This window comes from Sphingopyxis indica, from assembly GCF_900188185.1.
GTDB classification, from domain to species: Bacteria; Pseudomonadota; Alphaproteobacteria; order Sphingomonadales; family Sphingomonadaceae; genus Sphingopyxis; species Sphingopyxis indica.
This window is the reverse complement of the sequence record NZ_FZPA01000017.1, coordinates 1-56,438: the sequence shown is the minus strand read 5'-3', so window position 1 is coordinate 56,438 and position 56,438 is coordinate 1. Positions and strand designations below refer to the sequence as shown.

General features: G+C 59.9%; 53 protein-coding genes and 2 pseudogenes (1 of these 55 running past the window's edge). 22 read left to right on the top strand and 33 right to left on the bottom strand.

Annotated elements, in window-relative coordinates:
- Together mobF and CHB69_RS17480 are read left to right on the top strand one after the other, a co-directional pair.
- On the top strand, positions 1 to 2,618 hold the 3' portion of the coding sequence (gene mobF, locus CHB69_RS17485; RefSeq protein WP_089217207.1) for a MobF family relaxase. The gene continues 298 nt to the left of window position 1, outside the view; 2,618 of the gene's 2,916 nt are visible here — the last part of the coding sequence; the start codon falls outside the window, past its left edge; the stop codon is at positions 2,616 to 2,618.
- Between the two features lie 72 nt (positions 2,619 to 2,690).
- Positions 2,691 to 3,599, top strand: coding sequence for an HNH endonuclease (locus CHB69_RS17480; RefSeq protein WP_089217206.1), 909 nt, complete (start codon positions 2,691 to 2,693; stop codon positions 3,597 to 3,599).
- A 10-nt stretch (positions 3,600 to 3,609) separates the two neighbouring features.
- On the opposite strand, the gene CHB69_RS17475 is transcribed toward CHB69_RS17480, so the two are convergent.
- Together CHB69_RS17475 and CHB69_RS20300 are read right to left on the bottom strand one after the other, a co-directional pair.
- Entirely contained in the window at positions 3,610 to 4,245 is a 636-nt protein-coding gene (locus CHB69_RS17475; protein WP_089217205.1) for a S24 family peptidase, read from the bottom strand.
- Between the two features lie 322 nt (positions 4,246 to 4,567).
- Positions 4,568 to 4,918 carry a hypothetical protein gene (locus CHB69_RS20300; protein ID WP_170935626.1) on the bottom strand — a complete coding sequence of 117 codons (351 nt, stop codon included), beginning with the start codon at positions 4,916 to 4,918 and terminating at the stop codon, positions 4,568 to 4,570.
- A gap of 35 nt (positions 4,919 to 4,953) precedes the next feature.
- Here CHB69_RS20300 and CHB69_RS17465 point away from each other — a divergent pair, with 35 nt between their 5' ends.
- Genes CHB69_RS17465 through CHB69_RS17450 form a run of 4 tightly spaced genes read left to right on the top strand, consistent with a single transcriptional unit; the run spans position 4,954 to position 9,798 of the window.
- The gene (locus CHB69_RS17465) at positions 4,954 to 5,136 is read left to right on the top strand and encodes a hypothetical protein (RefSeq protein WP_039388589.1); all 183 of its coding nucleotides are present in this window, start codon (positions 4,954 to 4,956) and stop codon (positions 5,134 to 5,136) included.
- 2 nt (positions 5,137 to 5,138) lie between these two features.
- Positions 5,139 to 7,160, top strand: a complete 2,022-nt coding sequence (locus tag CHB69_RS17460; protein WP_089217204.1) for an AAA family ATPase — start codon at positions 5,139 to 5,141, stop codon at positions 7,158 to 7,160.
- On the top strand, positions 7,157 to 7,630 hold the full coding sequence (locus tag CHB69_RS17455; RefSeq protein ID WP_052321967.1) for a DNA phosphorothioation-associated protein 4: 474 nt from the start codon (positions 7,157 to 7,159) through the stop codon (positions 7,628 to 7,630). Before CHB69_RS17460 ends, CHB69_RS17455 begins: the two co-directional genes overlap by 4 nt.
- A gap of 8 nt (positions 7,631 to 7,638) precedes the next feature.
- Positions 7,639 to 9,798, top strand: coding sequence for a DEAD/DEAH box helicase family protein (locus tag CHB69_RS17450; RefSeq protein WP_089217203.1), 2,160 nt, complete (start codon positions 7,639 to 7,641; stop codon positions 9,796 to 9,798).
- Between the two features lie 49 nt (positions 9,799 to 9,847).
- On the opposite strand, the gene CHB69_RS17445 is transcribed toward CHB69_RS17450, so the two are convergent.
- From CHB69_RS17445 to CHB69_RS17435, 3 genes are read right to left on the bottom strand one after another with little or no spacing between them, the layout of a single operon-like run.
- Positions 9,848 to 10,681 carry a phosphoadenosine phosphosulfate reductase domain-containing protein gene (locus CHB69_RS17445; RefSeq protein WP_039388585.1) on the bottom strand — a complete coding sequence of 278 codons (834 nt, stop codon included), beginning with the start codon at positions 10,679 to 10,681 and terminating at the stop codon, positions 9,848 to 9,850.
- Positions 10,678 to 14,019, bottom strand: coding sequence for an ATP-binding protein (locus CHB69_RS17440; protein WP_141134046.1), 3,342 nt, complete (start codon positions 14,017 to 14,019; stop codon positions 10,678 to 10,680). The genes CHB69_RS17445 and CHB69_RS17440 overlap by 4 nt, the downstream gene beginning before the upstream one ends.
- Positions 14,016 to 14,996, bottom strand: a complete 981-nt coding sequence (locus tag CHB69_RS17435) for a DUF4007 family protein (protein WP_052321965.1) — start codon at positions 14,994 to 14,996, stop codon at positions 14,016 to 14,018. Before CHB69_RS17435 ends, CHB69_RS17440 begins: the two co-directional genes overlap by 4 nt.
- Before the next feature lie 131 nt (positions 14,997 to 15,127).
- Between CHB69_RS17435 and CHB69_RS17430 the strand changes: the two genes are divergently transcribed.
- Positions 15,128 to 16,264: a cysteine desulfurase family protein gene (locus CHB69_RS17430; RefSeq protein WP_170935629.1), complete on the top strand. Its 1,137-nt coding sequence runs from the start codon at positions 15,128 to 15,130 to the stop codon at positions 16,262 to 16,264.
- A 168-nt stretch (positions 16,265 to 16,432) separates the two neighbouring features.
- Here CHB69_RS17430 and CHB69_RS17425 read toward each other — a convergent pair whose 3' ends face one another.
- Together CHB69_RS17425 and CHB69_RS17420 are read right to left on the bottom strand one after the other, a co-directional pair.
- Complete coding sequence (locus CHB69_RS17425) at positions 16,433 to 17,728, bottom strand: type II toxin-antitoxin system HipA family toxin (RefSeq protein ID WP_089217200.1); 1,296 nt, start codon at positions 17,726 to 17,728, stop codon at positions 16,433 to 16,435.
- The gene (locus CHB69_RS17420) at positions 17,725 to 18,084 is read right to left on the bottom strand and encodes a helix-turn-helix domain-containing protein (RefSeq protein WP_034921371.1); all 360 of its coding nucleotides are present in this window, start codon (positions 18,082 to 18,084) and stop codon (positions 17,725 to 17,727) included. Before CHB69_RS17420 ends, CHB69_RS17425 begins: the two co-directional genes overlap by 4 nt.
- A gap of 143 nt (positions 18,085 to 18,227) precedes the next feature.
- Here CHB69_RS17420 and CHB69_RS17415 point away from each other — a divergent pair, with 143 nt between their 5' ends.
- Positions 18,228 to 18,437 (top strand): hypothetical protein, encoded by a 210-nt coding sequence (locus CHB69_RS17415; protein WP_089217199.1) that lies wholly within the window; start codon positions 18,228 to 18,230, stop codon positions 18,435 to 18,437.
- Between the two features lie 4 nt (positions 18,438 to 18,441).
- Here CHB69_RS17415 and CHB69_RS17410 read toward each other — a convergent pair whose 3' ends face one another.
- Genes CHB69_RS17410 through CHB69_RS17325 form a run of 18 tightly spaced genes read right to left on the bottom strand, consistent with a single transcriptional unit; the run spans position 18,442 to position 36,156 of the window.
- Positions 18,442 to 21,144: a conjugal transfer protein TraG N-terminal domain-containing protein gene (locus CHB69_RS17410; protein WP_089217198.1), complete on the bottom strand. Its 2,703-nt coding sequence runs from the start codon at positions 21,142 to 21,144 to the stop codon at positions 18,442 to 18,444.
- A 12-nt stretch (positions 21,145 to 21,156) separates the two neighbouring features.
- Positions 21,157 to 22,593: a conjugal transfer protein TraH gene (locus tag CHB69_RS17405; RefSeq protein WP_089217197.1), complete on the bottom strand. Its 1,437-nt coding sequence runs from the start codon at positions 22,591 to 22,593 to the stop codon at positions 21,157 to 21,159.
- Positions 22,583 to 23,407 (bottom strand): conjugal transfer protein TraF, encoded by an 825-nt coding sequence (locus CHB69_RS17400; protein ID WP_170935628.1) that lies wholly within the window; start codon positions 23,405 to 23,407, stop codon positions 22,583 to 22,585. Before CHB69_RS17400 ends, CHB69_RS17405 begins: the two co-directional genes overlap by 11 nt.
- Positions 23,404 to 25,134, bottom strand: coding sequence for a conjugal transfer protein TraN (locus CHB69_RS17395; RefSeq protein WP_089217196.1), 1,731 nt, complete (start codon positions 25,132 to 25,134; stop codon positions 23,404 to 23,406). The genes CHB69_RS17400 and CHB69_RS17395 overlap by 4 nt, the downstream gene beginning before the upstream one ends.
- The gene (trbC, locus tag CHB69_RS17390) at positions 25,131 to 25,883 is read right to left on the bottom strand and encodes a type-F conjugative transfer system pilin assembly protein TrbC (protein ID WP_089217195.1); all 753 of its coding nucleotides are present in this window, start codon (positions 25,881 to 25,883) and stop codon (positions 25,131 to 25,133) included. The genes CHB69_RS17395 and trbC overlap by 4 nt, the downstream gene beginning before the upstream one ends.
- Complete coding sequence (gene traU / locus CHB69_RS17385; RefSeq protein ID WP_089217194.1) at positions 25,880 to 26,893, bottom strand: conjugal transfer pilus assembly protein TraU; 1,014 nt, start codon at positions 26,891 to 26,893, stop codon at positions 25,880 to 25,882. Before traU ends, trbC begins: the two co-directional genes overlap by 4 nt.
- On the bottom strand, positions 26,890 to 27,528 hold the full coding sequence (gene traW, locus CHB69_RS17380; RefSeq protein ID WP_170935627.1) for a type-F conjugative transfer system protein TraW: 639 nt from the start codon (positions 27,526 to 27,528) through the stop codon (positions 26,890 to 26,892). Before traW ends, traU begins: the two co-directional genes overlap by 4 nt.
- A complete protein-coding gene (locus tag CHB69_RS17375) occupies positions 27,525 to 28,046 on the bottom strand; it encodes a S26 family signal peptidase (protein WP_089217193.1) in 522 nt (173 codons plus the stop codon). Before CHB69_RS17375 ends, traW begins: the two co-directional genes overlap by 4 nt.
- Positions 28,043 to 28,429, bottom strand: coding sequence for a type-F conjugative transfer system protein TrbI (locus CHB69_RS17370; protein ID WP_245836923.1), 387 nt, complete (start codon positions 28,427 to 28,429; stop codon positions 28,043 to 28,045). Before CHB69_RS17370 ends, CHB69_RS17375 begins: the two co-directional genes overlap by 4 nt.
- Positions 28,422 to 28,802 carry a hypothetical protein gene (locus tag CHB69_RS17365; protein ID WP_089217191.1) on the bottom strand — a complete coding sequence of 127 codons (381 nt, stop codon included), beginning with the start codon at positions 28,800 to 28,802 and terminating at the stop codon, positions 28,422 to 28,424. The genes CHB69_RS17370 and CHB69_RS17365 overlap by 8 nt, the downstream gene beginning before the upstream one ends.
- Positions 28,799 to 31,342, bottom strand: a complete 2,544-nt coding sequence (gene traC / locus CHB69_RS17360; protein ID WP_089217190.1) for a type IV secretion system protein TraC — start codon at positions 31,340 to 31,342, stop codon at positions 28,799 to 28,801. Before traC ends, CHB69_RS17365 begins: the two co-directional genes overlap by 4 nt.
- A complete protein-coding gene (locus CHB69_RS17355) occupies positions 31,339 to 31,926 on the bottom strand; it encodes a hypothetical protein (protein WP_089217189.1) in 588 nt (195 codons plus the stop codon). Before CHB69_RS17355 ends, traC begins: the two co-directional genes overlap by 4 nt.
- Positions 31,923 to 32,795 (bottom strand): DsbC family protein, encoded by an 873-nt coding sequence (locus tag CHB69_RS17350; protein WP_089217188.1) that lies wholly within the window; start codon positions 32,793 to 32,795, stop codon positions 31,923 to 31,925. The genes CHB69_RS17355 and CHB69_RS17350 overlap by 4 nt, the downstream gene beginning before the upstream one ends.
- Positions 32,792 to 34,108, bottom strand: coding sequence for a TraB/VirB10 family protein (locus CHB69_RS17345; protein WP_089217187.1), 1,317 nt, complete (start codon positions 34,106 to 34,108; stop codon positions 32,792 to 32,794). The genes CHB69_RS17350 and CHB69_RS17345 overlap by 4 nt, the downstream gene beginning before the upstream one ends.
- The gene (locus CHB69_RS17340; protein WP_089217186.1) at positions 34,108 to 34,923 is read right to left on the bottom strand and encodes a type-F conjugative transfer system secretin TraK; all 816 of its coding nucleotides are present in this window, start codon (positions 34,921 to 34,923) and stop codon (positions 34,108 to 34,110) included. The genes CHB69_RS17345 and CHB69_RS17340 overlap by 1 nt, the downstream gene beginning before the upstream one ends.
- Positions 34,920 to 35,489 (bottom strand): type IV conjugative transfer system protein TraE, encoded by a 570-nt coding sequence (locus CHB69_RS17335; protein WP_067695812.1) that lies wholly within the window; start codon positions 35,487 to 35,489, stop codon positions 34,920 to 34,922. The genes CHB69_RS17340 and CHB69_RS17335 overlap by 4 nt, the downstream gene beginning before the upstream one ends.
- 12 nt (positions 35,490 to 35,501) lie before the next feature.
- Complete coding sequence (gene traL, locus CHB69_RS17330) at positions 35,502 to 35,789, bottom strand: type IV conjugative transfer system protein TraL (protein ID WP_006834208.1); 288 nt, start codon at positions 35,787 to 35,789, stop codon at positions 35,502 to 35,504.
- A 34-nt stretch (positions 35,790 to 35,823) separates the two neighbouring features.
- Entirely contained in the window at positions 35,824 to 36,156 is a 333-nt protein-coding gene (locus tag CHB69_RS17325) for a hypothetical protein (RefSeq protein ID WP_089217185.1), read from the bottom strand.
- 367 nt (positions 36,157 to 36,523) lie between these two features.
- On the opposite strand from CHB69_RS17325, the gene CHB69_RS17320 reads away from it, so the two are divergent.
- A complete protein-coding gene (locus tag CHB69_RS17320) occupies positions 36,524 to 37,015 on the top strand; it encodes a hypothetical protein (protein ID WP_063511185.1) in 492 nt (163 codons plus the stop codon).
- A complete protein-coding gene (locus tag CHB69_RS17315; protein ID WP_063511184.1) occupies positions 37,008 to 37,223 on the top strand; it encodes a helix-turn-helix transcriptional regulator in 216 nt (71 codons plus the stop codon). Before CHB69_RS17320 ends, CHB69_RS17315 begins: the two co-directional genes overlap by 8 nt.
- A gap of 834 nt (positions 37,224 to 38,057) precedes the next feature.
- Here CHB69_RS17315 and CHB69_RS17305 read toward each other — a convergent pair.
- Positions 38,058 to 39,133: pseudogene (locus CHB69_RS17305) on the bottom strand (IS3 family transposase); the annotation flags it as partial.
- A gap of 413 nt (positions 39,134 to 39,546) precedes the next feature.
- A complete protein-coding gene (locus CHB69_RS17295; RefSeq protein WP_082737143.1) occupies positions 39,547 to 40,083 on the bottom strand; it encodes a Mov34/MPN/PAD-1 family protein in 537 nt (178 codons plus the stop codon).
- Between the two features lie 62 nt (positions 40,084 to 40,145).
- Between CHB69_RS17295 and CHB69_RS20695 the strand changes: the two are divergent.
- The 3 genes and pseudogenes from CHB69_RS20695 to CHB69_RS17285 form a co-directional block, all read left to right on the top strand.
- Positions 40,146 to 40,445, top strand: a pseudogene (locus CHB69_RS20695) (AMP-binding protein); the annotation flags it as partial.
- 72 nt (positions 40,446 to 40,517) lie between these two features.
- Positions 40,518 to 40,904 (top strand): AMP-binding enzyme, encoded by a 387-nt coding sequence (locus tag CHB69_RS20690; RefSeq protein WP_342746787.1) that lies wholly within the window; start codon positions 40,518 to 40,520, stop codon positions 40,902 to 40,904.
- Positions 40,905 to 41,106: 202 nt separating this feature from the next.
- Positions 41,107 to 42,179 (top strand): IS3 family transposase gene (locus tag CHB69_RS17285; protein ID WP_089217183.1). Its coding sequence is split into 2 segments (ribosomal slippage): positions 41,107 to 41,266 and positions 41,266 to 42,179, totalling 1,074 coding nucleotides; the frame shifts between segments, so codons are not numbered across the junction.
- A gap of 155 nt (positions 42,180 to 42,334) precedes the next feature.
- Here CHB69_RS17285 and CHB69_RS17280 read toward each other — a convergent pair.
- Both CHB69_RS17280 and CHB69_RS17275 read right to left on the bottom strand, forming a co-directional pair.
- Entirely contained in the window at positions 42,335 to 42,748 is a 414-nt protein-coding gene (locus CHB69_RS17280; RefSeq protein WP_082737144.1) for a hotdog fold thioesterase, read from the bottom strand.
- Positions 42,745 to 43,632: an alpha/beta fold hydrolase gene (locus tag CHB69_RS17275; protein WP_067182333.1), complete on the bottom strand. Its 888-nt coding sequence runs from the start codon at positions 43,630 to 43,632 to the stop codon at positions 42,745 to 42,747. The genes CHB69_RS17280 and CHB69_RS17275 overlap by 4 nt, the downstream gene beginning before the upstream one ends.
- Positions 43,633 to 43,708: 76 nt before the next feature.
- On the opposite strand from CHB69_RS17275, the gene CHB69_RS17270 reads away from it, so the two are divergent.
- The 4 genes from CHB69_RS17270 (at position 43,709) to CHB69_RS17255 (ending at position 47,411) form a co-directional block, all read left to right on the top strand.
- Positions 43,709 to 44,185 (top strand): MarR family winged helix-turn-helix transcriptional regulator, encoded by a 477-nt coding sequence (locus tag CHB69_RS17270; protein ID WP_067182336.1) that lies wholly within the window; start codon positions 43,709 to 43,711, stop codon positions 44,183 to 44,185.
- 228 nt (positions 44,186 to 44,413) lie between these two features.
- A complete protein-coding gene (locus CHB69_RS17265) occupies positions 44,414 to 44,980 on the top strand; it encodes a MarR family winged helix-turn-helix transcriptional regulator (protein ID WP_067182339.1) in 567 nt (188 codons plus the stop codon).
- Positions 44,977 to 46,563: an ABC1 kinase family protein gene (locus CHB69_RS17260; RefSeq protein WP_067182342.1), complete on the top strand. Its 1,587-nt coding sequence runs from the start codon at positions 44,977 to 44,979 to the stop codon at positions 46,561 to 46,563. Before CHB69_RS17265 ends, CHB69_RS17260 begins: the two co-directional genes overlap by 4 nt.
- A 77-nt stretch (positions 46,564 to 46,640) precedes the next feature.
- Entirely contained in the window at positions 46,641 to 47,411 is a 771-nt protein-coding gene (locus CHB69_RS17255; RefSeq protein WP_067182344.1) for an NUDIX hydrolase, read from the top strand.
- A 338-nt stretch (positions 47,412 to 47,749) separates the two neighbouring features.
- Here CHB69_RS17255 and CHB69_RS17250 read toward each other — a convergent pair whose 3' ends face one another.
- Complete coding sequence (locus CHB69_RS17250; protein WP_067182347.1) at positions 47,750 to 48,001, bottom strand: hypothetical protein; 252 nt, start codon at positions 47,999 to 48,001, stop codon at positions 47,750 to 47,752.
- A 371-nt stretch (positions 48,002 to 48,372) separates the two neighbouring features.
- Between CHB69_RS17250 and CHB69_RS17245 the strand changes: the two genes are divergently transcribed.
- The 5 genes from CHB69_RS17245 to CHB69_RS17225 all read left to right on the top strand — a co-directional run bounded on the left by CHB69_RS17245 (position 48,373) and on the right by CHB69_RS17225 (position 52,645).
- Positions 48,373 to 49,446, top strand: a complete 1,074-nt coding sequence (locus tag CHB69_RS17245) for an NADPH:quinone oxidoreductase family protein (protein ID WP_067182350.1) — start codon at positions 48,373 to 48,375, stop codon at positions 49,444 to 49,446.
- A 123-nt stretch (positions 49,447 to 49,569) separates the two neighbouring features.
- The gene (locus tag CHB69_RS17240; RefSeq protein ID WP_067182352.1) at positions 49,570 to 49,854 is read left to right on the top strand and encodes a hypothetical protein; all 285 of its coding nucleotides are present in this window, start codon (positions 49,570 to 49,572) and stop codon (positions 49,852 to 49,854) included.
- Between the two features lie 57 nt (positions 49,855 to 49,911).
- Entirely contained in the window at positions 49,912 to 50,730 is an 819-nt protein-coding gene (locus tag CHB69_RS17235) for a DODA-type extradiol aromatic ring-opening family dioxygenase (RefSeq protein WP_067182354.1), read from the top strand.
- Positions 50,731 to 50,761: 31 nt separating this feature from the next.
- The gene (locus CHB69_RS17230) at positions 50,762 to 52,081 is read left to right on the top strand and encodes an aromatic ring-hydroxylating dioxygenase subunit alpha (RefSeq protein WP_067182357.1); all 1,320 of its coding nucleotides are present in this window, start codon (positions 50,762 to 50,764) and stop codon (positions 52,079 to 52,081) included.
- An 18-nt stretch (positions 52,082 to 52,099) separates the two neighbouring features.
- Positions 52,100 to 52,645: a 3-phenylpropionate/cinnamic acid dioxygenase subunit beta gene (locus CHB69_RS17225; RefSeq protein WP_082737145.1), complete on the top strand. Its 546-nt coding sequence runs from the start codon at positions 52,100 to 52,102 to the stop codon at positions 52,643 to 52,645.
- A gap of 547 nt (positions 52,646 to 53,192) precedes the next feature.
- Here CHB69_RS17225 and dmpG read toward each other — a convergent pair.
- From dmpG to CHB69_RS17210, 3 genes are all read right to left on the bottom strand, one after another.
- A complete protein-coding gene (dmpG, locus tag CHB69_RS17220; protein WP_067186976.1) occupies positions 53,193 to 54,233 on the bottom strand; it encodes a 4-hydroxy-2-oxovalerate aldolase in 1,041 nt (346 codons plus the stop codon).
- Entirely contained in the window at positions 54,233 to 55,150 is a 918-nt protein-coding gene (locus tag CHB69_RS17215; protein ID WP_067182363.1) for an acetaldehyde dehydrogenase (acetylating), read from the bottom strand. The genes dmpG and CHB69_RS17215 overlap by 1 nt, the downstream gene beginning before the upstream one ends.
- A 78-nt stretch (positions 55,151 to 55,228) precedes the next feature.
- Entirely contained in the window at positions 55,229 to 56,020 is a 792-nt protein-coding gene (locus CHB69_RS17210; RefSeq protein WP_067186977.1) for a fumarylacetoacetate hydrolase family protein, read from the bottom strand.
- Positions 56,021 to 56,438 lie beyond the last annotated feature (418 nt).

The window sequence follows — 56,438 nt, the reverse complement described above, 5'->3', positions numbered from 1 at the left end:
TCATCGATGCCTATCGCGAGGCCGTCATCGAGACCTTGCGCTGGGCAGAAAAGAACGCGGCGCAGACCCGGATGGGTAGTCAGGCTGGATACGGGAAGGTCGCGACAGATAACCTGACGATCGGTCTTTTCCAGCACGACACCAACCGCAACCAGGAACCAAATCTGCATTTTCACGCGGTCGTGGCGAACGTCACGCAAGGCAGCGACGGGAAGTGGCGCGCGCTTCGCAACGACAAACTTTGGTCGTTTAACACCCTGCTCAACTCGATGACCATGGCGCGCTTTCGTCTGGCGGTCGAGAAAATGGGCTTCGAGGCCGGGCCGGTTGGAAAGCATGGCAACTTCGAAGCAGCGGGCATTGCCCGCGAGCAGGTGATGGCCTTTTCGACGCGGCGCGAAGAAGTCCTCGCAGCCAGGCGCGGGAGCGGACTGGAGGCAGGGATTGTCGCAACGCTGGAAACACGCAAAGGCAAAGAGCCAGTGCGCGATCGCGAGGGCCTTCTTGCGTCCTGGCGCCAGCGAGCCGAAGAGGTCGGTCTCGATCTCGGTGGTCTGATTGACGCATCCCAGATGCGTGCCGCGGCGAAGGTCGCCGGAGGCTCGAAAGAGCAAAACCTCCTTCAGCGCGGGATTGCGAAGCTGAGGGAGTTTGCGCAGCGGATCAAGGGCGATCCGGCTGATCCACTGATCCCTGCCCATGTCCTCAAGCAGGATGCGCCGACCATTGCGGCTGCACAGGCCGTGGCCTCTGCGGTGCGTCATCTCTCGCAGCGCGAGGCAGCCTTTCCCCGTGAGGGATTGCTGAAGGCGGCGCTCGATTTTGGGCTACCGACGACGGTGGGCCACGTCGAAACCCGTGTGAACGCATTGGTCAGAAGCGGCGCACTTGAGCCCGGCAAAGGCGAACACAAAGGCCGGTTGGCGAGCCGCGAGGCGCTTGAACTTGAAAGCACCATTCTCGCGAACGTCGACCAGGGACGAGGTGCAGTGTCGCCCATCCTGGATCGGAAAGACGCAGCAGAACGGGTTCAGGCAGTTGCCGCGATCAACCACGGAATTTCGCTCAACGAAGGGCAGGAGGATGCGGCGGGCCTTGTGCTCTCATCGCGTGACCGGATCGTAGCGATCCAGGGCATAGCCGGGGCGGGCAAAAGCAGCGTGATGAAGCCGGTCGCCCAGCTGCTCCGCGAGGAAGGCAAGCAGGTGCTGGGGCTCGCCGTGCAGAACACGCTCGTCCAGATGCTCGAACGCGACACCGGCATCCGTTCGATGACCATTGCCCGCTTTCTCGCGCAATGGGGCAGGCTTCTGCACGAGCCGGGAAATGCCACCTTGCTGAGTGAGGCTCGGAGCGCGCTCGGAGACCATGTCCTGGTGCTCGACGAGGCCTCGATGGTGTCGAACGAGGACAAGGCCAAGCTGGTAAGGCTGGCGAACCTTGCCGAAGTCCATCGTCTGGTTCTCGTCGGTGACAAGCGACAGCTAGGCGCCGTCGATGCCGGTAAGCCCTTCGACCTCGTCCAACAGGCCGGGATCGAGCGCGCCAACATGGATGTGAATTTGCGCGGCCGCGATCCCGTCCTGCGGCGAGCCCAGGCCGCCGCGCAGGAGGGACGTATCGACGATGCGCTCCAGGCTCTTGCTCCTTCAACCATCGAGGCTCGCGGGGACAGTGCGATTGTTGCTGCCGAAAAGTGGCTTTCGCTCAGCCCGGCGGAGCGGGATCGGACCTCGATCTACGCGTCGGGACGGGCCTTACGGTCTGCGGTTAACGAGGCTGTCCAGCGCGGACTCAAGGCCAATGGCGAGCTTGGCCCACGATCGGGCCGTCTGACCGTTCATTCGCGGATGAATGTGACACACGAGGAATTGCGATACCTTCGCACATACCAACCGGGCATGGTCCTCAACTTTCGCTCGCGCGACAGCACCCAGAAACTCTCCAAGGGCGACTACACCGTCAAAACCATCGACCATGCGCGCAAGCAGCTCGTGCTTGAGGACAGGAAGGGGCGGGTTCGCAAGTTCAATCCCGCGCGCTTGCGGCCGGGCGCAGTCGAGAGCCGGCTGTCGCTCTTCGAACGCAAATCGCTTTCCATCATCGAGGGTGACAAGATCCGTTGGACCGACAACGACCACAAGCGCGGGCTATTCAATGCCGACCAGGCCAGGATCGTGGCCATCGACACAAAGGGCGTCTTGGTGAAGACATCAGCGGGCAAGGAGCTTCGCCTGAGCCGCGGCGACCCCATGCTCAAACGCTTGGACCTCGCCTACGCCCTCAATGCGCATATGGCGCAGGGACTTACCTCGGATCGCGGGATTGCAGTGATGGACAGCCGCGAACGCAATCTCGCCAATCGGCAGACCTTCCTGGTCACGGTCACCCGGCTTCGCGACGGCCTTACGCTGATTGCAGACAATGCCGAGAAACTCGGCCGGGCCATCAAGTCCAACAGCGGCGAGAAAGCGTCGGCACTTGAAGTAACACAAAGGCTCAAAGCGGCAGCTGCCAAGGGGCTTTCGCAAGACAAGGATGTTGGCAGCGGTTCGCCCACAAGTGACAAGCCGGAACTCACCAAGGAAAGGGTAAAGCCTTTCGAAATCGGCATTTGATCACCGACAGCCTGGACGATTTCAGCGTTACCAGGCACGATGCCTGTTCGAGAGAAGTGCGGAGCGTTGCCGGTGAAGGGTGTTTTCGAGATCAGTGGCAATTCGCGCTACGACGACCTCATTACCGAGCGGTATCATTTCCCCTCGCAATATCTTCCTCAGGCCCGCCAGCTCGAGAACGACTGGATCCTTTATCGCGAAACCCGCGTATCGGGCGGCCGGATGGCCTACATCGCGACTGCTTTCGTTGAGCGGATCGATCCAGATGAGGCTGATCCAACCCATTACTACGCGCGCGTCAGGGACTATCTACCTTTCGATGATGTGGTCTCCTACCGCGACAAGGACGGACGCTTTGCCGAACGCTTCCTTCGCGAGATGGCCCGTCCTGGCGATGCCGGAAGGACGCTGCGCGGAAAATCGGTGCGCACGCTCGATGGCGATGATTTCGTCGCCATCGTCATTCAGGGGCTGAGCGAGACACTAGACCCGGACAACCGGATCAGGCTCGAGCTCGACGAGCGGTACATCGACGATGCAACCGCCGTTCTCCTTGCCGATGATCTTGGCGAACGCCGGATCGAACAGATCCTGGCGAACAAGAAAATCCGTGCCGCCAGTTTCCGCAACCAGGTTCTCGACGCTTATGACAGCACCTGCGCCGTCACGGGATTGCGGATCATCAATGGTGGCGGGAAAGCCGAGGCACAGGCGGCTCATATCTGGTCTGTCGCCGATGGCGGACCCGATGTTGTACCCAACGGCGTGGCACTCTCGGCTACCGCCCATTGGCTGTTCGACCGGCATCTCATCACATTCGACGACAACCTGTGCCTGCTCGTATCGCACAACAAGGTGCCGTCCGACCTGTTGAAGCTCTTCCCGCCTTCAGGACAGAAGATCAGGCTTCCGGTCGATCCGCGGGATCACCCCCGGCTGGACTTCGTTGCCAAGCATCGCGCGCGTTTTGCGGGGTTCTGATCAGGTCGGATCAGACCGCGCGCCCGAACCAGATGACACGGCCGACCACCTGAATCTCGGACCGGTCGACATCATCCCAGCTGGGATAGGCCGAATTATCGCTGCTAATCGTGATCTTGCGGCCACCTGGCTTGAGTGTCACGCGCTTGACCACCAGCGCATCGTCGGCGCGCAGGACGTAGATGCCGTCACGTAGCCGCGAACCCTGGTCCGACGCATCGACGAGCACTTCGTCGCCATCGCTGAGTGTCGGCTCCATGGAGTCGCCCAGGACATGGATGATCGAAAGGCTGGCACTCTTTGCCCGGGTCAGCCGGGCAAGCCAGCGTTCGTCGAAACCGAAGCGGGTATGGGCGGTCTCGCTTTCGGCAATCGCTCCGTAGCCTGCCGACGCATCGACATTGAGCACGGGTATCTCGATCAACCCGTCACGCATGGGTGCAGGCGGTCCGCCAAGCACTTGCTCGTCGACCCCGAAGAAGCTGGCAAGCGTGCGCCGGTCATCGTCATCCAGCTTTCGAGGCGAGCCGCGCTTGATGAACTGCTGAATGTAGGACGAGTTTCTTCCGATCATCCGCGAGATCGAAGAATATCCGAGCCGTCGCTGCTGGATCAGGCGATCGAGCTCCTCTCTGACGCGTTCCATCGTGTCGTTCCTTCTGACGGTCTGAGGAGAGAAGGAAATCTCCTAGACTGGATGGAACCTTCCTACTAAGAACAAACCAGGAACACAAGTACTGAGTGAGTCGAGGAAGGCCATGAAATTGCTGGATCGCATTGAGCGACACCTGAAGGAATCGCACATGTCGGCGACACGGTTCGGTCGTCGCGCGGTTGGCGATCCACGCTTCGTGCTTGACCTACGAGCTGGCCGGAGGCCGCGTCGCCGAACGGTGGAAAAGGTGGAGCGCTATTTGGCTGATCGGCCAACTTGCTAGCGCGGCGCTTGCGCTCACACCGTCTGATTATCACGGTTGGCCGATGTCGTTGTCGATGAGGCCGAGTACTACCACTTTCTCCATAATGTTCAGTGCTTTGTATCGGCCAAGGCCGCCGGGCACTTCCATATCAATCTCAAGCTTCGACGAGACCTCACAGCCCCAGATGGTCGTAAGCTGCTCGACGATGGCTGCGACGGGATCTGATGGATGTCGCGGGCTAGTCGGTACGAAGAGATCAGAGCCGTACCGTTGCAACACGAACGAAGGACAACTGGCACTTTGAGGATGAAGGAGATCGGAACGGCGATCGTATTTGCCCCCCCAAGTGTTGAGCGGCTGTATTTCCCTATTTACCAGATCGATAGATTGGTGACACATGTAGCGCCAAGACCGCTTCTGGGGGATGACGAGAAATGCAGGATGGCGACGCGGCCGAGACGCAATCGGATGGAAGCGAAGAACTAGAGAACCGCGTGATCGCGGAAATCGTAGAGCTGCAGCGCGAATTCTACTTCGAAAACCGGAACAAGGACAGCGAGCGACGCCGGCGCCTTCGTGACATCATCGATCGCGCCACTCCGTTGGGAGGAGACTAATCATGTGGCTCGATGAAATCACCCTGAAGGATTTTCGCTGCTTCCATGGTGAGCATACCATCGAATTCTCGATGGATCCGGATGAAAACGTTACTCTGATTCACGCGGAGAACGGCGTCGGAAAGACCACGCTTCTAAACGCGATGCTTTGGTGCTTTTACGGCACGACCACTGCCAAGTTTGAACGCAAGCAAGACCTCGTCAACCACGACGCCAAGGCCGCAGGGAGAGATTCGTGTTATGTAGAAGTCCTCTTCGAGCACAACGACAAGCGTTATCGTGCCCGCCGCTTCCATGGCAACGGCACCATGGGCGGTCGTGAGTTCTCAATCATGCGGATCGATGATGGCCACAGCGTTTCGATCGACAACCCCGATAGCTTCATCAACACAGTCATACCGAAGACCATGGCGGGACACTTTCTTTTCGACGGTGAACATGCCGAGGTCTTCCTCGGCGAGGAGAACCGGCGCGGAATCCGCAAGGCAGTCCAGGATATCCTCGGCTGCAATCTAATCGAGACCGCGATCGAGGATCTTGAAGAGACGGCTGCGTACTATCGGCGGCAAATGCCTAAAGCCAAAGCGACCGACCAGATCGAAGTCCTCTCGAATGAGATCGACCGGCTTACGGAACAGCTTAAGAGCGGCAGGGAAGCACTCGATGGACTAAAAGGGCAAGCGGAGCAGAAGCAGCAACAGATCGCCGACATCGAAGCTAAGTTGCGCAACTCGGCGGCTGCACGAGAACTCCAGGCCAGCCGCGACCGGGCGAACAACTCGCTCAAGCGCGCGATCACCAGAGCGGCAAGCGCGCAAGACGAGTTGCTGAAGTGGCTAGGCGACAATGGCCGCTTCCTCGTCTCTTCTCGCATTACCGAGAAGACATTCGACCACCTCGAGGCTCAGGATGTGAAAGGCCGCATACCTTCGCCCTACAACGAAGAGTTCGTTCAGGACATTCTCGAGATGGAAGAATGCATCTGCGGGACCGAGCTGAAAAAGGGCTCGACTGAATATGAGAAGGTTCGAAGTCTCCTTCAGAAGGCAGCGAACAAGACGTTGCGGAGTCGGCTTTCGAGCGTGCGCTCCACCCTAAAAGAACTCAAGCGGGAAAGGGAAAAAGCGCCAGGCCGGCTGGATGCCGCCAACAAGCGACTCGCCGAAGCTCGACAGGAAATCAGCGCCATTGAAGCTGAACTAGGGGAAATCTCCGACAAGCTCTCTGGTATCGATTTCGATGAGATCGCCGAACGCGAGCGGCGTCGTAATGAGCTGCGAAGCGAACTCGATGGGATAAACCGCCAGATCGGCGCACTCGAAAACAATCTCCGCAGTTCCGAGGCGTCCAAGGCGAACAAGGAGCGCGAACTCAACAAGCTGCTCGAGAACGACGAGGATGCGAGAATCTTTGTCCGACGTCACGAGCTGTGCGAACGGCTCAAGGAGCGGCTCGAAGCTGAGCTCGTCGAAGAAGAGGAAGACGCTCGAAAGATCCTTCGCTCGCAGATCAGCAAGGTCCTTCAGGCCACCACCCGGAAAAGCTTTAAGCTGAGACTGACCGACGAATACGCAGTGGCCCTCGTCAATGAAGAGGGAACGCAGCTCCCCAAATCCAGTGGTGAAAACCAGCTACTCGGTCTCGCATTCACCGCTGCCCTGGTCGAGTACGCCCGGCTTCGTCAGAACGCGAAGGATCACCGACTGCTGCGAGGCACGGTCGCCCCCCTCGTTCTCGACTCGCCCTTCGGCCAGCTCGATGACAGCTATCGCGAGACCACGGGCGAGCATGTGCCACGCATGGCCAGTCAGGTGGTACTGATGGTCTCGGGCTCGCAGGCCAACAAGGCAGTGATCGACGTGCTGCGCGCGAGAGTCGGGAAGGAATACGTCCTCGTCCGGACCAACCGTGCTTCCGGAGAAGGGAAGAAAGGCGAGACCCGTCAGTTCAACGGGAAAGACTATGCCGTTGCTCTGTTCGACCAAGAGGCCGATGGCACACGGATCGAGGAGATCGTTCGATGACCGCCAGAGCACCAAACATCAACCGATCCAAGATCTACGAGGAGTATGTCCAGAAGCTGGCCGCCATACCGCTTCCTGGTTCCGAAAGGAGGCTCTTCCCGACTATCCGTGAGTTGCTCTGCTTTGCAGCTCTTCTTGGATTTTCGGAGAAGCGGCGTCTCCCGCTCGATCGCTCGCAGGGTGTCGAAGACGTCTCTTATCAACAGTTCGAGCGCGGCGACGCAGAGAATCTCATCTACCTGATCGCGCTTGCCGAGACCGAGGATCCCGACATCCTTCGCGAGGGGGAAGAGGGGCGCTGCGCCGAGATCTTCGAAGAGTATGCCAACGGGGGCCTTGCCATCATCAAAGACCACCTTCTGCGTGAAGGCGGGGAATATCCTGACAGGGCCTTGATGAGCATGCTGCGGGAACGAGGCTATCTCGTGCCCGCTCAGGCGGAGCCGGATCTAGCAGCAATATCATTCTGAGGCGCTCGATGGCGCTAAGGAACATCCAGGCCAAGGGGGTCTACAAATCCGACCGGGACAACATCCTGGAGGATTTCTATTTCCCCGCGCTGTCTGCCGCGGTTCGCTACGACCGGGCCGTGGGCTTTTTCTCGAGCTCAACGATCACATACGCTGCCCAAGCGCTCAGCACCTTCACCGCGAACGGTGGAAGAATGCGCCTCATCGTCGGGGCGTTTACCGATGCTCGCGACATCGCCGCTATAAAGCGGGGCGAAGACCAGAAGCGGATCTCGGAGGAGATCGGCGAGCAGTTCCTCGCCGCGATCGAGGAAGCGCAAGGGGAGGTATTCGAACAGCGTTTCCAGACCTTGGCGTGGCTTGTGGCCGAGGGAAGGCTGGACATACGCGTGGCGCTCCGGCCACACGGAATGTATCACGACAAGGTCGGGATTATCACCGACGAGGCGGGCGATGCATTCGTCTTCGCGGGGTCAGCGAACGAAAGCGCTCAGGCCCTGCTCCCGACCCACAACTACGAATCGATAGACGTCTTCCCCACCTGGAAGCTCGAACTCGAACCCTACTTCTCCGAACATCGGGCGGCATTCGAGCGCCTCTGGGAGAACAAAAGTCGCGGTACGGCGGTCATCGACGTTCCCACCGCGCTCGAAGACCGCCTTCTCGAAGTGGCCGAGCGAATGGATGCCCCACCAGATCCTGCGCGTGAACTCGCCATTCTGAAACGGCTCAAAAGTCAGGAAGACGAATTTGACGTAACTCCCAAGGAAAGAGGACCGAGGCTCCCCGAGATGATCGGCGGCAACAAGTTCGAGATACGCGCCCACCAAAGGGACGCACTCAATGCCTGGCGCGAGAAAGGCGCGTTCGTAGGCGTCTTCGATCTAGCCACCGGTGCAGGCAAAACCATTACTGCTTGCTACGCCGTAGTACAGCTGGCCAAGAGCATTCCCGGTCTGACCGTTGTAATCGCCGTGCCCTACCAGAACCTCGCCGACCAATGGTGCGAGATACTCGAAATCTTTGGGATCGAGCCGATCCGCTGCTACGTCTCAAAGACGGAATGGGAAGACGATCTTCGCCAGACCATCCACGATGTCGAAATGGCGGCGATCAACTTTGCAGCGATCGTGGTCGTGAACCGAACGATGAAATCTCCGGAGTTCCAGAGCGCAATCTCAAGAATACCGGAAAACCGGTTCCTATGGATTGGCGACGAGTGTCACCACCATTCGTCCGAAAGCTATGCCGGTTTCCTGCCGCAAAACGCAAAGTATAGGATCGGCCTTTCGGCCACTCCTCACCACTATCTCGATGAGGAGCGTAACCGGCGCCTCACAGAATACTATGGAGACATAGTCTTCAGCTACACCCTACGGCAGGCGATCGAGGACGAGGTTCTTACCCCGTATGAGTACCACCCGCACATCGTGGAGCTCACGCTCGACGAAGCGAACGAATTCGCCGATCTCTCCAATGAAATTGCCAGACATTTCGCTCGGGAGAAGTCGGCTGGTTCCAAGCCAAGCCAAGGTCTGACGGCCCTTTTGATGCGGAGGGCCCGCGTCATAGCGTCGGCGGCGAACAAGCTGCCGGCTCTTGAAAGCGTGCTGGCGGGTAAGCGGCCACAGAACCATACGCTGTTCTATTGCGGGGATGGCACGGTCGAGACCGATCCCGCCGATGAAGAGGACGAGATTCTCGAGGGGCGACAGATCGAAGTCGTGAGTCAGCAACTCGACCGGCTTGGCTGGCGCATCTCGCGTTTCACATCGAGAGAGCCGCGTCGGGAGCGGGACTCGATCCTCACCAATTTCAAGTTTGGCCTGATCGATGCAATGGTCGCTATCAAGTGCCTCGACGAGGGCATCGATGTACCGGCCTGCAGCACCGCGTACATCCTTGCGAGTTCTCGAGACCCCCGGCAGTTCATCCAGCGGCGTGGGCGCATCCTGCGCAAGTCACCCGGCAAGGACAGCGCTACCATCCATGATTTCATCGTAGTCCTGCCCGAGGGCTACGAAGATGCGGCGGGGCATGCACGTAAGCTGGTAAAATCCGAACTCAAGCGGGTCGCCGAATTTTCAAACCTCTCCCTGAACAGCGCAGAAGCTTATCAGGTTCTGCGGCCGATCCTTACGGCCTACGATCTCGAGCACGTGATCTGAACCTCGACTTCGCTTCGCGATACACGAAGTGGCTTGTTCTCGGGTCTTCTTACTTGTGGCAGGCCAGACAGACCTTCGCCTGCCCGTAGAGCTCGTCGAGATCAATCTCGCTATCGTCTGATCGCAGCGGATTGCGGACTCGCTTGGCCTTCGCCCTTTCCAGACGCTTGCGGTGTTCTTCCCGAATCTGTTCCACGCGCTCTGGCCGCGCGAGATCTTCCAGGGATTCCCCTTGGCTCCAAGTGAAGGGCGAACCGTGTTCGATCGCATTCTTCTCGTAGGATTTCGCCTCTTCGAAGCTCTCGGGGTGACGCTCCATCAGACGGACCCATTCAATCTTCTGTTGGAAGAAGCAGAAGGTACAGCCCGAACGTGACCGCCACTCGTAGTAGCTAGGAAGTCCGAGACCGCTCGCCTCGAGGATGTCAATCACACCCGCCTTGTCGACTCCTTCCTCCCTAAAAGGAAGCAACACCGAGAGGTTGGGGTGAGTGGAGGAATAGCCCTCGCGGTAGTTCTCGTCGGATCTTATCGCGACGTAGCTCACGACCTCGTCGCCGTCATCCAGGGCAGGCCAGAGCCATTGTTCGAAAGGACGGATCTTCAACTGCCTTGTGCACCACCGGGTCCGCGGGCTCGGTAGGAATGACTTGTATTGGCGGAGCCAAAAATCGAAGTCGCGGTCGGGATTAAGCCGCTCGATCGGCTTCCCTAGAAAACCCTCCAGGCGACCGAGGTACTCATACACCTCGGGCAGCTCCTTGCCCGTGTCCGTGAAAAAGTACTCCAGCTCGATGTCCGGCCGCGTCTGGGCCATGTGGACAGCAAGTGCGGCGCTATCTCTGCCTCCCGAGAGGCCCAGGACGTGTCGTTGCCTACTCACGAAACTCCTCCCGTCGCCACGATCGGAGAACTCGACTCCGGCTCAGCAACCTTGTCTTCCTGCGCCAAAAGTGAAGCCAGTTCGGCAGCAGCAGCTATCGCCACATCCCGGGAAACGCCCGCAGAGATTCTTTCGCGGAGGCTATTGGCGATCGCCCGCGCTTGATCGAGCTCTCCTGCGTCAAGTTCGACCTCCGGTCTTAAGACGCCGGCGCCCTTTGGGTCCGACATAAAGATGGCGAGCGCAAAGCGCGATTGCTCGCGACCAGCAACATGGGCTAGCCCTTCCGCCCGCAGGAAATCACGGGCCAGAGCAGCCAGTTCGATCCGCGCGGCATCCACATCTCGATCGACCCAATCCCGCGGCGGCTTGTTCGCCGCTAGACTGGCGAGACCTTCGAGAACGTCCATACTGCCGTCGAATGAGGAAAGGCGGGTCGCGAACGCATCCAACCGGAAGTTGCCTGTGATCCCTGTGACCCTCTCCGCCCTGGCGCGCAGGTTTGCGAGACCCTGCTTCCCCTGGACGCGCAGTTCCCTCAGCAGATCTTTCTCCAATGAGGCTAGCATTTCAGGATAGGCCTCGGAGATTTCGTTGAGCCCTTCCTTCAATATCCGAGCAACCTGCTCTGGCTTTCCTGCCGAACTCACTAGCGACGGAATGTCATCGAGCATGAATTTGTTCGGATCGTGTGCTGTCATGGCGAGATCGCGGACCTTTCGGGCGGAAGGAGAAAGGCGCGCAGTCCGCCTTACCCAGCCCGGCGTCTCCATGACCAGGGAAACGAGTTTCCTGCCAACCAATAGCGGCTCAGCCGCCACAATCTCATCGCCTGTCAGTCCTTCGAGAACACCGGCCACTTCCTTCAGGATGGCTGCGTCGCGCTTGGATATCTCGCTGTACCGCAAACGAATGCTCGAGGCTTCCTGGAGCAGCCTGTCTACGAACAGATCGCTTATGTCCGAGCAGAAGCTTTCATCGAGGTATAGCGCGAGAGTGTCGCGCCGCGTGAGCAGATAGGCGAGCCCAAGAATGGGCAGGAGGCCATCTTTCGTGCCGAAGGGTCGGGCCTGCCAACCATCGAACAGTTTCTCCAAACCGATACCGTCTGGTCCCGCCTTCTCTACGAGCTGATCGGCCTCCTCCCAAAGGGCGTGAAGATTGGCGGAATCGTTCTTCGGTTCGCGCAAGGACAGCGCGCCACTTCGATCTGCGGCGTGAAGTCCTGTGGTTTCGAGAAGCGAGACATATAGTCCCTTCTCAGGCGGATACTTCTGGATCCCGAGGCTGGGCTCGTCCGCTGCCGAAATCATCGCGTTCATCAAAGCTCGTGTGGCCGCGACCGCGTTCGAAGATGGCTTCGTACGGTTGACGAGTTCGTTGCGGATGCGCGGAGCCTTCGAATATAGCTCGGCTGCCAGGCGAGATGCGATGACGGAGAGATCCTTGACCTTTCCAGCAATGCCGATCTCGTCCGAAGCAAGCGCCGGTATCCGCCAGGAGATGGTCGAGAAGCCATGGCGGATCCGGTCCTCGAGTTCTCCGGCAACCCGTACCAGTCTGCTCGCGACCTCTCTGCGTGCGACAGCATCTCCCTTCAGTTCGGGGCGTGACGCTTGGACCCGTTCGAGAGCGATTAGCTCTCGGCTCAGTTCGCGAAGCATATAGCTGTCACTCGACAGGCCAATTGCGATGGGCCGGTCGCCAACTTCCTTCTCCAGCCCGTCAAGCACCCGCCGCACTTGAGCCGGACTTTCGCCATCCTCATTCACGAGGAGTAGGAACAATCCAGAGGAGCCTCGTCCCTCTTGATAACTTGAAATCCGCTTCTGCGCATCGGCTAAAGTTGCAATGTCCACCTCGAACCAGCGCATTGCACCAGTCTCATGATATTCGCGCTTGGCCAGAATGGGGGCCAGAACACCGCTTCCGCCAAGCTTGGAAAAATCGCATCCAACGACTTCGCCGAGTGCCTCTTCCAGTGCTTGCTCGACGTCGAAATCAGAGCCGGCATAGAGGGTGAAGCCGCCGAGGTGCCTGCGGAAGATCACAACCGACCTTCTCTTTAGCTCCTCGAGCGCAGCAACGATTTCCTCTTCCTTCAGATCGGGAAGAGCGGCAGCAAGAATCTCGGTGGATGCAACCAGTCCCGAGCGATCTCGGAAAAGGTCCAAGAGTGCGACTGCTCGCAAGACGGAGAGTTCGGGCTTGCTTGCGCCGGCGACTTCCGAACGTTCGATGGCGTCGAGCGCGAGCGACCACCTATGTGAGTCCGGAGACGCCATGATCGATGGCTCGAGATTGGCTCTGAGATAGCCCCACAACCAGTCGCAGTCGTAGGCCGCCGCTCCCTTCACAGGTGTCGAGCTGAGGAAGTCCTGAAATCCACACGGTTCGGCGGATCCGAGGAAGCCGAAGAGACTTCGTTGGTTCTGTCCGAACCGGCGCCTCGACAGCGGCCCGAGCAGGCACGCGACCACCGGCCCGAGCGGCCAGCATGACGCGAGACGGCGCTCCGCCGCATCAGAACCGCCGCGCGCCCCACCAATCGCTTTGGCGACTTCCGATATGCCCGCTATTGCTTTTGGTGGCGTGTCGCACTCTATCGCACGGGAAAGCAATTCGATCTGCTCTTCGCCAGTCGGATTGAGCGGCACATCAACATATCGACCCTGTATCTTGAGCCAGTCCTCGCGGGTCTCGCGTGCAAGCCGATAGGCGTAGTCATCGAAAGCCTGATGCAGCACACCGACCACCACCAGATGGCCATCCGAGCGCGACGCTGCTTCGGCCAATTCCTGGAAAAAGAATGCGTCACCCCCTTCGGAGGCAGCATGTTCGAGCAATTTGCCCATCTCATCGATGACAAGCAGGGTGCCGATTCCGCGCTTGGCTTCGGCGACGAGGCGCTCGATCGGTCCACTCCCCTTCTTGATGCCCGCTTCATCGAGCGCGGAAGTAAGGACCGAAGACGCATCTGAGCGCGAGCCGACGATCGAGAGAGTGGTCCAACCTTGCGGTTCCCATCCCATTTTCGTGACGATCTGCTCGCGGAGTTCTGCGGGGAGCACTTCAAGCGCTTCGTCGCGAGAAGGCCCAGTTGGCCCGAGCAGAGCGGCAAGTACAACCGCTAGACTCGACTTTCCGCAACCATAGGGGCCGGTCCAAGTGAAGGCCCCATGACCGAGCGCGGAGACATGCTCGATGGTGGTTTCGAGCGCCTGCGCTGCGGTAGCAGTACAGATGAAGCCCTCAGCAACACCAGCATCATCACCCACACGGATGGAGCGTTGGAAACGGCGACGGACACGAGTGATATCAGAGAGAGTCTTGCTCATGCCGCCTTCTCCAGGATGTCAAAAAGCGGGTTGAGGAGGCCGTCTGCATCAATTCGGTCGAGTTCCTTGCGACGAGACACCTGCCGCAATCCGCCGCCTTCGTCCCACACCAGCGAAGCGGACGTGAATTCTTCAATCCGCTCTAGACGCTCGACTAGGGAATCCTCGTCGAGAAGGAATGCTCGTCCGGGTGAGCCAGGGTCATGGGCGATGGTCTCCAGGGAGAGCGAACCGCGCGTGGAAAACTGCGAGCGCCAAAACTCTACAAGAGCGAATGCGAAGACTTCATCGGGCAGCGAAGGCTTCGGTCCCCGGCGGAACTGCAACGCGCCTCCCGCCATCGAGGCAATGAGCCCAAGCTCAGCGAACGGGCTTTCGAGACCATCCTCGATCGTTCCTCGCCGCGAAGTCTTGGTCACATAGGTACGAACAAAGCATTCGGCGTCCCTATCGACCGTGTTCTTCGCTATCCGGCTGTTCGCCAGCCGACCAACCTCTCGCAGTTCCTCCAGTCTCGCCCAGAGACGGGCAGCAAGGGTATCCTTGGTGAATATCGCATCGTTAAATTCGTTAAAGGCGTAATACCAAGTCGTGGCCCGCCCAGGGCTTGCAACGAGCCGCCAGTGAAGAAGCCAGAGAGAAGCCGGAAGCTCGAGATAGGGGTCACCTCCACCGAAGATTCTATGGCCTAGTGCTGTAGGCTCCAGCAATTCGAGCCGTCCCACCCGCTCCCCCTGTGGCACAAGTACTCCGCAGGCGAGTGACCAATGCCGCATCGAAGCGACCATGTTCTTGCCAACACCGAACTTTCCTATCCCTACATTTGGGGAAAAAGCATGCTGTTGCTGTTCATCTTCGACTGCCAATTCTTCACAAACGGCGTCGTAAGACTTCTTTAGCCACCCATATCGGCAGGGAAAGGTCTCATGTCCGGCCACCTGCAGCTTGATGTCATCGCGGTCCAAAAGGCTTCGCATCCCACCCATTTCCCTATCACTGGACAAATTCACCAGTGATGATAGCGAGTAGGGTCACTGGTGACAATCACCAGTGCTAGTGTCTTGTGCATTTTGTTCGTGGAACGCAAAGAGAACAACGGGAGGTGAGCGTGATCTATCTGGACCATCAGGCATCCACGCCGACCCATCCCCAGGTCGTCGCTGCGATGCAGCCCTATTACACCGAGCACTATGCAAATCCTCACGCCGCGGACCATGCGGCAGGCTGGACTGCTGCCGATGCGATCGAAGCGTCTCGCAATAATGTGGCGCATGCTGTCGACGCAGATGCCGATGAGATCATATTCACTTCCGGCGCCACGGAGGCGAACAATCTCGCGATACGGGGGCTGACGCGATCTGACCCGAATCGGAAAAAAGTTATCGTAAGCGCCATTGAGCACAAGGCCGTCCTTGCGCCGGCAAGAGAGGTGGCTCGCGAGGGAGCTGAACTGGTGGTTGCTCCTGTCGATCGTGAAGGGCGGGTCGATCTCGACAGGCTTTCCAAGTTGGTAGACGATCAAACCCTGCTTGTGTCCATAATGCTCGTGAACAACGAGATGGGCGTTGTCCAGCCAATCAAGGAGATATCTCAGCTATGTCGGTCCGCCGGAGCACTATTACATACTGATGCTGCGCAGGCGCTTTATTGGCTGCCGATCGATGTTTTGGAGCTTGGTGTCGATTTCCTCAGTCTGTCAGGGCACAAGGCTTCTGGCCCCAAAGGTATCGGCGCTCTCTATGTTAGTCGCGAGGTGAGGTCCCGGCTTCAACCATTGATCCATGGCGGTGATCAGGAAGGTGGTCTGCGCGCTGGAACCCTTCCGACCCCATTGTGCGCGGGCCTCGGCGAAGCATGCCGGCTGCTACCCGATGATCGTGCTGTTGCCGAATGGAGATCCCTGACGCTGGAACTGGAAGCGGGGCTGCAAAGCCTGTTCCCTCAAATGGAGACGATCGGTAATCGCGAAGACCGCCACCCTGGCAACCTTTGCGTCAGGATACCTGGTGTTGATGCGGAGAGGCTCGTTGCTCTTCTGCAGCCTGACGTGGCCTTGGCGCGCGGTTCGGCCTGTACCTCCGGAATTCCCGAACCAAGCCACGTTCTCCGTGCGATGGGACTCGATGCGAATGAAGCCGCCGAGGTCGTTCGTTTTAGTACGGCACCGACGACCTGCAAGGGCGAGATCGCGATGGCGCTACAGTGCATCGCTGAAGCTGCTGACCGAATGAAGGTCAGCGCATGAGTCGCAGGTTTCGATGGGCGCATCGCCATGACCGAAGAGCAATTCTCGCACCGATGCTTTTCGTACGCTTTCGGCGGGGATCGGGGTTGGTCCGATAGTTTCCCAAATCTCCTGAAGCTGTTGACGGCCAAGGAGTTTCAGACTTCTGCTCGCCTGCCTATTGGCCTGCTAGAATAATCTGAATCCTCGCTTTGCCTTTTGTGCCATGGCGCCTGGCACTCCGGCGTCTCGTGCAAATTGAGACCAGCGGTCTACTGCGGCACCGATCTCGGATATGATCGCTTTTGTCTCAATCGTTTTAAGGTCAGCGAACTTTCCGAATTCCAGCAAGTCATCGAGTTCGAAACCGTCGGTTTTGCCGGCCAGAGACATCTGGTGCTCGTTGGTCCAGTCCCCGTCAGGATTGTAGGCATAGACGACATCGAATGCGGGCGAGAGGCTCCAGCGACCCGCGCTATTCATGAGGAAGGCGATGTTCTTGGTGTGGTCGTCCTGGTTGCGGATGAAGATATTGAGCAGAGCGCGGCGCACCTGCTCCTTGATCGCTTCGCGTCCGAGACCGAGCATGCGGATTGTCTCGATTGCCTGCTCGTAGCTGTAGGCCCGGGCGAGGTTGAAATCGAAATGGCGCATCGCGCAAAGCGACTGCATGTGGAGCTTCTTGCCGTCAGGCGTGCGATCGAAGCGCTGGGTCATGAAATGCGCCCGCCCGCCCTCTTCGTGCAGTCGTGAGCGAGCCATGTCGATGCCAGCCTCCCGGGCTAGCAGATAGCAAGCGTATTCAAGCCGGCCGAAGCCCATCGGATCAGCGAGTTCCTTGTCGGCATTGCCCGACACGCCATCGAATTTGACCAGCCATTGCGTGTAGCCGGGCCCTGCTGTCAGCTGCCCTGAATGGAATTCTCCGGTCTCCTCATTCCAGGCGAGGACGGCCTTGGCCCGGGCACCACCAGCAGAGGTGCCGACGCGCAGGATCTCTTGAAGTGCGCGATGATCATCCTCTCCTTTGAGGACCCCGGCCAGTTCTTCGCGCGCGGCAATGACCCTGTTGGCGAGCTCGACAAGCGGAGCGATATCGACCGGTCGACCCTGTTCGCGGCGCTCACCGGTAGCCGGTTCGAATTCGAGCGCGCCCATGCCTCTGCGGCCGGTGTAGCAAAGGCGCTCGACCGGATCGAAGCTGTCGGCTGTGCGGCCCTGCTCGGCAAGCCAACGGTTGATCAGGGCGTTGCCAAATTTGTCGGGCAGGCTGTCGGCCAGCATGCCCGGTAGCCCTTTGAAGGTCTCGTAATTCAGCGCGGGAAAGTCGTAGACGCCACTTCGCAGGGGCATTGTGAGCGGGGCGACTTCGATACCGCTGCGGCTGAATTCCGGAGTGTATTCGAAAACCCCGACATCGCGATCCTCATCCCACAGGACGGCGCCGATCTGACGGCCCCAGAGATTGACTACGGCACGCGTCATGGGGCCTCGTCACCCCAGCTCCATTCCTCGCCAGCCTCACCTTCAGAAGATTTGCGCACCCTTTGCCGCGCCTTGCCGGTGTCGGACCGGGGATCGAGCGGGCTCAGCTTGGCGTCCGGCATGACATCCAGAAGGCGGTCTTCAATTTCAAGCGCACGCATGATCCTGGCAAGGCTATCGATGGTCCCGCCATTGCCGGCTTCCAGGCGGGCGAGCGTTGAACGCGAGATGCCAGCCATTTCCGCAAGCTCGGCCTGCTTGAGATTGCGTGATATGCGATATGCTTCGATCTGCTTCCCGAGGTCGGATAGCAGTACCGAGAGAGGGCGCAGATCTGGTGAATCATAATGTGGCATTATCGAGACATTATCTCCAATATGGAGCGTTGTGTAGCGATTTTGCGTCTTTACATGAAGGAACTTAATGTGTCAATATCGAGACCTAAATTCGCTTGTCACCGATAATGCATCAAAATTGCTACTTTATTTAGGTCGGAGTGATGGAAATGGATGATGAGAAGGGTCACAATGACGAGACGGACTGGAAGGGCCTACGAGAGATCGACCGTGCCATCTCCGAAAACCGCCTCACATCCTACTCGTGGAAGAAGGCCTGGGCCGACCCATGGGGGCGAGTTGGCTTCATTGCATTCGCGATCCTTCTCATAGCATTCATCATCTATGTGGTGATCTACGACTTGGTGCTTTGACCACCTACCATTCCTTTACGTCGTCGGCAGCTTCCTCGCTTGCGCCCGTGGCGCCCTGCGTTTGGCGGTCCAGGTAACCTCGAACGGTACCAATCCTTCCACGACCCTGCTGGCGAACCCGCTCGACCTCATCCGTGATGTCAGACCGATCAGGAGCATTGGGCATTGAGGGACCACCCGCAGAACCTACAGCTCCCCTAGCTCGCACCTGCCCAGCACTCCCGATCCCGGGGCGGCTGACAGGAGCGAAGTCCGGCAATGAAAGGTCGGCTTCGATGTCGTCCTGCAGCCGATCGGCATAGCTTTCGACAAACCGAGATTGCAGCTGCTGGCCGCGCGCGCTCATCTGAAACTCGATGTCGTCGAAGCGCACCGGCCCGTAATAGTCGCGATTGGCTTCCATCTCGGCCATGCCCCATTCGCGATAGGCCTGGCTCAAGTTCAGCGTGCCCGCGGCGCTGTTGGCCTCGTACCAGCTAGCCTGATTCTCGAGGCGACTAGCCATCTCTTCGGCCCGACGCGCCTCTCGCGTATAGCTCTCGGCTTCGGTCAGCGATCGACTGAGACCCGACGAGCTGGTCGATACCTGTGATACCGAGCTTGAGCTCGTCTCGCGCAGAAAGCCTTCACGCGTATTCGACCAGTTGCGGCTATCCGAAAGCTGCCGCAGCGTACCCATGATCCTGCCGCGATCTTCCGAGGCGATCCCGATATCGCTGTCCGTCCAAGTCTGATTGCGACCACCCCGCAAACCAGCAGACGCCTGTACCGGCCCCCTTTCTCCCTTCAGACCAATTCCAGCGTCACCATTCAAGAACCAAGACACGGTAATGTCGTCGGAGGCGCGCCGGGAAAGGCCGAACTGCTGCTGCAGCGTCCTCGAGGCATTGTCGACTTCGCTGAATGCCGTGCCGATGCTGTCGTTCGTGCCGACGCCGCTGACCGTGTCGGAGCTCTGACCCTGGCTGTAGGCGTTGCGGATCTCGCTGAACCGGGTGAGCGCAGAGCTTGTCGATTGCTGAGCAAGATTGGCATAGGTCTCGCTCTGCGTCCGGCTCTGGCTCGCCATCGTTCCGAGGCGTCCCGTGAAATCCTGCCCCAGCGTCGGTGTGAACGGATAGCTCGAGTTCGGGACAGCAGCGAACTCGCCATCGGGGAAGCTGGTCGTCTGCGTGCCGCTGTCGCTGAAACCACGCGTCTGTGCCGCGCCATAGGCGATGTTGGGTACAAGATTGCCCTGCGCAAACTGGCGGGAGAACACTGTCGAGTTGTCGATGTTCGAATTGCCAAGCGAGACATTGCCGGTGCTCGCTTCGCGCGCGGCTTCCTCGGCCGCGTTCTGGCTCGGGTTGAGATAGCTTGTTGCCTGGCCCGAAATCGCCAGCGCACCACGCGCCACCCCGCCGGCAAGGAAGGGTATCGAGGCAACGAGATAGCCCGCCAAGATACCGATATCGCTGTTGACGTCGCTCATGCCGGCAAAGGTCGCCAGGCTGAGGCCCGTGCTGCCGCCAGCGGCGGCGACATCGCCCGCGCCCTTGAACATCAGGATCATGTGCAGGATGACGAAGAGCGGTCCCCACGCCGCAAGGTAGAAGAAGCCGGTGACGTAACCTCTCAATGCAATGGGTCCGGTCCGCGGCATCAGGAACAGCGGAAACAGGACAGGGAACAGCGCGTAGAACACCACCGTCAGCACGACATTCAGGATTGGGACCCATTTCATCGCGTTGTGCGCGATCGAGGAATAGGTCCGCTCGGTCTGAATATCGGCCCGGGTCTGCGCGAAGACGTCGATGCTGCCGGTGCCGCTCGCCCCTGCAAAGCCGTGCATGGCCTGGTTCATGGCATTGATCGTCAGCACCTGGCGGAAAATGTCGCTCGCGCTGCGCGAGATGCCGGTGAGATACTGATAGGCAATCGGGAGATCAGCCATGAGCTTGGCCCTGGCGAGCGCTTCGGTCTGGCGTGGATAAAGCTGACGCCCCGCGACAAGCGTCATCTCGTCAATGAGGCCCGCCCACTGCCCCGACAGCGCGGTGTAGGCTTCGCGGCAGGTGATGATCGATGCCGTCACGCTGTCGTCGGCCTGCCTGGTCAGGAATTTCTGCGCGCGCGCCGCGCTGCCCGGTGCGATCGTCGCCCAGATGTCATCGCTCTCAGAAAGCTCCTTCATCGAGTAGCGGCCGAGCAGCAGATCGTAGAACACGCATTGCCGGACATGCTCGTCGAAGTTCGCAGCAAACTCAGGATCGGAAATGCGCAAGCTCCGCGTCGATTCAAGCAGCCGTGCGCCATAGATCATGCCGTTCTTCGAGTAGTTGAGGTCGTCTGGCAGGCCGAAGACGAGTTCGGCCGAGCGGGTTAGATAGTCCCCCGCCTGGCTGGTGAAGCTTGCCATCAGGGCGAGCCCGAGCGGGACATTGGCCACCGTAGCAGGGGCAAGGCTGGGATTGACCCGGTCGGTCACATGGACGTCCATGCGCGGCACCATCAGGCACATGTAGATGAGCGTCGCGCCAAGGAACCAGTTGAGCCAGGCACGCCAGTCCTGGTTGAACGCGACCACGATGACAGCGAGCACCATGCCCATCACCAGCGCGACCTGGATCAGGCTCTTGTAGCCGCCCGCACCGGTCCAGGCGGCAACAGCGTTGAGGACGTTGACGATGTACTCGCCGCCGCCGACCGTGAAAATCTCGACCATGCTGCCTGACCCTTATGGAACGATGGAGCGGGACTGCATCCCGCGCGACCAGTCGAGCGCGGCAGCCATCGAAGGTGACATCGAGGCCGCGAGCATATTCTCGATCATCGCCGTCTTCTCGATGATCTGCATGATCGCCGAGACCCGCGCTTGCCCGGTAGCTTGCCGCTGGGCGAGGCTTGACCGGACCTCGGCGACCTGCGCGCGCCAGATTGCGAGCTTGGCTTCGTCGGCCGCGATGAAGCTCGCCATCGAGCGTCCGGCCTCTGCGGTGATGCGTTCGAGAATGGCATATAGGAGATCGATGCTGGCAATCTCGGCCAGCGTGTCGCGGTCGTCGGTGGCCATCCCGCGACCATAGGCCGCCTGCACGGTGAGGATCTTGTAGAGCGGCACCGATGCCACCTGGAGCAATTCCTTCTCCTCGTCGCCGATCGCGGTGTCGCTGCGGATGGCCTCAACCATGGTGCCGATGAGCCGGGCAACGCGGGGCCGGATGGCCTTTGCGCTCGTGAGGCTCATCTGCTGGAAAGTGGGGTTGAGGCACTGGTCGGGCTCGTCGCACTGGAACATCCGCACCGGCTGGCCCTGCGTCCCGTCGAGCAGCGCGGTTACGAGTGTCGAAGAGGCGTCACCGGCGAAAGGCACGAACTTGCCCGGCTCGTCGTCGCGGGGCGGGACGTAGATCACCGTGCCGATGAGCGTCATCGCATACTCGGCCAGATCGCGGTCGAAGGTGCCCCCGGGGTTGAAGAAGGCGCTCTGCTTGAGGACATGCCAGGTGTAATTGCGCGGCACACCGGGATTGACGTCGGCATAGTCGGCGCCGGCGCCCTCGTTGGTCGAGGCGCGCTGGCCGCGCGTGCCGCAGCCGTGCTTGGCAGCAGCATAGTCGGTGAAGATACCTTCGGAGTTGCCGATAGCTTCGCAGATCGCCTTGTCGGCGAGATCGCCCTTGGGCCAGACGCCGCCGACCAGCCCCTGCGCCATCTCGCAGGAGTTGATCGAGAGATTGTTCATGAGCTGCGCCTTCTGGCTGAACTCCTGCATGATCTTCGAGCATTCGGGGCAGACGGTGTCGATCGCGAGGCTGAAGGCGAACCCCACCGCATTGTTCGCAACGGCCTTCAAGAGCGCGACCATCTCGCTCGCGTTGATGAAGGAGAAGGACCCGGCGAAGATATCGATACCGCCGCAACCAGCGCGGGCACGCGGCAGCTGGAGATTGGCGATGTTGGTCGTTTTCTGCGGGAAGCGCGTCCAGACATTACCGAGACTGTAATAGCCCGCCGACTGGCCTTCGAACGCGCTCGGCCCGGTGACATTGGCCGCTGCGCCCATGTCGTCCATGAAGCGGTCCATGCTGTCGCCGACGTTTGCGCCGACGGGGGACGCGACCATGCTGGCGGCGGCAATTGTGAGCGCCGCATTGCGGATGCTAGTAATCATGTCCGGCTTCCTTCGAGGTGAGGAGGTAGATGCGGTCCTGCAGCTCGTCGGCCGAGAGCACGCCGTATCCGATCGGGATCGGGCGCCTGGCCACGCTGTCCCACAGCACGAGCGCCGGGGTGATGCCGGGCTCGAGCCCCATGCGCGGCCGCTGGCCGCTTTCGACCTTGTAGTCGGGGAAGTGCCGGGACGGACCGCCATCGGTCGAGATCGCCCGGACAGTGATATGCCAGCGGTCCGCCACCGAGCGCACAATCGGGCTCATCACTTCGCACGCGCCGCAGGTCTGGGCGAAGAAGTAGAACAGTCCATAGCGCTCGGAGAGCCTGGCCATCACCGCATCGCGGTCGGCAGCGCGCGCGTCCTGCCATTGCTTCTTGGCGAGCGCGCCGACCGGTCTCTCGAGTGTGTAGTCGAGCTCGGGATCCTGCCAGATCGCGCGCTGCCAGACATCGGAGAACAGCGAGGCCCGGTCGAGCTGGGCGCGCTGGAAGCGGATATAGGCTGTGACGTTTTCCGGCGTCGGATAGAGGATCGCGCGCGCCTTGAGTTCGCGCAGTTCCCCCGTGACCGCGTCGAGTTCCTGCGTGGCGGTCACCTGGGCCGGTGGCTGCGGTATCTGCGGCTCGTCTGCCGGCACCGGCTTTACGCAATAGAACCAGTAGCCGAGCCTGCGCTGCTCGCAGTAGAGGCTGTCTGCCGAGGCAGTTGGCTCTGCCTGGCGCGCTTCCTGTGCAATTGTCGGAACGGGAAGCAGTGCGGCGAGACACATGGCCAAAAGGGCCAGCATCAGCACTGTTTGGCGGCGCTTCATTGGCCACTCCTTGCGTAATAGTCTTCGATTTTCTGCTGGATGAGGATGCTGGTCTCGAGCTCGTCGGGGAGCCGTGCAGCCTCGGTGAACTCGGCATAGACTTCGCTGAAATCCATCTGGCTGAGGTCGAGCCGGGCGAACTCGTCGAGAGTGAACCCCTCGCACTGTTCTTCCTTGGGCTTGTCCCACGACTTGGGCAGCTGGCGACGGCCCTGCTCCTGCAGGATCCGCGAGAGCTTGCTCTCGAAGCAGCAGTAAACCTTCTTCTTGGTCAGGCAGACGCCGAGGAACTTGTCCGAACAATAGGTCCCGACATAGGCGCACAAGCCCTGTGCATCGCGTTCATGGAGCAGCACTTCCTCGCGGCTGCAGCCGAGCGCGACCAAGAGGCTGATGCCGGGGATGAGCGGGAAGCCCTTGCCCTTGCAGCAGTTGAGCACGCCGAAGACCTTGGACGAGCAGGTGTTGCGCGTGCCGCGGAACAGTGTCAGCGTTTCGGGATCGAACTGGCCGCGGGCCTCGTCCATCGCATGGAGCGCGGTGACGGCATCCTTGAACTCGTCGTTCGCAGCGCGCTCGATCGTCTCGCAGCTGCCGTCGATGCAATAGACATCGCCGTCGCAGACATACTGGGTGGAATTGTCGGTCCCTGGAAGCGGGCACTCGTAGATGCGCTCCCAGGTCTCGCAGGGAGCTTCGTCAGTCAGGCATTCTTCGCGAACAAAGCGGCAGGTGCCCTGGCTTTCGATGTCGGAGCAGTCGGTTGCCGCTTCGCGCTCGATGCAGGTGTAGCTGCGTTGCCATTCCCAGCAGGGCCGCGTGACAGAGACGCCGTCGATCACGCGGGTCTGCGGATCGGCATCGGTGCAGATGTCGGCGTCCAGCGTGCAATCGCTATTGTCCGCGAGACCTGTGCACTGGCTTTCGTCCGGAATCGTCGTGACGGTGGTCGCGGCGGTGACCATGTAGGGTGTTTGCCCCGGCACCTGATCGTCACAGGTCAGTTCGGTGATGGGGTCGCCCGGTTCGGAACACCACGGACGTCCGCCCGAGGAACTCCATTGCAGGCAGGTATCGCGCCGTCCCGTCACGCGGCAGGAGTAGCCGTCAAAGCCGGCGCACTCGGGTTCGCCCGAGCCATTGAAGTCGCCGAACCGGTTGCAGAGGTAATGATACTGCGGTTGCTGGTTGACCGTGGCGACAAGCGGCACTGTGCACTGGCCCAGCGACTGATCGATCCGCGTGCCCGTATTGCAGGTCGCGGTATATGTGCCCGCCGTGCCCGATCCAGGCGGCAGCGGAACGCAGGATCCCTGGCTGCCCGAAATCGCCATGCCGCTGGTGTAGTCGAGCGGCGTCTCGTTGATGGCGCGGCTGCGCGCAATCACGTCCTCGATCTCGTTCGGTTCGAACCGTGCGCGATTGGCCATACTGTCGCGGATCGTCCGCATCGGCGTGCTGGTCGTTGCCACGCTGCGGGCGCGGGCCTCGATCTGGTCGGGATCGCGCGCAAGATCCTGCAGGTCGCGCGTCGCTTGCGGATCGAAGTTGGGAACGCGCGCCGCGTCAGGATTGGTCGTTGCGGCATCGCGCGCTTCGCCCCGCAACTCGGTGGCAAAGTCCTTGCCGTCGGCCCGAGCTTCATCGCGGGTCTGAGCGTGTATGGAAGCTGCGCTTGTGAGCGCGACGAATACCGCAAGGAGATTGGCGAGGGTTCTGCCGGTCATGGCCGTTCCTCCCTGGAAAGCTGGCGCAGATGGAGGCGGGCAAGCTCGGCGCCCGGACCCTTGCCCGACGCAAAGGTCTCGAGGACTTCGCCCACGCTGATGTTGCCGGCGATGCGGTCGTGCGGCGGCACCTCGCTGGTGCAATCAAACCCGTCGCATGGGCTGAACTCGGTGCTCAGCATGACGAAACTCGGCGCGGCCTCGATGTTGAACGCGCGGAACAGCCGCGGATCGATGCCGAGCGAACCGGCCGCGTCGCGGCTGCTCCAGATGGCGGCCAGGCGTTTCTTGAACGCCTCGCTGTTTCCTTGCGGGAAACCGCGCAGCACGGTGACGCCGCCGGCCTTAGTCATGTCGTGGACCAGTGCCTTCAGCGTCTCGGGCGGCATCGACAGGCTGGCAAAGGCAATGAAGCGCGGGGCTCCTCCGAGCGATGCCTTCTCTGCGGCGGCTTGCCCTGCGATCATGGCGTCAAGGTCGAGGACGGCGTCGGTCTCGATTGCCTCGATGCTGTCCGCATAGGCCGCGCGATTGGCCTGCGCTTGTGCCTGGATAGCCTGTGCATCTTCGGTCAGCGCCTCGGCGCGTTGGCGGACATTGGTGCTGAGCGCCTGCGCATCGTCGGCGTGTTCGGCCGCACGCTCGCGGATCGCTTCGAGGTCGATGCCTTCGGGCGCACTCTGGGCAAGAGCGAGGCCGCCGAGAGTGACGGCAAGGCCGACGGGCAAAAGGAGGAGGTGCTTGTTCATAGCGCGCAGCAGTTCCGCTTGCGCCAGACGAGGTATCCCATGTCTTCGCCGATGGCGGGGATGACCTGTCCGGCCGATTGAAAGGTGGTGGAGGCACCGATGGGCGGGCAGGCGTAACCACCCGAGGTCGCCGGGTTGGGGTTGGTGGCCTGGAAGCGGTATTGCTGCTTACGCATCACCGGCATCAGGTATTTGCCGCACAGGCCCTTGGACCCCATCGTTCCCCACGAGACGAGTTCGCGGTGGAGCTTGTAGGCAAATCGCGAGAGCACGAGCCGCGAGGCCTGGACGTGGCCTATGCTGGCCGAGACATTGCCGTTCATCGGGTACATCGACCCCTGGCACCCCGCGCACCAGAACATCTCGTCAATCGGCAGCTTTGCGGTCGAGGCGACGCAGTCGGCCGCACAGGCAGCGAGCGCCAGCGGGTTGGCGAAGAGCACGGCTTCAGGGTTGATGATCGCCGTGAGCTCGGAATCCTGCCACAGCGGATCGATCTCGGAGATGTAGAGAATGTCGATCGAGCCCGATTCCAGGCACAGGAAATCGGCGACGATCTCCATCCAGTAGATCAGCGGATAGGCATACCAGTGGACGTGCCAGCTCGAATAATACTGGCTCGCACCGCCCACCGCCGAAGGCCCCGAGATCGAGCGAAAGCCGATATCGAAGCCGGGATCGAGTTTCATGCCGCCGAGGTTCACGAAGCACCACGGCTTCATGCTGACATCGGCAAGCCGCACCGGTTCCCAGAAGCCCATCGCGATCCCTGGCCTCAGACCGCACAGGCATACCGGCAGATCGGGGTTATCGGGATCGGGCCGGCTCGACGGCCAGATGTCCAGCCCGCCGATAGAGATCGGGAACAGGCACGACCAGCAGATGTCGGTGATCGGGTTGACGAAGCTGCCGGTGCAGCGACCGGGACCGGCATCGGCCATGGCCGGCGTTGCGGTGGCGAAACCCAGAATGGCGGCCAGCACGAGCGCCAGCTTTCTTAAATGCGTCATTGGGCTGTCCTCCTTTTCGGTGGCAGCGCGATTTCGCTGACCTCGAGCAGGCGGCCCTGCTGGCGCACGCGTGCAGGCACCGACCTGATCCCGAACCTTGCCGTGAGCTTGCCGCCCTGGTCGAAATAGAAGCGGCGCTGGCCGGCCTTCATCAGCTCGAGCGGCGCACCTTTGACCAGGATCAGCTTGGCATTGGCGGCCTGCTTGAGCGCCCAGGTGAGTTGATCGGGATCGTCGCCGTCGAGGAACAGGAGATCAGCGCGAAGCCCGACGCTGTCGAGCGGATTGACCCTCGTGCCAGCGGCATGGATCAGCTCGCCTTTTGCCCCGCGGATGTCGGCAGCGAGCGTGATCGTTGGATCGAAGTGCCAGCGCCGCGCCTCGCTGGCCCGGACTATTCCGGCGACGGGGTCGGGCCGGTTCACCCGCGCGATCGTGCGGCGCTTCAGGTCTTCATTGAGCCGCGCGGTCTCGCCCGAACTTTCCATCTGCGTCAGCCGCGAATGAATCTGCTCGAGGAGGTCGCGCTCGATCACGGGAAACACCGTGCCGCGCTGGCCATAGTCGCGCGCCAGCACCTCGGCAGGGCAGAGCAGGACTGCAAGCAGGGCCGCAGGGAGGATGAGCTTGCTCACAGGATCGCCCTCCCGCTGCCGAGGATCTGGCCGCGGCAGACGAAGCCGATCTCGGCGTAGCGGCTGTCGAGGCCGCGGGGATGGCTGGTCCCGGTGTAGAAGCAGCCGTCGGGGATCGGTCCTTCGGGGCCTTTGTGAAGCGCAATGCCGAGGCGGGTCTCATCGAGCCGCGCGGCGATCTTGCGACCGTTGATGAAGACCTCGTGACCGCGATGGTTCACGACATCGCCCGGCACGCCCAGCACCCGCTTGCCGAAGAGCTGCGCGCCTTTTCCGAAATGCACTTCAACGAGTCTGCTTGCCGGCGGCTCGAAGAAGATAAGGCTGCCGCGCTCGATCCGCGCGTGCTTGTCGAGCCAGAAAGCCCAGTTGGGCAGGCTCGGGCTCGCGTTGATGAGGAAGGCATGGTCTTTCGCGAAGGCGTCGACCGCGCCCCATGCGAGCGGCAGCAGCACCAGACCGGTCAGGACAAGTGGTCGCTTGATCGTGCGGACAAGGCGAGAGGCAAAGTGCGTCACTGGCCGTCTCCCTGCCCAAGCTGGCGGGCGATCCGCATGCGCAGTTCGTCAGTGGCATCGGGGGCATCGCCTGCGAGCACTGCCTCGCCGACCAGCACCACGCGGCCATTGGTCCCCATTTCCGCAACAGCGCGTTCGGACGCCTGGAGGAAGGCGAGCACGCGCGCCTGGCTGGATTCGGGATCCTGTGCCCCACGCGCTTCGGCATCGACGAAAGCCGCGATGGTCTCGGCAAGCCGGACGGTGACGATCTGCTGGCGCGGCTCGGACAGTTCGCGGCTGACCCAGGCTGCCCAGAGTAATGCGATCACGAGCGCGAGCACGCCGAGAGTTCTCAGCAAGAGCGGGCGATTGAAGGACGGTAATCTGCGCGTGTCAGTCACGGTTTGCCTCCCGGGCCGGATGGTTGTCGAGATCGGCCGCGAGCCGCTTCAGGAAGCGAGGCATGCGAAACAGCGTCACAGCGCCAGCGAGGACGAGGAAGCAGCCCTTGAGGTCCTGGCTGAACAGGCTGCGGCGCAGGCTGTCGGCTTCGAGGTAGCGGTCCGACAGATTGGCGAGCTGGGTGAAGAGGCCGCCGAGGTCCCAGCCTGCAACGAACAGGAACAGCGCGAGTGGCAATCCCAGCACGATCAGCAGCGAAGTCGCGGCAAAGCGTGCGGTCTCGATGAGGACGAGGCAGCTCCCTTGCAGGAACGGCAGCAGGCTGCGGAGGTTGGCCGGAGGGGTCCGGTCGACGAGGTGCGAGACCATCATTGTCCGCCTCCCGCTACGATGCGGATGGCATCGGCGAGGCTGTGCCCGCGCCGCTCGCAGTCCTGGATCGCCGCATAGGTGTCGGGATCGGAGGAGTAAATCGTCGCCGAGAAGGGATCGAGCACGAGCCGGCCGACCGCCTCGGTCTCGGGACCCTTGATGAAGACCTCGCTGTACTCGGTCCCCGAACGCTTGAGGCTGCGGATCAGCGTCTCGGTCCGGTCGTCCATGTCGAGCCGCGCGTTCGCCCTGAAATCGGCGATCGTCTCGGCCTTCTGCTGGAGCACCAGCATCCAGTCGCTGTTCTCGAGCGCGGCGCGCGCGCCATCGGACTTGTAATAGTCATTGAGCGACTGGGTGGCGGTCGCGAGCGCGCCGCCATATTTGCGCGCGGTGCGGGCATAGGTCTCGACGAACTCGCCCATCGACCCACCCTTGAGCATGGCCCAGGCCTCGTCGATCAGCAGCAGCTTCTTGGTTGCTCGCGATGAGCGCGTCATCGCCTGGCTGGTCATGAACATGATCGCCGAGAGGACGACGCTCCGCAGTTCCTCGCGGGACGCGAGATCGCTCATCTCGAAGACGGTAAAATCATCGTCGAGCGCGAAGCTCGCCTTGCCTGCAAAGAACCCGCCGTAGCTGCCGCCGCGGCAGAAGGGCGCGATCGCGGTGGCGAGATCGCGGCCCGCCTCGCTTTCCGAGCCATGGAGCGCATGCGCGACATCGTCGACCGATGCACCGCTTCCGAGTGCCTCCCAGGTCGCAGTTACGGCCCGGTCGATCAGCCCGCGCTCGGTGTCGCTCGGCGCGGTGCCCGGACGCGCCATCTGGCCGACGATCGCCTTGATCATGGCGAAGCAGTCGAGGCGGTAATCCTCGTCTTCGTGCGCACGGGCATCGTCGACCATCGAGAAGGGGTTGAGCGAGAAGCCCGAGGCGAGCGTGAACTCGACGAAGCGTCCGCCCTGCAGTTTGACCGAATGCTCGAAGCTGCGCCCGTCGTCGATCACAACGACCTTGGCGCCCGCGCCGCGCAGGGCGGCGCAGAGCTCCTGCAGCAGCACCGACTTGCCCGAGCCCGACTTACCGCAGATCGCGATATTGTGGTTGCCGGCAGTGTTTTCGAATGGCGACCACCAGAAGGGCTGGCCGCGGCGGCCAATGAGCAGGAGGTGCGGAATCACGCCGCCAAGATATTCCCCCTGCATCGGCGCGATATGCGCCGCCGTCGTCGTGAGCATGGTCTTGAGGCGCTTCAACCGCGCCATGTCGTCGGCGAGGCCATCGGCGAGGCTCATGGGAAAGGCAGCGACGAGGCCCTGCAGCTGGAGGAAGCGCTCGTCGGCTAGGTCCCAGCCCGCTGCCTTGTAGATCGCCTTGATGATGCGTTCGTGCGCGTCGCCCTGGCCGAGCGGCGAGATGCTGGTGAGCCCGTAGAACAGCTTCACGAGCTTCTTGCCGGCCTGGAGCTCGGCCTGAACATGGCGCCATTCGGCCGACTGCTCGGCGAGCTTGGGCAAGAAACGCGCGCTCTTGGTCTGGCTGAGGCTGGTCGTGCGCATGAACTTGAAGCCCGCGCGCGCCGAGGCGGCTTCCTGGTCGGGGTAGACGAGGCAGAGCATGGTGGCCGTCGGACAGGGGAAGCGCAGCTTGTCGGTGAACATGTCGCCGATGAGCCGCGCGCATTCCCAAGGCGCCCAGCGCTCAGGGGTAGAGCGCACGGCATAGTGCCGCACATCGAAATGGTCGGGATAGCATTCGCCGACTTCGGGATTGCCCTCTTCGTCTCGGCCGGTCTCGCGAAAGCGCTCGGTCCTGAGGATCAGACGATCGTCGCTGACCTCGAGCTCGATGTCGCGGCGGATGGCCTGGACATCGAGCGTGTCGTGGGGGTTCCACGCATGGATGTCGGTCTCGTGCGCGGTGGTCGGCGAGGTTAGCTCGTCGATCAGCGCCAACAATCCGCCCGGACGCAGCTCCTGCGCGTGGAGGCCGAGCGAATGGAGCATGCCCATCAGCCCTTCGCGGCATTCGGAGAGTTCTGCGTCGGTTACGCTGCCGGGCACCGGCACACCGAGCGAGACAAACAGTCGGACGTTGCGGGCATGGAAGGGCGCATGCGCCGAGCCCGAATTCCAGACGAGATCGTAAAGGCGCCTGGTGCGCGCCCTGGCAATGGCCTCGTAAATGCCGCCCTGCTCATAGCGCGGAGCGAACCAGGGGCCGACCACGCTGCCGATCCGAGGCGATGCAAAGTTCAGAACCTGGAGGCAGGCGCCCTGCGGCAGGCCTTCGGAGAAGAACTGGCCGAGGATCTCGCCGGTCCGTTCGTCGGCCCCGATCAGCGGGGTGACTTCGAGCACGAAGCCCTTCGAGCGGGCGTTGCGGTAGAGCTTCTCCCCCTCGTCATAGACCCGGTAGGGTAGCCAGTCCGAAAGCATGTCGAGCCCGAAATGGGCCTGTGGCTTCTCGGGGCGTGCCGTGTCGGCAAACAGGCCCCGTGAGAGTGCGTCGCGCGCGGCAGCAAGGGATAGCGTCACCGGCTCTCTCCTTCAGGTGTTTCAGGGTGGGGGACCGGCTCGCGGGGAGGGGAAAACGAGCCAGGTCCCCCGGGTTCCGGCGCGTCAGCGCCGGGCATCGCCGGAACGGGCTGCGAGGGGATGAACAGCTGTTCCGGCAATGTGTCTGCCTCTTGGATTTTTGGCGGTTGGAAATCGGGTGCGGGGTTGCTCTCGCGCGTCGCGGCAATAGTCGATGCCAGCGAGCGCAGGACTTCGCGGCGGCCCTGCGGCGTGCGCCAGCCTGTCCCTGCCTGTTCGGGCAGCGTCAGTTGAACGACGCGCGCCTCATGGTCGCGGCCCGCCGCGTCACGGTAGCCTGTCAGCACGACCTGCAGGCGACGAACCGCTTCGCCGGTCGGGGTCACCGTCCGATGCGCGTCAACCGTGTCAGCCTTTTCAATGCCGGTCGCCCCGGCATCGATCGCGGAAGTCGGCGCGCAGGTCCCTTCGGGAGCGCGGCAGGCAAAGCTGCCTTTGACGTTGCCGCCAAGGCTGGCGCAGCCACTGGCCAAAAGGAGCGGCGCAGCGAGCACCATGGCGCGAAGGATTGGAAGCCGGCTCATTGCGCCACTCCCTTGCCTTCGGCGACGAAGCTGCGGATCGCCGCGGCATCGCGGTAGCCATGAAGCACCGCCCCATCGCGAACGCGCACGATGACCGGCGTTCCAGCAAATCCGTTGGCCTTCGCGAAGGCTTCGTTGGCATCGAGTGCCTTGGCCTCCTTGCAAGTCTTATCAGTCGCCAGAGCCTGGCCGGAATAGGCCGCATGGAGTGCCTTTGCCGGATCCTTAGCGCACAGCACCGCCTCGGAAATCTTGCGGCTTGCCGCGCCGAAGATCGAGATCGGTCGCTCTTCGACATGGACCTTGGCCTTGGCGAGTTCGGCGGCCAGGCGCTGGCAATACCCGCACTGGAAATCCGAGAAGACAACCAGGCGTTCGCCCTTGGTGTTGCCCCAGTGGATCGCGCCCGCAGCCGGAAGCGACGAGAGGTCGACGTGGCTGGCGGCCGCCTGGACAGGCGCTTCGTCGCGCCCCGCCGGCGCATCGCTGGCTACGCGCGCCGCACCGGCCGCGAGCAGGTCGGGATTGAGTTCGAGCAGGCGGGCAGCGGTGACGTCACGTCGCTCTTCCATGTCGTAGAGACGGCCCACGAACAGGTAGCGGGCGGTTTCGTCGATGTAGAACAGCGTGTCGCCCGAGACGACTTCGCACCAGGGGCCAAGCGTGTCGCAGCTGATCGCGTCAACCGGAGTCTTGGGCAGCCGCAGTTTCAGTGCCTGCGCGACCTCGCTCGCCATACCGGCAGCGCTCGCAGGCATAGCGGTGACGGCAGAGACGCCGAGCGTCAGCACGGCGGCGGCGCTCGAGAGGGCAAGGGCAAGGTGGGCGGCGCGGGCCTTCAGGCCCGGCCGGTGGTCATTGTAGTTCATTTGGAGGGGCTCCTGACGTGGACGCCGTCGAGAAAGACGATCTCGACCTCTATGCCGGTCGGCATTTCGACGACGGGTTGGTATTGTTCGGCGCGTTCGATGAGGTATCGGCTGACGGTGTCGGCGGCTTCGCCGGCACCCTGGCCAAAGCCACCGGCAAGGATGTCGGTCGGCGACAGCGCCTCGCGCTGACCGTTGGCGCCGACAGGCTGCGTGAAGATGCCGTTGGCGTTGGCGGAAAATCCGCGACCGAAGCCGCCGACGATCCCAGCCAGCAGCGCCTGGCTGACCAAGCTGCCCTCGCGGCTGACTACGCGACCACGCACGCCCGACTTTCCGGCAAAGGAGATGAACCCCTTGACCTCGCTGACAGCGAAGCGGCCGCCGGGTTGCGCGCAGGTCATGCGCACCAGCTTGACGTAGACCTTCTCGGCCGAGAGATCGCCGCGCGCAGCGCCATTGACGAGGCAGCCGGTGATGTCGGTGGTGAGCAGCTTGTTGCCGCGCATCACCGAGCGGGCCGGTCCGGTGATCCGGAGCACCACGGGAAGCGGATCGCTCTGGCTGGCAACGCCGGTCGAGGCATCGACACCCACGATGACCGTTGCCGGTGCGTAGCTGTTGGGCGGCAGGTAATCGCGGCTCGCTTCGAGCAGCAAGGCGGGCGCAGTCTCGGCCGCACGCGGCTTGCCGTCCTTGCCTGTATCCGCGTTGAAACTCATCAGGCTGAGCTGTCCGCCCTGCGTTTCCGGCGCTCCTTGCGGTGGCTGGACAGCTACGCCGGTGCCGACGCCGGGACCATAGGCAGGTGGCGGCGGCAGCGGCGGAGCGGACGCCGGCGCCTTTGCAGCGTCGCTGAGCTGTGAGCGCAGATTGGCATTCTCGGCCGAAATGGCGTCGATCGCTGCCTGACCGTCGGAGCGCATCTGCGCGTTCTCGCTGCGCAGGGCTTCGAGCTCCTGTTCGATCTCGGGGCGTGGTAACTGCGCTTGCTGCAGATCCTTGATCGCGCGGCCCTGCGCGTCGAGCCGGTTGCCGTAGCTCGCGACGAACTCGCGCTGCGAGAGGTTGCGATTGACGAGGCCGCCGGTGTCGATTGTCGCCGCACCATTGGCATCACTGCCGCCCTCGTCGCCATCGCCGCCGAAGATGAACATCCCGCCGCCGATGAGCGCGATGGCCCCGATCCCGGCGAGCAGCATCTTCTGGCGCTGCGCGATCTGCGTATTGAGGTTGCGCCGTCCGCTTTCACGCGCTTCCGGCGAGCCCGGCAGAGGCTTCTTTTCAGCCTCCTTCTGTGTTGCCTCGGCCATCAGTCGAGCCCTCCCTTGGCAAAGACAAGGAAGGCACTGGTCGCTTCACCGGGAGCGAGTGCATCGCGGCCATAGGCGAAGGCGAGCGTGCCTGCGGGACCTTCGCGCTCGGAGCCAAGCGCAAGGCTCTCCTGGCCGAGGTTGCGCACGAGGAAGCGCTGTCCGGTAAGTTCATCGCCCTGGTATTCGGCGACCAGCTGGACCTCGATCCCGCCGGTACGGCGCGGAGCCGAAAGTTCGGCGCGGGCAGTGAACCCGGGCAGGACGGCATCGCTCGCCATCGCCTCGATCAGGCGGATCGCGGCGTCCTCGGGCCCGGTCTCGGTTTCCCATTCGGCAGCCTCGTTTTTCGCGAGCGCGGGATTGGTGATGAAGAGCTGGGTCGCTTCCTCGCCGCCGAGGCGGCAGGCGAACTTGTAGACGTAGCCTGCCTTGCTGGTCGCAAAGAAGCTGACCCGGGCAGCGGCAAATTGCGGGGGTACGGAGATATAGATGTCTCCGCGCACCGGCTCATGCGTCACCTGGAAGTCGTTGTAGGGAAAGCCGCTCGCGATCTTCGAGACATTGGCAAAACCGTCATCGATGAGCGCGATCCGGGTGAGTTCGCCGCGGGCGAGTTCGCAATCGATGGTCGCGTTGTCGGCCGCTTCGACGAACTGGTCGGCATGCGCCGGGACCGGTGCGAGCGCGAAGGCAAGCACGGCGAGGCCGGTCAGCTTGAGTCCGTGATCGGGGCGCCTTGTTGCGCCGATTGCGAAACAGGCAAGGCCGGTTCCGGCAAGCGCAGCAGCGAGGGGGGATGGGAGAAGGCTCATTGGCCGGGTTCCTCCTTGTCGGTGGGAAGTTGTTCGAAGCCGGCGAGCGCGAGGCTGAGACCACGCTTCGACCAGCGGAAACGGAAGGAGCGGCGCTGGCTCGCGATCACCTGCGCGCCGACAAAGGTCTTGAGCGTGCCGGTGACGGTCGAGGTCAGGGCCTTGGGGTCGACGTGCATTTCCGCGATCACGAAGGCCTGGCTGATGTCCGAGCCGCGCTGTTCCTCGACGATTTGGACGAGCTCGGCCTTGAGGCGGCCGTGCGCGGCGGGATCGGCGAGCTTCAGGATGTTCGTCATCCAGTAATCGAGGCTTTCGGGCGCCCGGTTGAGGAGCATCAGTGCCGTGTCGCGGGTGACAAGTTCGAGATAGGGCGCGTCGATCCCGCCGCTCGAGACGGTGATCCGCTCTGAGGTGATCGGCACCAACACAACCTGCTCGTCGCGGGTGACCGCGGCGCCGAGGCTGACCAGCGTGGTCAGGCCCAGGACACCTGCCAGCACGGCAAAGCGGTTGCGTTGCCGCAGGTAGGTCTGCGCCTGTTCGTGCGCGAATTCTGCTCGCATGGGTCGCCTCCCTCAGCCCGCCAACAGGCGGCAGTGGGAGGGCGGCGTGGCTTTTAGACCGAGAAAGCTCCCGGGAAGGTACCAGTACGCAGCATGCACCAGTGCCGAACCGGCGCCGCGTGCCTTTGCCTTCCGCAAGGCAAGCCAGGCCCCGGCGGCCAGGCCGATACCGATGAAGATATGCTGCGAGAGAATGCCCCAGGCGAAGGGAATGAGAATCCCTGCAAACTCGTCGATGGTCCAGAAGCCGATGAGCTCCGGGTCGTCGAGCCGCCGTGGAACGAGGTACCTGTCAGCCATGATGCCGCCCTCCTGTCGTGACTGGATCCGCTGATCAGATGACCGCGGTCACGACCGAGGTGACGATCGGAACGCCGGTACCGACACCGATCCCGACGCCGACCGGCACCGCGACCTGGCCGAGTGAGAAGCGCCCGGAGGCGAGACCGATCAGACCGCCCGCGAGGCTGAGTACGGTGATGATCTTGCCGCCCGAGCCTTCGAGGAAGTCGGTGAACTTGGTGAGCGCGGGATCGAAGGTGGTGTCGGCACCGGCGAAGGCGGCACCGGCGCAGGCCAGCGCCACGCAGGCAGGAAGAATGTAGTCGCGGCCCCGTGCACGGTTGGGCGTGCGCTGCAGAGCCGGAAGGGCAGTCTTGGTGGTCATGGATGGAAACTCCGAGGGATTGAACATCAGCCAACGATGCGTTCGCTGTATGTTCTTTCCTCTCCCCGGAGCCGGGCTGTAGGAAATCGGGAACTGGATTTTGGGGCTGCTGCCCAAGCAAAAAGCGACATCTGGAGGTGCGCAGGCTGGGATTCGCGCAGGTTGATCGCGGATCAGCGCCAACTGTGCCGAGTTTGGCGAGGAGCGTGCCGCCATATGCGCGAACACGACCGGAATTCGCGCGAATCAACGAAGGAAGCCGATTCGGTGGTTCCTCTATGTTCTCTAATTGTTCTTTTCGTTTTCCTACAGGCTTCCTTCGCGGTTAGCCGGTGGTTCGATCACCTCCAGAGATAAGGATTCGTCGATGACCAACATGGCGCTCTTTGCCGAACAACAGGTTCGCGCCGACCTTGCCCGGCTGCTTTTGGCAGCCGTCGAAGCCAGCGGCCGTGCACGCTGCGACATCGCGCGCGACGCGCAGATCCATAAGGATGCCCTGCGCCGCGTCCTTGCCGGTGAACGCTCGGCTAGCCTCGGCGAAGCCTTGCGCGTTCTCGCCGCGTGCGGCGTCGCTCCTCATGCCCACCTGCTGCTGTTCCTCGTCAGCAGCGGCGATCACGCGATTGCCTGGCTGCAATCGGACCTCGCGCAGTTCTTCGAGGACTTTTCTGGCGAACTGCCTTCAGCGCTCGAACGAGTCCTAGGCAACCAGGTTCATGAGGTGAAGCCGCGTTGGGCCAAGGGCACGGCACACCGTGTCGCCCGCCTGCTTTCCGATCACATCGATGAGCTCGAACGTAAGGACGCGCTGCTTGGCGATGTCTTCGCCGGTGCCGAAAGAGGCCATCGTGGGTGAAGAGATCGACAAAGGAGCGACGGAGTCTCGCCGGGTGACGCGGCTTATTCGCTTGCCCGAAGTGCAGCACCGCGTCGGGCTTGGCCGTTCGACGATCTACCGTTGGATGAGCGAGGGCAAGTTTCCCAAACCCGTACAGCTCGGAGGCTATTCCGTGGCATGGTCGGAAAGAGAAGTCGAAGCCTGGATTTCGGACCGCCTGAAGTGACCGCTTATTGGTCTGGAGCTGACTGGTTGGAGGCGGACGTGCCATCGACAGGGGCAGTCAAAGGCATCCTTTGCGCGGTCGCCGGATCGAAGCAGTCGGCCCGATACCCTCGAGTATTGGGAGCGCTCGTCGCTGCAAGAACCGAGCTGCTTTCGGAAGCCACCGGCGCCTATTAAGGAACATACAATATTGAGTAGGTCGAGCCGATCATGACAAAGTGCATCGAACAAGATTTCCCGTGTCAAAATCAAGAGTACGATGCGTTCGATCAAATAGCGCTCTTAGAACTAAGCCAGCCAATTTCTGCCCATGAGTTGGTGAACGAGAGCGCATTTTGTGCGGAACTGCCGGTCGACGACGAACTCCGTATTGGGAACATAACGTACAAGCTCTATCTTAAATTCCTCCGTGGTCAGACAGGCCTCTATCACCTGTGGGTAGACTATGACGCCTGCGACGACCATGGCAATTACACGATGTTATGCGTGTATGTCGGGAAAGGGTTTGCTGAGCTTCGCGTTGATAGCCACGTCAGAAAAAAATGGTCGAAGAATGCCCAGCTATACGTGACATTCACCAGCATGGAGAATCGTCTCTCTAAGTACTACGAGCAATTGTTTCTCGATGTGTACGATTTCGAATTAAACAACATTGAGAATCCTGGCGCAGAATATCTGTTTGCGGTTTGGGATGAGGAACGCCATCACTTGGAAACGCACTTGAATGAGGTTTCCAATCTGAGCAAAATTCAAAGTTTCGACGACTGGTAAGAAGTCGTAATCCGACCGGCCTCAGGTCGAACGAACTCCAGTCTACAGCCCACGCTGTTACCGGTGGTGCGCCGCGCACATGGCTCATCTGGTTCGCCTCGATGTATTCCGCCAGTTCTCCGGCGATGTAGCTCGGGCCATTGTCGCTGAGCAGGCGCGGCCTGTGTAGCACATTGGCATGATCGCAGCCTGAAGCGACCAGCGCCATGTCGAGCGTGTCAGTCACATCCTCGGCACACATAGTGGTGCAGAGCTTCCAGGCAATGATGTAGCGCGAGTAATCGTCGAGCACGGTGGATAGGTAGACCCAACCCCAACCGATGATCTTGAAGTAGGTAAAATCGGTCTGCCACATCTCATTTGGACGTGTGGTCCTTGTATGGAACGCCTCTGCCGCTTTGATAACCGTGTAGGCCGGGCTGCTGATCAGGTCATGGGCCTTCAAGAGCCGGTAAACCGTAGCTTCGGACACGAAGTAACGCTTCTCGTCGGTGAAGCGGACGGCCAACTCACGCGGTGACAGCTCGGTCTGCTCGAGCACCATCTCGACGATCTGGTCCTGCAGCTCGGGCACAATACGGTTCCACACCCGGCTTGGCGTGGATGGCCTGTCTGCCAGCGCCTCCGGCCCGCCTTCGAGGAAGCGATTCTACCAGCGGTAGAAGGTCCGCCGTGCCACGCTAAGCTGGTCCAGCGTGCGTTTGGCCGGGAGATGCGACTGCTCCACGATCCTGATGATCTCCAGCTTCTCTGATGCGGGATACCTCATGCGTCGTCGTCCCCATCCGCGATGATGCTTTTTTTGAGCAGCCGGCTCTCCAAAGTGAGATCGGCCACGCACTCCTTCAGATCGCGGGCCTCACGGCGCAGATCCTTCACCTCTTCTGTGGTCGCGGTACGTGCCGTATCGCCAGCGAGCCTGCGCTTGCTAGCCTCCATGAACCCCTTGGACTAGGTTTAATACAGGCTCTGCGCAATCTCTTCGCGGCGACATAGCTCGGCAATGGAGTCATCGCCGCGCAGGCCATCGAGCACGATGCGGATTTTGTCCTCGACCGAAAAGTGTCGGCGGGTCTTGCGGCGGATATCCTTGATCACCAGCTCGGCAGTCGATTTTGCATTGGAGGATCTTGGCTTCATCTTCGTTCCTTCGTCACTACGACGAAGCCCAAATCCTCCTTACTTCACAACCTCAAATCTGTGCCATAGGCGCTAACGGGGGGCACACTGAATCAGCGACTTAGCCTTACTGCAAGCAGAGCTTTTCAACAGAATAGGGCCGGTAGCGGACTGGCTTCTATTGGCAAGCCCGACACGGAATGCTGCCGTTTCATCCCAGATTCTGTTGCCAGCTCTAAACCTTAGGAAAGAGATTCATCTTTCGTCGTTGCGCACTTCCGTTTGTGCGGGAGTTACTACTGTTAGGCTCAGGATCTCGGGTTGTTGTGATCGTTTGGTTTCAATTGCGGCTCGCGGGTTGCCCTACCAATGCTCGTGCACGAATCGGATGTTCGCAGAAGCAGGGCAAAGTGTGGTTGCGCTCGCCTGTTAGGTTAAGGCAACTCGACGGTTGGCCCATAAGCCTCGTTCCCTGTTTCGCGCAGCTGACGCTTGATAGCAGCCGGGGTGCGGTAAAAAGTGCCAAGCGCATCTTTCTCGACTTGCCGGAGCAAGACCTTGCCCCGATCACCCCAACACTGAAGGTAGAAGGCGGTTTCTCGACCGTCGCAGATAGGGAAAATCATCTCTGCTTTGCGCTGTCTAACGATGTCATACCAATTGCGTATATCGATGGATGAAGGCGAAAGAGAAAATTCGGGATGGCTGTGCCATTCGCCAATCCAGTCCATCTTTCCGCCGGATTTACGCCACCGCCTTAGTGCAGCTATTCTGTGTCCCTTAGGTGAGCGCTGGAAGCGCGTCGAACTTTGTCGATCCCATGGCAATGGTCGGGTGATCTCAGTCACATGAAGGTAAAGACCCTTGCGCAGCCCTAGTACCAGCCCCCCAGCTTCTAACGGGCGATGCTGCCGCGTACATTTTAGCATTTTCTCTGCCGCTGCATGATCGACAAGAATGCCCTCGATCATGATCGATCCCTCGACAGGCATGATGGGCACGTTTTGTGAGCTGAAGGAGACGTTTTGGCTCTCTAAAGCGTGTGGTAATCGGCGGATCGGCTGTACCAGCCAACATGATCAAACGTTTCCAGTCCAAAGGCGTTGAGGTGCGCCAAGCCTGGGGAATGACAGAGACCAGCCCTTTGGGCCTTTCCGCAGCGCTAAAGCCCCATCAACTCGCCTTACCGGAGGCGGATCGTTTGGCGTTGCAATGCAAGCAAGGGCGTCCACAGTTCGGGATGGAATTTCGCGTTGCCGACAAAGACGGACATGAGGTAACACACGATGGCAAAAGCATCGGCTCCTTGCTCGTTCGCGGTCCGTGGGTAGCCGCGCAATATTTCAACGCCGAGGACGCAGATACTCACGAGCAGCACCCAGGCTGGTTCGATACCGGCGATGTCGTGACCATTGACAAAGATAGCTTCATACAGATTGTGGATCGCAACAAGGATTTGATAAAGTCTGGGGGTGAGTGGATATCATCCATCGAGCTCGAAAACATCGCTCAAGATCATCCCGCGATCAAAGAGGCTGCCATCGTCGCTGTGCCGGATAGCCGCTGGGACGAACGCCCGGCCCTGGTGGTGGTCCTGAAGCCTGGCGCGACTTTCAGCTACGATGACATGAGGGCCCAATACGAAGGCAAGACTTCCAAATGGCACGTACCTGACCACCTGGTTGTCGTTGATAAGTTGCCGCACACTGCCACCGGCAAAATCTCGAAGAAAGATATTCGGCATACCCTTATTACGAGCCTTGGAAAGGTCAAAAACGATGTCGGATCGTGAAGGAACTCGGCGACCGACTCATCCTACGTGACCAATAGCCCTAGATTTGTGGACGCTTTCTTCCCTAGTTTTGAGGACAGAAGGCGAGGATGGGACGGTCAAATACTAATGACGAGTTAAAGCGCGGCGCGGAGCGCTGACGTGACCCCTGATTTTCCTCCATTCTCGATTAGCGTCCGGCCCTGATGGAAGGACGGACGAGATGAAGAGAACGAGGTTTTCAGAAGACCAGATTATCGGCGGGCTGGAGGTGTCCGAGGCTCGACGCCTGCGAGCGCTCGAGAGCGAGAACGCGAAGCTCAAGCGGTTGCTGGCCGATTCGATGCTCGACCAGGCAGCGCTGAAGGATCTCCTGGCAAAAGGGTTCTGACGCCCGCCGCGAAGCGGGAAGCTGTGGCTCATCTCCAGACCTGTCACGGGATGAGCGAACGGCGGGCGTGCCGAGTCATAGATGCCGATCGCAAGAGCGTGCGTTACCGTTCCACGCAGGACGATGATGCCCAGCTCCGTGAGAAGCTGCGCGAGCTGGCCAACCAGCGTCGGCGGTTCGGTTATCGCCGCCTGCATATCCTGCTACGCCGGGAGGGCGTGATGATCAATCGCAAGAAGACCCAGCGGCTCTATCAGGAGGAAGGGCTGGCTGTCAGCCGACGGCGCAGTCGTCGGCGGGCTGTCGGGACCAGAGCGCCTGCTCCGGTGCTTGCCCTGCCGAACCAGCGCTGGAGCCTCGACTTCGTGCACGATCAGATGGCGTCAGGAAGACGGTTCCGCGTGCTCAACGTGGTCGTTGACGTGACCAGGGAGTGCCTGGCAGCGGTGCCGGACACGTCGATCTCTGGTCGCCGCGTCGTTCGCGAGCTGACCGCGCTGATCGAACGGCGTGGGAAGCCCGGCATGATCGTCAGCGACAACGGCACGGAGCTCACCAGCAATGCCGTGCTGGCATGGTGCGAGGAGATTGGCGTGGAGTGGCATTACATCGCTCCGGGCAGACCGATGCAGAACGGCTACGTGGAGAGCTTCAACGGCCGCATGCGCGACGAACTGCTGAACGAGACCCTGTTCATCAGCCTGGCCCATGCCCGCGTCGAGATCGCCGTATGGGTGGAAGACTACAACCGAGAGAGACCGCCCTCATCCCTTGGCTACGCGACACCGGCGGCGTTCGCCGCCGAACTAGATAAGCAATGGCCTGCTTCGCCACGCCCTACGGGCTCCGCTGCGCAGCCCATTGCTTCAACCTCGCTCATACGCAACAACGCGGCTCGGCTCTAATCCCAGCTGGGGGAAAATCAGGGGGTCACGTCACTCATTGGAAGGCGGCTATCGTGACGCAAATCGCTCTGAAAGTCGTGGGACTATTTTGCAGGTCTTCGAGGAACAGACCTGCTAATTTTCGCCCTGCAGTTAGTTCCATTAGGATAACGCTGCTAGCATACGTAGGCACCGCGGCCGCTAGCCAAAAGGTTGCCAGTAGGACCGTATACACGTGTTTCAGCGACCGAGATAGTTTTACCGATCTTGATTATTTTGCCCGATGCTACGAGTGGTCCCGAGGTTGCCGGGCGGTGGTAGTCGACCCTCAGATCGGCGGTCGCCTTGGCCCCTGTACCTTGCGACAATAAGGTGTAGAGCCCGGTTAAATCGATCAGAGAGGCGAGCACGCCGCCATGCGCTGAACCGATTGCCGGGTTTGACACGATCTCGTCGCGCCAAGGCATCTCCAGTTCAAGCTGCTCGCTCGAACATGACCGTAAAGTGAGGCCAAGCCACCGGTGAAACGGGGCAATCTGCAGGATCTCTTCGAGGCGCTTAGGATCGATCCTTGTCGGATTATCGGTCATGTAACGGCTCCCTGCGCACTGTGATTACGCTTGAGAAAATCGAGTATCACTGCCGAAAAGGCATCGTTGGCATCGCCAACCACCATATGTGTTGCCTCTGCGATGTCGGTGTATTCAGCGTGTGGAGCAAGTTCGAGCAATTGCGCGACCGCGTCTTCGGAGACCAGATCGCTCGATCCGCCGCGAATAATATGCAATGGCAGCGAAAGCCTGCTGGCTGCATCGTTCAGCGCATCAAATTGGCGTTCCTGATGAGCCGGATCGCTTCGCTTGGCTAGCGTAATGTTGCGGATAAAGGCCGGATCCCAATGCCAGTAGTAGCGGCCGTCTTCCTTCTCTCGCAGATAGCGCCGTAAACCCTTGCCGGCTCCGCGCTTGCGGCGATGTGGCATGTAACGCGCGATGACCTCTGCCGCTTCGTCGGGTGAAGAGAAACCGGTCTCCACGTGCTCCTCCATAAAGCCGACTACGCGCATAACGCCCCCCGTTTCCATACGCGGCGCGATGTCGACGAGAGTGAGCGACGCGAAGCGGCCCGGCGCAAGGTGTCCTTCGGCGATCAGTCCGGCCAGCCCGCCAAGGGAGGCCCCGACGAGCGCTGGCTTGCGGTCTATTTTTGAAGCAATCGCAACGAGATCTGAAGCGAAGTCGCGCGTTTCGTAAGCGCCCTCGGCAGACCATTCGCTGTCGCCGTGACCGCGCATATCAATTGCGATCGCACGGAATCCCGCATTGGCGAGATCGGCTGTGACACGTTTCCATGCGTGACGGGTCTGGCCGCCCCCATGCGCGAGCAAGACCGGTAAAGCATCGGCATTTCCGGTCGCTTCGGCTGCTATGGAGATGCCACCATCTCCCCCGATATGGAAAGTTTGCGACTGCATACCGCAACCTCTATATTGTAAATCGGTTTACAGTAAACGGCTTTATTTCCTGATCGGTTATGGTAGGTTGCCCAGGATGGCGGCCACGACGGACTATGACCCGGATACAAAGGGGGCAAGTTTCCTCACCGATACCGATCGGCTGTTCTTTCTTATGGAGGAAGTGACCCGGCGTTTGCGCAGGACCGTCGATTCTTCGGTTGAACAATTCGGGCTCACGCGGACGCAATGGCGTGCATTGGCTTATCTCTTTCGGAGCCCAGGCATGACCCAGACAGAGCTGGCTCGGGAACTGGAACTAGAGCGCGCTAGCATCGGCCGGACTATTGATCGCCTGGAAGAACTTGAGCTGGTAGAAAGACGCAGCGCGAAGAACGACAGGCGCGTTTGGCGGGTTCATTTACGCCCTGCCGCGATCGAGCTACTTCCCAAGATGCGAGTAGAAGCTGATGCGGTGCATGCTCGCTTGCTCGGGGGGATCCGTTTTGGGGAACTGGAACGCTTACGCGGATCGCTGGCCAAGATGCATGACAATCTGGGCAGCGAGCCATAATCACTCGAAATCGAGCCCGCGCCCCGCATTCGCACCCCACGTTGCCCTTCAGGGGGGACTTATGCTCAGATGAGGGACGCCGAGCGCATGCGATCATAAGATCCCGGCAGTCGTGGCAGGCGAGGTGGCCGGAGCCCTCGCACTTACCCAGCGCCGTTCGGTACCTTATCAGCTCGAGCGACCCTCGGATTCAATTTCTGCTGTAGCGTGAAATCAGCGAGTGTTTGCATGGCGGCACTGCTAGCGAATATGGTCGACGCTGAGCTTGAACACGCCAGGCTTGCGCGAGCCTTCCAAGATAGCGCGATGGATAAGCATATGTCGAAAGATGAGATACGTGATTACGCCCCCAACGAAAAGGATGACATTCTATATTTGCTAGAAGAGGTGAACAGGACCGCTCGGCGGACGTTCGACGCTCTGATCGTGGGGCTCGACCTCAATCAAACACAATGGCGGATCATCGCGTCCTTGTTGAGGGAACCTACGCTAACACAGACCGAGATTTCTCGCCTGCTTGAGCTTGAATCGGCGACGATAGGACAGGCTGTCGCAGTTTTGGTTGAAAAAGGTTTGATCGAGCGAGAGCGGGCGGCGCACGATCGAAGAGTTTGGAACCTCCACCTCACCGAGCAAGTAAGAACCATCTGGCCAGAACTGCGCGAAGCGGCTGATCGACTCCACGAAATTCTCTGGAAGGAAATGTCTGCGCCTGAAATCGACCTCCTGCGTACGATGCTTCGAAAAGTTGCGGAGAATCAGAAGCAGGCTGACACTTGCGAAGAAAGCCGATGAAGCATGATCTGGAAAACAGTGTCGGTGAACTGACGCGGCTAGCAGAACTCGGTCAGATTTTCGCCCGGCACGGTCTGAAAAATCTCGGAAGCTTATTTGGCGTTATGCCGGTTTCGGAGAAGGAGCCAGATACCGAGGACTTGCGTCCTGCATCGGTGGTGGCGCTGTTGCGCGATGTCGGCCCTGTCGGAATAAAGCTTGGCCAGCTCCTGGCGACCAGAAGCGATCTGTTTACACAACCCTGGATTTCCGCGTTCGGCACTCTCCACGACCAGGTGGAACCGCTGCCGTTCGATAAGATCGAACCGGTGATTGTATCGGCTTGGGGCAGCGACTGGGAATGTGAATTCGCCGCTTTCGAGAGAAACCCGATCGCCTCAGCCTCTATCGCGCAGACTTATGTCGCAACCCTGCTGGACGGAAGCGAGACTATCGTGAAAGTCCGCCGACCCGGCATGGCGCCCAGGATCGAGGCGGACATGAGGCTGTTGACACGGCTCGCGGGCCTCGCCGAGCGTCGGTCAAGCGACATTGCCCGCTATCGACCCGTGCAGTTCCTCCAGACATTCGCCAAGAATTTAGCGCGGGAGATGGACCTGGCGGCAGAAGCACGCGCTTGTGAACGGATTGGCGGTTATCTGGAGATGCTTGGGGTGAAGACCCCCGCGATCCACTGGCAACTTACAGGCATGACGATCAATGTGCAGGAAGCCCTGGTCGGAAAGCCTGCGTCGCGGCCCCCGGCAACTGGTCAGGGAGATAATGCCCGGTTCGCGAAGCGCTATGCCGATGCGGTGCTACGGATGATCCTTCTCAACGGAGAGTTTCATGGCGACCCGCATCCCGGCAACGTCTTCTGGATGGAAGGGAACCAGGTAGGCTTCATCGATTTCGGCTCGGTCGGCTTTCTCAGCGGCGCGCGGCGTCAGGAAATCGTCCGCCTGATTTTTGCTATCGCGAACGATCAGATAGACAAGGTGGCCGATCTGCTGCTTGACTGGGCAGGCAATCCACTCGTGGACCGCGCGCAATTGGCGATGGATCTGGATGAGCTGATCGAGGAATTTCGCGGCACAGCTCTTGCGGGGATTGAATTCTCGGCAATCTTCGATCGGGTTTTCGGATTGTTGCGCGAGTATCGCCTCGTATTGCCGCCCGACCTCGCTATTTTGCTGCGCACCCTGCTGACCGCAGAAGGCTTCGTTCGCTCTTTGGCGCCGGACTACAATATCGCCGAAGAAACGAAGCCGATCGTGATGCAATTGTTTGCCGAGCGATTTTCGATCGGAGCCGCGCGGGATCATTTGGCCAAGGTCCGCAGTGGGCTGCTTGATTTCTCGGCATCGCTGCCCGAGCTAATCGAGAACGTTGCCTCGGTCGCTCGATCAGGTACGATTCAGGTGTCCATCGACCCAGCCAGCCTGAACCATCTGACGCGGGAAGAGGACCGCAGCACCCCCGTCAAGGGTCCGGTGGTCGCCGCATTGATCGTCTCTGCCGCATTGCTGGCCGACCAATCGTTGTTACTGGCAGGCATTGTTCTGGCTTTCGCGGGAATAGCACTCATTCCTAGATGGAACTGATAAGACCATACGCGTTGAACGCTTAGATCACGGCCGCCCGGCACCGATATTGGCTACATCAAGGGAGAAGAGTGGAAATGACCGAACAGAAACCAGCCGAGGCGGTGCCTGCCGCCACCATGCTGCTGGTGCGGGATGAACCGGAGTTTCAGGTTCTCATGGTGAAGCGACATCATCAGATAGACTTCGCATCTGGCGCACTGGTCTTCCCCGGCGGGAAACCCCACTCCGATGATTCTCTGGAGGAATGGGCCGCTTACTGCGACGGGCGGGATCAGGTCGATACGACCCAGAGAATTTTAAAGATCGCTGCGATCCGCGAAGCTTACGAGGAGGCTGGCATTTTGCTGGCGGTCAACCGCGATGGCAGCCCTTTCGAAGGGGCCTGTGACCCGGACAGCCGCCGGGCAGTCGAACAGGGGGAAAGATCGTTCCTCGATGTCGTCCGGGAGTCCGATGTGATCTTGCGGCTCGATAGCCTCACCGATTTTGCCCGGTGGATTACCCCGGTCTTCATGAAGAAGCGGTTCGACACCTGGTTCTACGTCGCTCGAGCCCCGGAACGCCAAATTGCCGCGTGCGATGGCTATGAGACGGTAGATGCCGAATGGCTGTCACCAAATCGTGCTCTGGAGATGGGGCAATCGGGCGAGCGCACGGTCATTTTCCCGACCCGACTGAACCTGGAACTGTTGTCCAAGGCGAACAGTGCTACGGACTGCGTAGATCGCGCGCAGGCGCGCACGATCGTGCCTGTCCTGCCGTGGGTCTTGCAGCGAGATGGCAAGAATATCCTGACCATCCCGGAGGATGCAGGCTACGGCCCGGCAAGCGAGGTTATAGGATGAATAACGCCGAGACGATCGATCGTCTCGGCAAGAGGGGACCGGCTACCATCGTTTTGTAGCCCCGTCGCAAACCGTGTCACCTAGCTATGCGCCTGGCTTATTAGGGTTTATTGCTGTCTTGCAGGATGTTCGTTCGAAAATATTCCGGTCGGAACTCAGGAATCGCCTTTCAGTCTCTGTCCTGTTATCGCAATGAAACAGCGAGCGTTGGGCCAGATAGGTCTAGCAGCAGCATCATTAGACCTAAGAGAAGCCGAGCAAACAAGCTCCAAGGACCGAGATGAACCAGAACATCCACGAAATTAAAGTGACGCTGATCTACTGCGACTACCGGCATGTTAGCTGATCTGCACTCTTCTAATTGGCCCGATTTCTATTTTTGAATTGGTTAAGAGAGTGACGGAATGGTGAGGAAGCACCATCTGAAAGAAAACATCGCTAAGCTGCGAGTAGTGGAGATTGTTCGGGTGCAGGGCGGAACGATCGCGGATCTGTGCCGCGGGATCGGTGTCGGCGAGCCGAGCCAATATCGCTAGCGCAAGGGGAATGCCAGCCTCAAAATGGATCAGGCGCAGCTTCCGAAAGAGCATGCAAAGGAATCCCCCGGTTGCAGCGCGCGGCGTCAGAACTCACGCTATACAATCTGCTCCTTCTGGGAGGTGCAAGGTAATCATCTCAGTCTCTCGCTTCGACGATGGCGCATCGGACAGATCCGGCGAATGATACCTGTATAAGCGAATGACTACTGCTTGACCTTGATACAGCACCGCCGGGTCTCACAGCTCGTTTCACTATCGGCCTTGTTCCAGGGAAGGCGTGACACCGCCACGGCTGCCATCCCGTTCCGCCACGTTCCACCAGCGGACCGTATTGGTGCCAGAAGCAGACTTGTAGAAACAATCGGTGCGGACCACTCAGTGCGGCCGGTTTTTAGGCCAGAGGGGAAAAGGCTCGGAAATTCATGCGAGCCATTGCTTTTATGCCCCAATTGCAGTCTTGCCGCAATCTCCATACCTATGCGAATGGTAATTTGCGGACACGGGAGTTTGAGTTGGAAACCATGAAGGCTTGGATCGTCAGGAAATATGGCAATCCGGAGGAGATGGTCTTAGGACAAACTGCCATGCCGAAGCTGGGGGAAGGGCAAGAGAATCGGGCGGACACTCTGGTCAAGATTGACGCTGCAGGTCTGAATTTTGCGGACGAAATCGCGATTGCAGGAAAATATCAGGATCGGATAAAACCGCCGTTTGTGCCAGGCAACGAGTTGGCGGGAACGGTCGTCGAGGCAATCCCGGGTTCTCGATTCTCTCCCGGTGACAAGGTCGCATGTCAGGTCCGCAGTGGTGCCTTTGCACAATATTGTGGCGTCGCTTCTGACCGTCTGATGGCGATAGGAGACTTACCAGCCTCGGTGGCCGCCGCGCTTCCGGTTTCCTACACCACTGCCCATGTCGCCCTTTTCGAAAAGGGTAATCTCAAGAAGGGAGATACGGTCCTAATCCATGCGGCGGCAGGCGGATTGGGCATCGCTGCCACTCAGCTTGCAAAAGCAGCGGGAGCTCGCATCGTTGCCACGGCAGGCGACGAAGACAAGCGGCGAATCGCTAAAGAGAATGGGGCTGATCATGTGATCGATTATCGTCAATCTGACTGGTCCGAGCGAGTAAGAGCTCTGGCACCAGATGGGGTCGATATCGTCATGGATCCGGTCGGCGGCGAAACTTCGGAACAGAGTCTGCGTCTTCTGGCATGGGAGGGCAGGCTGTTAGTATGCGGCTTTGCCGGTGGGACGGTTCAGGCGCTCAAGGCGAACTACATGCTGGTTAAGTCCGCCAGTGTGCACGGTGTATACTGGAGCTTCGACCGCTCGCCGGAAGCGATTCGCACCATACAGCAGAAGCTGGTTAATCAATGTGCCAGAGGCGAAATTCGCCCCCTAATTCGGGATGTGTATCAAATGGATGAACTCGTTTCAGCAATGGAGTCGCTGCGCTCTCGCGGAACGGTAGGTAAAGTCGTGATTGCCATGTAGCAGCAAACGGTCTGATTGGGCCGGCTCAGCGACCTCGAAGGCAAAACCATACTCTTGCGTATTGACTTTTCGACCCGAAGATCCGATTGAACGATATCTGAGGTGCCGGAAGGGACGTGACAGATGAGTTTTGGAGCCGTCGAGCAACTGTTTTACGACGTGAGTACCAAACGGAATTCCCGCGCAGCGTTTCGCGAGGATGCCACAGCTTTCGCAGAGAAGTACGCCCTCAGCGAGCTAGAACGCGACATGGTCTTGTCCATGAATGCCGAGGGACTCTTCGAGTACGGCATTAACCCGATGCTTCTGATGGGCTTCTGGACAAGCGTAAACGGACCGCAATCGATGCCGGATTATCTGTCCCGCGTTCCGACGCTGACGTCACAGCTCGAGACGGTAAGCGAATGAAGTGAGAGGCCGGCGGCAGCGAAGCGCTTACCCGTCTATCTTTAGGAGAGTTTCAAGATGGCCGAAATAGTCGGCGGCTTCATCATGCCGCATGATCCATTGTTGTTTGTGAACCCAAAGAAGAAAGAGCGCGACCACCTGATTGGCGCTTATTCGGAAATTCGCGACAAAGTAAGCAAGTCCGGCGCGACGAAGGCGATCATCTTCGGCGCGGACCATTATATTCTCTTCGGCCCTCGCTGTCTGCCACAGTTTCTTATCCCGACAGGCGAGCTTCATGGTCCCATTGACCGGTTGCCCGGTGTTGGAGATTCACCGATCGCCAGCGATCCGGGTTTCGCAGAGTATTTGGTCGGCCATGCCCATCAAAGCGGCTTCGACGTGTCTGTGGCGCGCGACTTGGGGGTGGATCATGCAATCGGGGTGCCCGCCCAGCTTGCCCTTCCGGCCGACGGGTCGGTCAAGACGGTTCCCGTTTATATGGCGAGTGGCGTAGCGCCGTATGTTCGTCTCCAAAGGGCATATGATTTCGGACGAATGATTGGCGATGCCATTGCGAAAATGCCCGTAGACGAATCCGTAGTGTTGATCGGCAGCGGAGGGATCAGCCACTGGGTGGGCACCGGAGAAATGGGGCGCATCAATTCCGAGTTTGATCGGAAGGTCCTCGACTGCATCGTTTCCGGCGATGCGACCCCTCTCCTTTCAATGACAGACGAGGAAATAATGCGCGAAGGCGGCAACGGTGGAATGGAGATTCGTCATTTTCTTGCAGTGATGGGTGCTCTGCCGGCGGGCCGAGGCGAAGTGCTCGCTTACGAAGCCTGGGATGGCGGCGTTACCGGCCTCGGCTTTGCGGAGATACTGCCCGCCTGAACGGGTCGGGTTCGAATAGCTGGAGAATGACATGACTGAATCGCTCTTGAAGCCGGATAGTAATGCAAAATTGGCTGCGGGCATCGAGGAACTCGTCGACGCCGAAGCGGGAAATATTGACCGCCGGATCTTCTGGGACGAATCTATCTACAACCTGGAGCTTGAACGGATTTTTGCGCGATGCTGGATTTTTGTCGCGCATGACACGCAATTGCCCAATGTTGGCGATTTTCTAACGACGACAATCGGTGAAGATGCGGTCATCGTGTCGCGTGGCGAAGACGGCAAGATCCACACCTTTCTCAACTCCTGTACGCATCGAGGTAATCGCGTGTGCTTTGCAGAGGCGGGCAACTCCCGGCGGTTCACATGCAATTTTCATGGCTGGTCCTACGGTCTCGACGGTAGCTTGAAGAATGTCAGTCGCCCGCAGTCCTATAGTGGAAAATCGAACCTCGATAAGTCCAAGCTTGGCCTGCACAAGGCGCGTGTCGAAAGCTATAAGGGGATGCATTTCGCCTGCTTCGACCCGGAGGCCCCGTCGCTTGAGGAATATCTAGGCGAATTTCGCTGGTATCTAGATGTGATCCTCGACAATGACGAAGGTGGTATCGAGTTTATCGATGGCAACATCAAATCTCGGCTCAAATGCAATTGGAAATTCCCGGCAGAGAACTTCGTGGGCGACTCGTATCACGCTCCCTGGACGCATAGCTCAGCCTTGATCGCAATGTTCGGAAAACAGCCGACCATGCGACCTGACCGTTCTTATCATGCCAATGCGAACGGCCACGGCTGGGAGTTTGGACTGGATTTCATTGGGAACGCGGCAACGCTCAATTCACCGCCGATTATCGACTATCTGCGTGAGCAGGAGGCGAAATTTGCCGAACGTCTGGGGAAGGTTCGCAGCAGGATGGTAGGCGCTCTAAGCTCCGCTAACGTCTTTCCCAATCTTTCCTTCCTGGCAGGTCACAACACTTTTCGGACATGGAACCCCAAGGGTCCAAGGAGCACGGAACTTCACACCTGGGTGTTCCTGAACGCAAATGCCCCGGAAGAACTCAAGGAAGAATATCGCCGCGGGGTAATGTTAACCTTTTCTCCGGCGGGTGTGTTCGAAATGGATGACGGCGAGAACTTCGAGAATTGCACGGCGGTCAATGTAGGCGTGGTGACCCGGCAGCAACAGCTTCACTTCGGGATGGGCCTCGATTCGAAAATCGAACACGAGGAACTGCGCGGCAATGTTTATCAAAGCCAGATCAATGAAGCGAACCAACGGGCCTTCTACCAGCGCTGGGCAGATCTGATGGGTGCAGAAACCTGGGCCGACGTTCCTGTCCGTTAGAAATATTCAGAGGTAAATGTGAAGACTCTCGAACAAACCACCCGGCGCGATCACTGCTCTGTGTCAGCCGAGTTACTTTTGGAGATACAGCAGTTTCTGTATCGAGAAGCCCGTTTGCTCGATAACGAGCAATATGATGAATGGCTAGAATTGCTGACGGACGATATCCATTATTGGGTACCAGGAGTGCAGGCCCGCTATCGAAAGGATGAGGCGAAGTTCAGTTCCGAACGAATGGCCTATTTCGACGACGGCCTCGAATATCTCAAGATCCGCGTGGCACGCGCCAAGCAGCCGTCGGCATGGGCCGAAGATCCACCCACCAGGCATTTTCACCTGATCGGCAATATCGAGGTCTTACCTACTGAAGATTCTAACGAGTGGACGGTCCATTCTGTGATCCTCAACCATCGTCATCGGACTGAAGACGATGAAATGGAACTAAAAGCCAGACGCGTCGATACAATCAGGCGGAACTCAGAAGGTCTGCTCCAACTGGCGCGCAGGAAGGTCATCTTGCAGGAAACTGTCTTGCAAGCAAAGAACATCAATACGTTCCTTTGATTGTGTGAAGGCCCTTCTGCTTGCCCGCAACTGGGCCGAATCTGTTGCATAGGCCTGGCGGCGTAGGTTGCCCGAAAGTACTCTTGCCGCTGTTGCTGACGGCCTCTTGGCGGCTGCCACCGTGCGGGAAAAGTGGCTCGGAACGATGTAGAGAAGCAGGTGTCGTTTCTGGCACCGCAGCTGATCGGAACACCCCACGGCCTTGACAATTCCGCAATGTCAGGATCGGCAGCGCAAGATAGTGTGGATTGCTTCGCTATGGCCGGTCTGCCCTTTCGGGAGAGAAAACGAGACTTGGTTTCAATGAGGTGACAGTCGATATAGCGCCGATAATCAGGGAGTTCGCGATTTTGGCGGGTCGGAGCCTTTGCCAAATGGTCGGCAGGATACGACCCCAGGCAGAGTTCTTAGCAAAGCCTGCGGTGATGAGGTTGTCCGCTCCCTGTCGCGTGGGTCCGAGGACTTCTCGTCCAATTTGGCCTCCCGACAAGGAGCGACAGCAACGCCTTTCGTAACTTCGTTCTGTTTTGAAGTGCTTGAATCGCCGTCAAACCAGATCGCGTTCCTTGGCCATCGAGAGCGCGGTGTCTTCGATCATGTCCTCCTGACCCCCGATCATTTTCTTGCGAGCCAATTCCATCAAGATATCACGTGCAGACAAGCCGTACTTACGTTCGGCTTCTTTGGCCTGATACAGGAAGGTTGAGTAGACCCCTGCAAAACCGAGCGTTATGGAATCCCTGTCCGCACGGGGCGGCTGAGGCATGATCGGCAAAACCCGATCCTCTGCTACGTCCATCAGCTTAAACAGATCCACCCCGGTTTCGATGCCCAATCGCTCTCCGACGGCAGCCATCAGTTCGAGGGGTGTATTGCCAGCGCCAGCACCCAATCCGGCAGCCGAACCGTCGATGCGGTCCGCGCCCGCGGCTACAGCAGCCAGCGAATTGGCGACTCCCATCCCGAGATTGTGATGAGCGTGAAATCCGATCTCGGTTTCGTCCTGCAAAGCTGTGCGAAGGATGGTGATGCGATCGGTAACTTCATCAGGCAGCATGTAACCTGCCGAATCAACACAGTAGATTGTTGTTGCTCCATACCCTTCCATCAACAGCGCCTGCTCAACCAGGTGCTCGGGCGGCGTCATATGCGCCATCATGAGAAAGCCGACTGTATCAAGCCCAAGTTCCCGTCCCAGGCCAATGTGCTGTTCGGTAACGTCGGCTTCGGTGCAATGCGAGGCGACATGAACACATCCTGCCCCGCAATCGGCGGCCATCCGCAACTCATCCAGAGTGCCAATGCCCGGAACATGGAGTACCGAGATAGTCGCCTTTTTCACTACCTTGGCCACTGCCGAGATATATTCGCTATCCGAATGGAGTCCGCGACCGTAATTCAGGGATGATCCTCCCAACCCGTCACCGTGAGTGACCTGGATCAACGGCACCCCTGCGTCATCAAGCCCGGAAGCGATATCGACCATCTGATCCAGCGTGATCTGATGCCGCATGGAATGCATGCCGTCGCGCAGACACATATCATGCAGCTTGAGCTTTTTACCCCTAACCTGTTCTTCGAGTGTCATCATGCGTTCTCCTTCAATGGTGAGAGTTCAAGTCGGCCATCAAGGATGTCTTGTGCAAACATTTCGGCCGTGCGCGCTGCAGCGGCAGTCATGATGTCCAGATTTCCTGCATATTTGGGGAGAAAATCGCCAAGTCCCTGCACTTCCAGAAAGATCGAGACTTTGCGCCCCTCGAAAATTGGCCCGTTCTTCAATTGGTAGCCGGGGACATATTGTTGCACAGCAGAAATCATCTCGTGCACGGATGCGGTGATCGCTTCCTGATCCGGCTCGTCGACTGTTTCGCAATAGACGGTGTCACGCATCATCAGCGGAGGCTCGGCCGGATTGACGACCACGATAGCCTTGCCTTGCGCTGCACCTCCCACTTTCGCGACTGCCGCAGAAGTGGTGCGCGTGAACTCGTCGATATTCTTCCGAGTACCCACTCCGATCGACTTCGACGCGACCGTTGCGATTATCTCGGCGTAATCCACGCTTTGAACATTGCTGATGGCGGCGACCATCGGAATCGTGGCCTGACCCGCGCATGTGACCATGTTGACGTTCATTGCCTTACGGCCTGCCAGATCCTTGAGATTCACCGGGGGAACGCAAAGCGGGCCAAGGGCGGCGGGCGTCAGGTCGATCATAAGAATGCCCAGCTCGTTCAGCTTGCGGCTGTTTTCGGCGTGGACATAGGCCGAAGTCGCATCAAACGCGATGCTCACTCCATCCTCGATCGCGTGAGGCACCAGCCCGTCAACCCCTTCAGCAGTGGTCTTGAGGCCCAGTTCCTTCGCGCGGGCCAGACCTTCGGATCCGGCCTCAATACCCACCATCCAAACGGGTTCGAGAACTTCGGAACGAAGCAGTTTGTAAAGCAGATCGGTGCCGATATTCCCCGGCCCGATTATTGCGCATTTAATTTTGTCCATCCGAGCATCCTTACTTTGTCACTAGAGTGCGCCGAGGTCTGTCACCTCGCTGCTATCCTTGCCGAAGCACGCGATTGGCTAAGAAAAAATCATGCGACAGGACCCAAGCCCGTCGCTGAGGTTAAGTTGCAGCGTGTCACCGCTGGATATGTCGATCATCGGACCAAGTGCTCCGGAAAGGATTATTTCGCCCGCCCTGAACGGCATTCCAAGCTCGCCAAGCGTATTGGCCAGCCAGGCGACAGAGTTAAGAGGGGAACCCTGAACAGCGGCGCCGATCCCGCTCGCAACCTCGACTCCATTACACTCGATTGTCATGGCCACTTTTGCCAGATCGATCTCACGGGGATCGACCCGCTCGGTCCCTATCGCGAATATTCCGCACGAGGCGTTATCCGCGACTGTATCCTGAATTCTGATATCCCAGTCTTGAATGCGGCTATCGACGATCTCGAAACAGGCAGTGACATATTCGGTCGCCTCCAGTACATCGGCGGCGGTCACGCCAGGCCCGTTGAGATCATGTTGCAGGATGAACGCAATTTCGCCTTCTGCCTTGGGTTGGATGAGTGATTTGTGATCTACCGTAGCGCAATCGGGAACCAGCATTCGATCGGTCAATTGTCCGAAATCAGGCTCGAACACCCCGATCATTTCCTGCACCACTTTGGAAGTAACGCCGATCTTTTTGCCGATGATCTTTTCGCCAGCTTCCAGACGGCGCGCGACCATTCGTTCCTGGACGCGATAGGCGTCGACAATATCTATCTCCGGATGGCGATCCCGCAGATTGGAAACCGTTCGGCCCTTGATCAGTGCGCCGTAGAGTTCATCACCCAGGGAAGATATTATTGAACTTTCGAGTGGCATTGCCTTAAATTCTCCCAAACGTGCGCATCGAAACGCCCTTGTATCTTTTGCCGATCTCGTCTCCTGGCCACCATCGAGCAATTCACCGCCCGTCCAATCTGAGCAGTCAGCGAATCCGGCACGGTTCGAAAACGGCGTCTTCAATCTATGTTTGTGTCTGTGCGCTATCGTTTGGCACCCTGCCAAGCTTGACCGGCGGCAATTGAGGCCTAGAGCCTCACTCTGTGAGAGGAGCGACAAGATGAACGATGCATCCAGCACATCGGTTGTCGAGCGAATACTCGACCTGATCGGTTGCCTTTCGTCGGCGCCCAAGACGGTAAGAGCCTGATCCGAAATTAAGTTGAGTGGTGTCAGCGGGTTAGCTTGACGCGCGCCCAAGTCGTTGATTCAGCGGTTTTGCAACGAACCAAAGGAA

Coding starts and splice junctions, on each gene's coding strand:
- CHB69_RS17475 (WP_089217205.1), bottom strand. CDS start 4,245: ATGGAACGCGTCAGAGAGGAGCTCGATCGCCTGATCCAGCAGCGACGG.
- CHB69_RS20300 (WP_170935626.1), bottom strand. CDS start 4,918: ATGTGTCACCAATCTATCGATCTGGTAAATAGGGAAATACAGCCGCTC.
- CHB69_RS17465 (WP_039388589.1), top strand. CDS start 4,954: ATGCAGGATGGCGACGCGGCCGAGACGCAATCGGATGGAAGCGAAGAA.
- CHB69_RS17460 (WP_089217204.1), top strand. CDS start 5,139: ATGTGGCTCGATGAAATCACCCTGAAGGATTTTCGCTGCTTCCATGGT.
- CHB69_RS17455 (WP_052321967.1), top strand. CDS start 7,157: ATGACCGCCAGAGCACCAAACATCAACCGATCCAAGATCTACGAGGAG.
- CHB69_RS17450 (WP_089217203.1), top strand. CDS start 7,639: ATGGCGCTAAGGAACATCCAGGCCAAGGGGGTCTACAAATCCGACCGG.
- CHB69_RS17440 (WP_141134046.1), bottom strand. CDS start 14,019: ATGAGCAAGACTCTCTCTGATATCACTCGTGTCCGTCGCCGTTTCCAA.
- CHB69_RS17435 (WP_052321965.1), bottom strand. CDS start 14,996: ATGCGAAGCCTTTTGGACCGCGATGACATCAAGCTGCAGGTGGCCGGA.
- CHB69_RS17425 (WP_089217200.1), bottom strand. CDS start 17,728: ATGACGCGTGCCGTAGTCAATCTCTGGGGCCGTCAGATCGGCGCCGTC.
- CHB69_RS17420 (WP_034921371.1), bottom strand. CDS start 18,084: ATGCCACATTATGATTCACCAGATCTGCGCCCTCTCTCGGTACTGCTA.
- CHB69_RS17415 (WP_089217199.1), top strand. CDS start 18,228: ATGGAAATGGATGATGAGAAGGGTCACAATGACGAGACGGACTGGAAG.
- CHB69_RS17410 (WP_089217198.1), bottom strand. CDS start 21,144: ATGGTCGAGATTTTCACGGTCGGCGGCGGCGAGTACATCGTCAACGTC.
- CHB69_RS17405 (WP_089217197.1), bottom strand. CDS start 22,593: ATGATTACTAGCATCCGCAATGCGGCGCTCACAATTGCCGCCGCCAGC.
- CHB69_RS17400 (WP_170935628.1), bottom strand. CDS start 23,407: ATGAAGCGCCGCCAAACAGTGCTGATGCTGGCCCTTTTGGCCATGTGT.
- CHB69_RS17395 (WP_089217196.1), bottom strand. CDS start 25,134: ATGACCGGCAGAACCCTCGCCAATCTCCTTGCGGTATTCGTCGCGCTC.
- trbC (WP_089217195.1), bottom strand. CDS start 25,883: ATGAACAAGCACCTCCTCCTTTTGCCCGTCGGCCTTGCCGTCACTCTC.
- traU (WP_089217194.1), bottom strand. CDS start 26,893: ATGACGCATTTAAGAAAGCTGGCGCTCGTGCTGGCCGCCATTCTGGGT.
- CHB69_RS17365 (WP_089217191.1), bottom strand. CDS start 28,802: ATGATGGTCTCGCACCTCGTCGACCGGACCCCTCCGGCCAACCTCCGC.
- CHB69_RS17355 (WP_089217189.1), bottom strand. CDS start 31,926: ATGAGCCGGCTTCCAATCCTTCGCGCCATGGTGCTCGCTGCGCCGCTC.
- CHB69_RS17350 (WP_089217188.1), bottom strand. CDS start 32,795: ATGAACTACAATGACCACCGGCCGGGCCTGAAGGCCCGCGCCGCCCAC.
- CHB69_RS17345 (WP_089217187.1), bottom strand. CDS start 34,108: ATGGCCGAGGCAACACAGAAGGAGGCTGAAAAGAAGCCTCTGCCGGGC.
- CHB69_RS17340 (WP_089217186.1), bottom strand. CDS start 34,923: ATGAGCCTTCTCCCATCCCCCCTCGCTGCTGCGCTTGCCGGAACCGGC.
- CHB69_RS17335 (WP_067695812.1), bottom strand. CDS start 35,489: ATGCGAGCAGAATTCGCGCACGAACAGGCGCAGACCTACCTGCGGCAA.
- traL (WP_006834208.1), bottom strand. CDS start 35,789: ATGGCTGACAGGTACCTCGTTCCACGGCGGCTCGACGACCCGGAGCTC.
- CHB69_RS17325 (WP_089217185.1), bottom strand. CDS start 36,156: ATGACCACCAAGACTGCCCTTCCGGCTCTGCAGCGCACGCCCAACCGT.
- CHB69_RS17320 (WP_063511185.1), top strand. CDS start 36,524: ATGACCAACATGGCGCTCTTTGCCGAACAACAGGTTCGCGCCGACCTT.
- CHB69_RS17295 (WP_082737143.1), bottom strand. CDS start 40,083: ATGATCGAGGGCATTCTTGTCGATCATGCAGCGGCAGAGAAAATGCTA.
- CHB69_RS17280 (WP_082737144.1), bottom strand. CDS start 42,748: ATGACCGATAATCCGACAAGGATCGATCCTAAGCGCCTCGAAGAGATC.
- CHB69_RS17275 (WP_067182333.1), bottom strand. CDS start 43,632: ATGCAGTCGCAAACTTTCCATATCGGGGGAGATGGTGGCATCTCCATA.
- CHB69_RS17270 (WP_067182336.1), top strand. CDS start 43,709: ATGGCGGCCACGACGGACTATGACCCGGATACAAAGGGGGCAAGTTTC.
- CHB69_RS17265 (WP_067182339.1), top strand. CDS start 44,414: ATGGCGGCACTGCTAGCGAATATGGTCGACGCTGAGCTTGAACACGCC.
- CHB69_RS17260 (WP_067182342.1), top strand. CDS start 44,977: ATGAAGCATGATCTGGAAAACAGTGTCGGTGAACTGACGCGGCTAGCA.
- CHB69_RS17255 (WP_067182344.1), top strand. CDS start 46,641: ATGACCGAACAGAAACCAGCCGAGGCGGTGCCTGCCGCCACCATGCTG.
- CHB69_RS17250 (WP_067182347.1), bottom strand. CDS start 48,001: ATGCTCTTTCGGAAGCTGCGCCTGATCCATTTTGAGGCTGGCATTCCC.
- CHB69_RS17245 (WP_067182350.1), top strand. CDS start 48,373: ATGCGAGCCATTGCTTTTATGCCCCAATTGCAGTCTTGCCGCAATCTC.
- CHB69_RS17240 (WP_067182352.1), top strand. CDS start 49,570: ATGAGTTTTGGAGCCGTCGAGCAACTGTTTTACGACGTGAGTACCAAA.
- CHB69_RS17235 (WP_067182354.1), top strand. CDS start 49,912: ATGGCCGAAATAGTCGGCGGCTTCATCATGCCGCATGATCCATTGTTG.
- CHB69_RS17230 (WP_067182357.1), top strand. CDS start 50,762: ATGACTGAATCGCTCTTGAAGCCGGATAGTAATGCAAAATTGGCTGCG.
- dmpG (WP_067186976.1), bottom strand. CDS start 54,233: ATGACACTCGAAGAACAGGTTAGGGGTAAAAAGCTCAAGCTGCATGAT.
- CHB69_RS17215 (WP_067182363.1), bottom strand. CDS start 55,150: ATGGACAAAATTAAATGCGCAATAATCGGGCCGGGGAATATCGGCACC.
- CHB69_RS17210 (WP_067186977.1), bottom strand. CDS start 56,020: ATGCCACTCGAAAGTTCAATAATATCTTCCCTGGGTGATGAACTCTAC.